The sequence below is a fragment of the Paenibacillus sp. OK003 genome, assembly GCF_900109515.1.
GTDB classification, from domain to species: domain Bacteria; phylum Bacillota; class Bacilli; order Paenibacillales; family Paenibacillaceae; genus Paenibacillus; species Paenibacillus marchantiae.
Map to the genome: position 1 here is coordinate 115,343 of NZ_FOBD01000004.1, position 57,671 is coordinate 173,013.

Annotated in this window: 46 protein-coding genes (2 of these 46 running past the window's edge); 36 read left to right on the forward strand and 10 right to left on the reverse strand. The window is 47.3% G+C overall.

Annotation, left to right across the window (positions count from 1 at the left end):
- Positions 1–32 carry the start of an endonuclease MutS2 gene (locus tag BMW94_RS07565; protein WP_090996539.1) on the reverse strand. 1,924 nt of this gene lie to the left of the window's left edge, so 32 of the gene's 1,956 nt are visible here — the first part of the coding sequence; it begins with the start codon at positions 30–32; its stop codon lies beyond the left edge, outside the window.
- Positions 33–606: 574 nt separating this feature from the next.
- Here BMW94_RS07565 and BMW94_RS07570 point away from each other — a divergent pair.
- The 14 genes from BMW94_RS07570 to BMW94_RS07635 all read left to right on the forward strand — a co-directional run bounded on the left by BMW94_RS07570 (position 607) and on the right by BMW94_RS07635 (position 23,493).
- The gene (locus BMW94_RS07570; RefSeq protein ID WP_175480614.1) at positions 607–2,943 is read left to right on the forward strand and encodes a helix-turn-helix domain-containing protein; all 2,337 of its coding nucleotides are present in this window, start codon (positions 607–609) and stop codon (positions 2,941–2,943) included.
- Between the two features lie 283 nt (positions 2,944–3,226).
- On the forward strand, positions 3,227–4,180 hold the full coding sequence (locus tag BMW94_RS07575; RefSeq protein ID WP_063566889.1) for an ABC transporter permease: 954 nt from the start codon (positions 3,227–3,229) through the stop codon (positions 4,178–4,180).
- Between the two features lie 45 nt (positions 4,181–4,225).
- Positions 4,226–5,098 carry a carbohydrate ABC transporter permease gene (locus tag BMW94_RS07580; protein ID WP_024633116.1) on the forward strand — a complete coding sequence of 291 codons (873 nt, stop codon included), beginning with the start codon at positions 4,226–4,228 and terminating at the stop codon, positions 5,096–5,098.
- 65 nt (positions 5,099–5,163) lie between these two features.
- The gene (locus BMW94_RS07585; protein ID WP_090953786.1) at positions 5,164–6,663 is read left to right on the forward strand and encodes an extracellular solute-binding protein; all 1,500 of its coding nucleotides are present in this window, start codon (positions 5,164–5,166) and stop codon (positions 6,661–6,663) included.
- 23 nt (positions 6,664–6,686) lie between these two features.
- Positions 6,687–7,796 (forward strand): glycoside hydrolase family 88/105 protein, encoded by a 1,110-nt coding sequence (locus BMW94_RS07590; RefSeq protein ID WP_090996545.1) that lies wholly within the window; start codon positions 6,687–6,689, stop codon positions 7,794–7,796.
- An 82-nt stretch (positions 7,797–7,878) separates the two neighbouring features.
- Positions 7,879–9,390: an extracellular solute-binding protein gene (locus BMW94_RS07595; protein WP_079697435.1), complete on the forward strand. Its 1,512-nt coding sequence runs from the start codon at positions 7,879–7,881 to the stop codon at positions 9,388–9,390.
- A gap of 331 nt (positions 9,391–9,721) precedes the next feature.
- Positions 9,722–10,897, forward strand: a complete 1,176-nt coding sequence (locus BMW94_RS07600) for an S-layer homology domain-containing protein (RefSeq protein WP_090996548.1) — start codon at positions 9,722–9,724, stop codon at positions 10,895–10,897.
- A 19-nt stretch (positions 10,898–10,916) separates the two neighbouring features.
- Entirely contained in the window at positions 10,917–14,657 is a 3,741-nt protein-coding gene (locus BMW94_RS07605) for a DUF5704 domain-containing protein (protein ID WP_254790159.1), read from the forward strand.
- Positions 14,658–14,834: 177 nt separating this feature from the next.
- Complete coding sequence (gene pulA / locus BMW94_RS07610; protein ID WP_090996551.1) at positions 14,835–16,886, forward strand: type I pullulanase; 2,052 nt, start codon at positions 14,835–14,837, stop codon at positions 16,884–16,886.
- 361 nt (positions 16,887–17,247) lie between these two features.
- Positions 17,248–20,127 carry a type I pullulanase gene (gene pulA, locus BMW94_RS07615; RefSeq protein WP_090996554.1) on the forward strand — a complete coding sequence of 960 codons (2,880 nt, stop codon included), beginning with the start codon at positions 17,248–17,250 and terminating at the stop codon, positions 20,125–20,127.
- Positions 20,128–20,406: 279 nt separating this feature from the next.
- On the forward strand, positions 20,407–21,039 hold the full coding sequence (locus BMW94_RS07620; RefSeq protein ID WP_090996557.1) for a 50S ribosomal protein L25: 633 nt from the start codon (positions 20,407–20,409) through the stop codon (positions 21,037–21,039).
- 284 nt (positions 21,040–21,323) lie between these two features.
- Positions 21,324–21,842 (forward strand): hypothetical protein, encoded by a 519-nt coding sequence (locus BMW94_RS07625; RefSeq protein ID WP_090996560.1) that lies wholly within the window; start codon positions 21,324–21,326, stop codon positions 21,840–21,842.
- 271 nt (positions 21,843–22,113) lie between these two features.
- Positions 22,114–23,079, forward strand: a complete 966-nt coding sequence (locus tag BMW94_RS07630) for a helix-turn-helix transcriptional regulator (RefSeq protein ID WP_090996563.1) — start codon at positions 22,114–22,116, stop codon at positions 23,077–23,079.
- A gap of 51 nt (positions 23,080–23,130) precedes the next feature.
- The gene (locus BMW94_RS07635) at positions 23,131–23,493 is read left to right on the forward strand and encodes an HIRAN domain-containing protein (RefSeq protein ID WP_063566897.1); all 363 of its coding nucleotides are present in this window, start codon (positions 23,131–23,133) and stop codon (positions 23,491–23,493) included.
- 23 nt (positions 23,494–23,516) lie between these two features.
- On the opposite strand, the gene BMW94_RS07640 is transcribed toward BMW94_RS07635, so the two are convergent.
- A complete protein-coding gene (locus BMW94_RS07640; protein WP_090996566.1) occupies positions 23,517–24,617 on the reverse strand; it encodes a glycosyltransferase family 4 protein in 1,101 nt (366 codons plus the stop codon).
- Positions 24,618–24,791: 174 nt separating this feature from the next.
- On the opposite strand from BMW94_RS07640, the gene BMW94_RS07645 reads away from it, so the two are divergent.
- From BMW94_RS07645 to msrA, 6 genes are all read left to right on the forward strand, one after another.
- The gene (locus BMW94_RS07645) at positions 24,792–25,106 is read left to right on the forward strand and encodes a DUF3817 domain-containing protein (RefSeq protein WP_090953774.1); all 315 of its coding nucleotides are present in this window, start codon (positions 24,792–24,794) and stop codon (positions 25,104–25,106) included.
- Positions 25,107–25,385: 279 nt separating this feature from the next.
- The gene (locus BMW94_RS07650) at positions 25,386–26,204 is read left to right on the forward strand and encodes a TerC family protein (protein ID WP_090996569.1); all 819 of its coding nucleotides are present in this window, start codon (positions 25,386–25,388) and stop codon (positions 26,202–26,204) included.
- 596 nt (positions 26,205–26,800) lie between these two features.
- Positions 26,801–28,264 carry an RtcB family protein gene (locus tag BMW94_RS07655; RefSeq protein ID WP_175480615.1) on the forward strand — a complete coding sequence of 488 codons (1,464 nt, stop codon included), beginning with the start codon at positions 26,801–26,803 and terminating at the stop codon, positions 28,262–28,264.
- A complete protein-coding gene (locus BMW94_RS07660) occupies positions 28,264–29,568 on the forward strand; it encodes an AAA family ATPase (protein ID WP_090996572.1) in 1,305 nt (434 codons plus the stop codon). Before BMW94_RS07655 ends, BMW94_RS07660 begins: the two co-directional genes overlap by 1 nt.
- A gap of 287 nt (positions 29,569–29,855) precedes the next feature.
- Entirely contained in the window at positions 29,856–30,113 is a 258-nt protein-coding gene (locus tag BMW94_RS07665) for a GlsB/YeaQ/YmgE family stress response membrane protein (protein WP_090996574.1), read from the forward strand.
- 166 nt (positions 30,114–30,279) lie between these two features.
- Positions 30,280–30,798 carry a peptide-methionine (S)-S-oxide reductase MsrA gene (gene msrA / locus BMW94_RS07670; protein WP_090996577.1) on the forward strand — a complete coding sequence of 173 codons (519 nt, stop codon included), beginning with the start codon at positions 30,280–30,282 and terminating at the stop codon, positions 30,796–30,798.
- Between the two features lie 309 nt (positions 30,799–31,107).
- Here the strand turns inward: msrA and BMW94_RS07675 are convergent, their stop codons facing one another.
- Positions 31,108–32,382 carry a hypothetical protein gene (locus BMW94_RS07675; RefSeq protein WP_090996580.1) on the reverse strand — a complete coding sequence of 425 codons (1,275 nt, stop codon included), beginning with the start codon at positions 32,380–32,382 and terminating at the stop codon, positions 31,108–31,110.
- Between the two features lie 257 nt (positions 32,383–32,639).
- Between BMW94_RS07675 and BMW94_RS07680 the strand changes: the two genes are divergently transcribed.
- The 3 genes from BMW94_RS07680 (at position 32,640) to BMW94_RS07690 (ending at position 34,919) form a co-directional block, all read left to right on the forward strand.
- Entirely contained in the window at positions 32,640–33,236 is a 597-nt protein-coding gene (locus BMW94_RS07680) for a restriction endonuclease (protein WP_090996583.1), read from the forward strand.
- Between the two features lie 70 nt (positions 33,237–33,306).
- Positions 33,307–33,531: a hypothetical protein gene (locus BMW94_RS07685; RefSeq protein WP_090996586.1), complete on the forward strand. Its 225-nt coding sequence runs from the start codon at positions 33,307–33,309 to the stop codon at positions 33,529–33,531.
- A 137-nt stretch (positions 33,532–33,668) separates the two neighbouring features.
- The gene (locus BMW94_RS07690; protein WP_090996590.1) at positions 33,669–34,919 is read left to right on the forward strand and encodes a DNA glycosylase AlkZ-like family protein; all 1,251 of its coding nucleotides are present in this window, start codon (positions 33,669–33,671) and stop codon (positions 34,917–34,919) included.
- A 102-nt stretch (positions 34,920–35,021) separates the two neighbouring features.
- Here the strand turns inward: BMW94_RS07690 and fabV are convergent, their stop codons facing one another.
- Complete coding sequence (gene fabV, locus BMW94_RS07695) at positions 35,022–36,212, reverse strand: enoyl-ACP reductase FabV (RefSeq protein ID WP_090996593.1); 1,191 nt, start codon at positions 36,210–36,212, stop codon at positions 35,022–35,024.
- Positions 36,213–36,592: 380 nt separating this feature from the next.
- Here fabV and BMW94_RS07700 point away from each other — a divergent pair, with 380 nt between their 5' ends.
- From BMW94_RS07700 to BMW94_RS07710, 3 genes are all read left to right on the forward strand, one after another.
- The gene (locus tag BMW94_RS07700; protein WP_090996596.1) at positions 36,593–37,873 is read left to right on the forward strand and encodes a helix-turn-helix transcriptional regulator; all 1,281 of its coding nucleotides are present in this window, start codon (positions 36,593–36,595) and stop codon (positions 37,871–37,873) included.
- 276 nt (positions 37,874–38,149) lie between these two features.
- Positions 38,150–38,566 (forward strand): hypothetical protein, encoded by a 417-nt coding sequence (locus tag BMW94_RS07705; protein ID WP_090996599.1) that lies wholly within the window; start codon positions 38,150–38,152, stop codon positions 38,564–38,566.
- 86 nt (positions 38,567–38,652) lie between these two features.
- A complete protein-coding gene (locus BMW94_RS07710) occupies positions 38,653–39,447 on the forward strand; it encodes a hypothetical protein (RefSeq protein WP_090996602.1) in 795 nt (264 codons plus the stop codon).
- A 102-nt stretch (positions 39,448–39,549) separates the two neighbouring features.
- Here the strand turns inward: BMW94_RS07710 and BMW94_RS07715 are convergent, their stop codons facing one another.
- Together BMW94_RS07715 and BMW94_RS07720 are read right to left on the reverse strand one after the other, a co-directional pair.
- A complete protein-coding gene (locus BMW94_RS07715; RefSeq protein ID WP_090996605.1) occupies positions 39,550–40,365 on the reverse strand; it encodes a class I SAM-dependent methyltransferase in 816 nt (271 codons plus the stop codon).
- Between the two features lie 72 nt (positions 40,366–40,437).
- Positions 40,438–41,379 carry a helix-turn-helix transcriptional regulator gene (locus BMW94_RS07720; protein WP_254790160.1) on the reverse strand — a complete coding sequence of 314 codons (942 nt, stop codon included), beginning with the start codon at positions 41,377–41,379 and terminating at the stop codon, positions 40,438–40,440.
- Positions 41,380–41,465: 86 nt separating this feature from the next.
- On the opposite strand from BMW94_RS07720, the gene BMW94_RS07725 reads away from it, so the two are divergent.
- Complete coding sequence (locus BMW94_RS07725; RefSeq protein WP_175480616.1) at positions 41,466–42,902, forward strand: glycoside hydrolase family 1 protein; 1,437 nt, start codon at positions 41,466–41,468, stop codon at positions 42,900–42,902.
- Positions 42,903–43,031: 129 nt separating this feature from the next.
- On the opposite strand, the gene BMW94_RS07730 is transcribed toward BMW94_RS07725, so the two are convergent.
- Entirely contained in the window at positions 43,032–43,700 is a 669-nt protein-coding gene (locus tag BMW94_RS07730) for a phosphatase PAP2 family protein (RefSeq protein WP_090996611.1), read from the reverse strand.
- A 145-nt stretch (positions 43,701–43,845) separates the two neighbouring features.
- Here BMW94_RS07730 and BMW94_RS07735 point away from each other — a divergent pair, with 145 nt between their 5' ends.
- The gene (locus tag BMW94_RS07735) at positions 43,846–44,412 is read left to right on the forward strand and encodes a hypothetical protein (protein ID WP_090996614.1); all 567 of its coding nucleotides are present in this window, start codon (positions 43,846–43,848) and stop codon (positions 44,410–44,412) included.
- A gap of 135 nt (positions 44,413–44,547) precedes the next feature.
- On the opposite strand, the gene BMW94_RS07740 is transcribed toward BMW94_RS07735, so the two are convergent.
- Positions 44,548–45,324 carry an AraC family transcriptional regulator gene (locus BMW94_RS07740; RefSeq protein ID WP_090996617.1) on the reverse strand — a complete coding sequence of 259 codons (777 nt, stop codon included), beginning with the start codon at positions 45,322–45,324 and terminating at the stop codon, positions 44,548–44,550.
- Between the two features lie 21 nt (positions 45,325–45,345).
- Positions 45,346–45,927, reverse strand: coding sequence for a LysE family translocator (locus tag BMW94_RS07745; RefSeq protein ID WP_090996620.1), 582 nt, complete (start codon positions 45,925–45,927; stop codon positions 45,346–45,348).
- A gap of 196 nt (positions 45,928–46,123) precedes the next feature.
- Here BMW94_RS07745 and BMW94_RS07750 point away from each other — a divergent pair, with 196 nt between their 5' ends.
- From BMW94_RS07750 to mmsB, 6 genes are all read left to right on the forward strand, one after another.
- Complete coding sequence (locus BMW94_RS07750) at positions 46,124–47,131, forward strand: substrate-binding domain-containing protein (protein WP_090997066.1); 1,008 nt, start codon at positions 46,124–46,126, stop codon at positions 47,129–47,131.
- A gap of 85 nt (positions 47,132–47,216) precedes the next feature.
- Positions 47,217–49,085 carry a cache domain-containing sensor histidine kinase gene (locus tag BMW94_RS07755; RefSeq protein WP_254790182.1) on the forward strand — a complete coding sequence of 623 codons (1,869 nt, stop codon included), beginning with the start codon at positions 47,217–47,219 and terminating at the stop codon, positions 49,083–49,085.
- Between the two features lie 41 nt (positions 49,086–49,126).
- Positions 49,127–50,392 carry a response regulator gene (locus tag BMW94_RS07760; protein ID WP_254790183.1) on the forward strand — a complete coding sequence of 422 codons (1,266 nt, stop codon included), beginning with the start codon at positions 49,127–49,129 and terminating at the stop codon, positions 50,390–50,392.
- A 314-nt stretch (positions 50,393–50,706) separates the two neighbouring features.
- A complete protein-coding gene (gene chvE, locus BMW94_RS07765; protein WP_090996625.1) occupies positions 50,707–51,792 on the forward strand; it encodes a multiple monosaccharide ABC transporter substrate-binding protein in 1,086 nt (361 codons plus the stop codon).
- Positions 51,793–51,814: 22 nt separating this feature from the next.
- Positions 51,815–53,365: a multiple monosaccharide ABC transporter ATP-binding protein gene (gene mmsA / locus BMW94_RS07770; protein WP_090996628.1), complete on the forward strand. Its 1,551-nt coding sequence runs from the start codon at positions 51,815–51,817 to the stop codon at positions 53,363–53,365.
- Positions 53,349–54,512 (forward strand): multiple monosaccharide ABC transporter permease, encoded by a 1,164-nt coding sequence (gene mmsB, locus BMW94_RS07775; protein ID WP_090996631.1) that lies wholly within the window; start codon positions 53,349–53,351, stop codon positions 54,510–54,512. The genes mmsA and mmsB overlap by 17 nt, the downstream gene beginning before the upstream one ends.
- A gap of 238 nt (positions 54,513–54,750) precedes the next feature.
- Here the strand turns inward: mmsB and mgtE are convergent, their stop codons facing one another.
- Positions 54,751–56,121: a magnesium transporter gene (gene mgtE / locus BMW94_RS07780; protein WP_090996634.1), complete on the reverse strand. Its 1,371-nt coding sequence runs from the start codon at positions 56,119–56,121 to the stop codon at positions 54,751–54,753.
- 396 nt (positions 56,122–56,517) lie between these two features.
- On the opposite strand from mgtE, the gene BMW94_RS07785 reads away from it, so the two are divergent.
- Both BMW94_RS07785 and BMW94_RS07790 read left to right on the forward strand, forming a co-directional pair.
- The gene (locus tag BMW94_RS07785; protein ID WP_090996637.1) at positions 56,518–57,222 is read left to right on the forward strand and encodes a DNA alkylation repair protein; all 705 of its coding nucleotides are present in this window, start codon (positions 56,518–56,520) and stop codon (positions 57,220–57,222) included.
- Positions 57,223–57,300: 78 nt separating this feature from the next.
- Positions 57,301–57,671: the 5' portion of a methylated-DNA--[protein]-cysteine S-methyltransferase gene (locus tag BMW94_RS07790; protein WP_254790161.1), read on the forward strand. It continues 169 nt past the right edge of the window; only the first 371 of its 540 coding nucleotides appear in the window; it begins with the start codon at positions 57,301–57,303; its stop codon lies off the right edge, out of view.

Sequence of the window (57,671 nt, forward strand, 5' to 3'; positions counted from 1 at the left end):
TAACCCAAACTGGTTAATGTTTTTTCATTCATGCTTGATCTCTCCTTGGTAATAAAAATGAATTTCGGTTTAAGCGATGGGACATATTCCCGGAAAACGCAAAAAGGGCGGAGAATGAACAAACGTCATTCTCCGCCCTTAACGTAGGGGAAAGTAGGGCCCGTTATAGGTCTATAAAAAAAAATCCACGCTGAACACAGCGCGGAAATAGACCCGGACACGTACAATCCCGGAGGCGATTTATGATATCCGCTGTTCTTAACTAAGTACAGGGTAGTGGCGCATCATGAAACACACGTATGCCACAAGGCACAAGTGAATCGAAGGCCAAACTCCTGAATATGAAACTTGTTAGTTAAGAACGCTCACCGACATCAAAATCTCTCCTTTGATTGAGGAATATGCAACCAATATAAACTGGAAATTGCCTTGAAGTCAACCTTCAATAATAAATAGTGGACTTGAATAACGATGGGTTTTAAAATAACAATAGTAAATTAATCCAATGAAAGCGATATTATACATACGTTTTGCATTCGATCGGGAAGCGATCCCAAAATCGTTCTCGTTCAAATCACGCAAAATGCACAAAGGAGGATGCTCTTTTTGCCTAAATACCTGCTGCGTTTGCTCTGTTTTACGATGATTCTTGGAGCCCTTCCGGTCATCGTTATTGGTTCAGTCTCCTATTCGATTGCTTCACGCGACATTGAGCAGAAGGTGCGGGAGAGTAATTTGCAGATTCTGCATCAGACCCAAATGCGGGTAGAGCAAGTATTGCGCAGCCTGCAATTATCGTCCATCCAATATGTGAATTCTCCACTGGTATTACAAGCGATGAAAAAATCGCTGGACAGCAGCGAATTTCAGGAAATTCGTGATCTGACTTCCGGATTTAATAATCTGCAATCGGTGACTAATATTGATCAGGCCTATCTCGTGAATCTGGATGAAGACTGGGTCGTTTCAATGCGTTCCTTTGGAAAATTGGATGATTTCAGTATTCGGGACCGGATAGGCTCTTATTTGAAATATACAAACAGCCTGTTCTGGGTGACGCAAAATGTGAGTTCAACCAAAGAGAGTGTGCCGGTATCAGCGGGAGTTGGTGAAGCGACACCGGAGCACGCACCTACCCTTATTTCATCCGACAACGTGGTCAGCATGGTATTCAAGATTCCGATGATACCAACGAATGTGAAACCCAAGGGATTTCTGGTTATAGACATAGCCGATACAGAGCTAAGTACATTTCTAAGCCGAAATCCAAATTCAGGAGATATGTACGTCCTTGATCGGGAGCAGAAATATTTTCTCAACGACACAGAACAAGACGGGAAATACGACGCGCTGAATCAGGAAATCCATGAAAAGGTCCAAGAGACGGGACAATCGGAGGGGTTCTTCAGTGCAGAGGTGGAGGGAAGCCAGGTGGCGGTTAGCTATAGGCAATCTCCACTCAATGGCTGGTTGTATGTGTCCGTTGTATCGCTGAGTCAGATCACCGCCCAGTCGCAGAAAATTGCATTGGTTACGGGAGTGGCTACCTTAGTCATGTTATGTTTGACGGGACTAGTAGCCATCTACGGCAGTCGCAAGATGTATTCTCCCATTTCCAGACTTCTGCAGTTTACAAAAGGACTGGATTCTCCATTGGCTCCGTCGGGACGCCGTCAGGATGAATTTATATACATCGAAGAGCGATTAACTACCTTGTTCAGCTCGGAGAAAACGATGCGTGAGCAGATGAAGGGCCAGCATGTTCATTTACAGGAATTTTTTATGACCAAACTGCTTACAGGCAAGATATCGGAAGATGACTTCAGATATCAGGGTCAGTTATATGATTTTCCAACCTCATGGTCCAGACTTGGGTTACTTACACTTCAGATCGATACCCTTGAAGGGACAAGGTATGAAGAGCAGGACCGGGATCTGCTGCTGTTTGCGTTAAACAATATGGTCGGTGAACTGCTGCCCTCTGAGATACGTTTTGCACCTGTCATGATTGATGACGCCCAGGTTACGGTGCTGGCATCCGTGTTGGATGATGAAGTACAGCTAAAAGAGTGGATGCACACTCAAGCCGAATTGATCCGTGAGCGGGTCGTGACCTATCTGAATCTGCCTGTAAGTATCGGTATTAGTCGCTCCTATTCTGCAATAGGTGATTCACCAAGGGCTTACCAGGAGAGTCGTGAGGCGCTGCAAGGCAGGGTAAGTCTGGGCAGCCGTATTATTTTGCATTACGAGGATATTCAGCCACGAGGTCAGACGGAGGCAGCGTTATATACACAGCTCAGGATGATTGAGGACCAGTTGGCTTCTGCACTCAAGCAAGGGGACGAGGAGAAAACCGATACATACTTTAAGAGGTATCTTGGATTGCTCTCAGACAAGAAGCTGCACTTTAGCGAATATCCCGTTATCATGGTTCAGCTGTTGTCCCGTGTGTATCAGCTTGTACAGGAGCAGGGTGGCAATGTCGCCGAAGTGTTGGGTGAAAAGGCCTCTATGGCTCGACTACTCAAATTGTCTACATTGGATGAAATGACGAACTGGTTCCGCAAATGTTTATTTCAACCTGTCATTCGATTCTGGCGTGAACAGGAAGAATCTCAATATCTGAATATTGCCCGGCGTATGATTCGGCTGATTGAGGAGCGATATGATCGCGAATTGTCGCTGGAAGCTTGCGCAGAAGAACTGAATTTTCATCCGGTTTATTTGAGCCGTGTGTTCAAGAAGGAGGCTGGTGTGAACTTTACGGAATACCTTGCCGAATACCGGATGGAAAAAGCCAAAACCTGGCTGCAGACGACCAATCTGAAAATATCGGAAATTGCCGAGAAACTCAATTACACCAACCCTACCGCTTTTATCCGTACATTTCGTAAAATTACGGGAACCACCCCCGGAAAATACCGGGAGCAGCAGCGATAAAAGCAACCTGCTCTGCCTGCCATGGCAGGCAGGTTTTTCTTTGTTTCAGGATCAGCCTTTATTCTGCGTTTGCAGCAGAGTTAAGACAGGAATATCGGAGGTTAAATGTGGTTCATTAAGGGCAGCAGCCCAGAATTACAAATGCCTTAAACCCTTGCTGCATAAGGGAAACCAAGAAGCTAAAACGAGATGATAGCCAGTTACCCGTTTATCCTCCACAATGAAGATATGAATTCAGGAAGTGATATTTTGTAATCGTTTCCAATGTGGGGAGGAAGACACTATGAAAGCCGAAACGGCGGCTCGGACACGACCCGCTACCCGCAGTGACAAAAACCTGCTGTGGAGGGACATTATCAAAAACCGGTGGCTCTATATTATGTTGATACCGGGCGTGCTCTACTTTGTTATTTTCAAATACATACCCATGTACGGCATTACGATGGCTTTTCAGGATTACACGCCTTACAAGGGCATCCTGGGCAGTGATTGGGTAGGGTTCAAGCACTTCCAGCGTTTCTTCGGGGAACCGCAGTTCTGGACCTTGTTCCGGAATACGTTTTTGCTAGCGATTTATAATATGGTGTTCTTCTTCCCGCTGCCAATTGTATTGGCACTGATGATGAATGAAGTTCGCCGCGAACGGTTCAAACGCTTTGTACAGACGCTGGTATATGTTCCGCACTTTGTATCCTGGGTTGTTGTGGTTGGTGTGTTCTACATGCTGTTCACAACCGAGGGTGGCGCTATTAACGAATTACTTTATAACCTGACGGGACAAAAAGTAGCTTTCCTGCTTGAGCCCGGCTGGTTTCGAACGATGATTGTTGGACAATCCATCTGGAAAGAGGTAGGCTGGGGCACGATTATTTTCCTGGCGGCACTCTCCGGTGTAGATACACAGCTCTATGAAGCTGCACGGATGGATGGTGCCAATCGCTGGCGTCAGACGTGGCATATTACGTTGCCTGCCATCCGCAGTACAATCATTATTTTGCTCATTCTGCGTCTGGGTAACTTCCTGGATACAGGCTTTGAACAGATCTTCCTGATGCTCACGCCGACGAACCGGGATGTGGGTGAGGTATTTGATACCTACGTCTACACCAAAGGTCTCACACAGGCACAGTACAGTTATAGTGCTGCTGTTGGTTTGTTCAAGTCGGTGGTCGGACTGGCACTTGTACTGGGTGCCAACACGATGGCCAAAAAATTCGGGGAGGAAGGCGTCTACTAAAGCTTGGCAGCAGACGTCCTTCACCAGACAGGAGTGAACATTAAGATGCAACAGGATAAAACGTGGGGCAACCGGATCTTTGATATCCTCAATCATGGTTTTCTACTTTTGATCGGAATCGTGACCGTTATCCCGTTCATTTATATTTTGGCCGTCTCGTTTACGAGTCCGCATGAAGTGGCCAAGGGAGGATTCATTCTTTTTCCAAAAGAATTCTCCCTCGCCGCTTACCGTTACATCTTCTCTACAGACACATTGATTCGCAGTCTGGGTGTATCGATCTACATCACTGTCATCGGAACACTGCTTAACCTGTTGTTCACGTCGCTTATGGCGTATCCGCTCTCCAGAAGATACTTGCGTGGACGTCAGCCGATCTTGCTGGGTGTACTGTTCACCATGCTGTTCAGTGGCGGCATGATCCCAACCTACTTTGTCGTAAAATCATTGCACCTGACGGATACATTATGGTCTTTGATGCTGCCTACAGCGATTAGTGCGTTCAACCTGATCGTACTTAAGAACTTCTTCCAAGCCATTCCGGACGAACTGGAGGATGCTGCCAAAATCGATGGATGTAACGATGTGGGCGTATTGTTCCGTATTGTTCTGCCTTTGTCGATGCCAGCAATGGCTACCTTCTCTCTCTTTTACGCGGTGGCTCACTGGAACAGCTTCTTCAACGCTGTCATTTATATCAACGATAGTGAAAAGTGGCCTGTACAAGTGTGGCTGCGTGAGATTGTCATCCTGGCTCAGAGCCGGATCGGGGATACCAGTATCGAAGAGACCGAGATTCAGCCGCTCACCATTCGTATGGCCGTTATCGTGTTCTCCACGATTCCAATCATGCTGGTGTATCCGTTCCTGCAAAAACACTTTGCCAAAGGAGTGATGCTGGGATCGGTAAAAGGTTGAAATTGCGCATGGTTGTACATCAGAACGGGTTCATGACTGTATAAAAAAGGGGAGGTTTTCGTTTGATGAAAGCAACAAAAAAGAAAGCCGTAGCTGTCTTGAGCACACTGGCATTGGTAACAGGTCTGCTGGCAGGATGCGGATCGGATGAAGGTCAGGCTGCCGAGGGCGGCGTACAGAACGTGTCCATTGCAATAGCACAGGTGGGTGACGTACCGAGCAAAGGCAATGAGGTTCAGCAAAAGATTGAGGCGTATACGAACACCAAACTAGACATTCAGTGGATTCCGGCTTCGGCTTATAATGACAAAATCAATGTCATGATTGCATCCAGCGATATGCCCAAAATTGTGAAAGTGCAGTATAACCCAACCGTAACCAGTGCGATGCGTAACGATGTATTCTGGGAAGTTGGACCTTTGTTGAAGGATTATAAAAATCTGTCTGCACAGAACGAGCGTTTCTTTGACAATATCAAGGTGGAAGGCAAAATCTACGGGGTACCCGTATTCTCTGATATTGCTCGTGCAACGGTGATTTACCGTAAAGACTGGTTTGATAAGTTGAATCTCAAGGTACCAACGACACCGGATGAATGGTATGAAACGATCAAGACGCTGGCGACCTCCGATCCGGATGGAGACGGTCAGGATAATACGTTTGGACTCATGCTTTTCAAAAAGTATAACGAGGATCAATATTCCTTCACTACACGTCTTGGCGTAAGCTTTGGTGCACCAAACAAGTGGAAGGTAGAAGATGACGGCAGTTTTACGCCTGAATTCATGACACCGGAATATATGCAGGTGCTGGATTTGCTGAAACGTTTGTATAGCGAGAAACTGCTGAATCAGGACTTTGCCGTATTTGACTCCACAGAAGCGGAGAAGAAATATGATACAGGTGTTGTCGGCATGCGTATCGGTGTCGCCCAGAACGGAAAGAGCCAACAAGAGCGTCTGTCCAAGAACGACCCGGATGGCGTAGTAGACATTGCAGGTTTGCTTGGTGTGAGCGGCGACCGTGTGGCGGGTCAGACGGGTAACTCCGGTATTCTGGCCTTCCCGAAAGCGACGGTGAAATCGGAAGAAGAGCTGAAAAACCTGTTGTCTTTCCTGGATAAATTGATGGACCCGGAGATGGCAACGCTGCTGATGCGCGGTATTGAAGACAAACATTATAAGAAAGCTGGCGAGGACCAGGTGGAGATGAGCGACTTCGATGCGTTCCAGCGTGAAGTGAAGCCATATCGTGATAACTTGCCTTACGTAGAAGGATATAATGTGCCGAAATTGAAAGATACCGAACTCGGTGAAAAGGGTACGGAACTTGCCAAAGAACTGGCGGAACATGCTGTGCCAAACCCTGCATTAACCTTGTATTCGTCTACTTATGGCGATCGTGGGGCAGATCTGGATCAGATGATTGCAGATGCGCAGACCAAATATATTATGGGCAAAATCGATGAAAATGGCTGGAAACAGGAGATCGAGAATTGGGGCAATGCGGGCGGTACCAAAATTCGAGAGGAATATGCCGAAGACTACAAAAAACAGGCTAAATAAAAAGCCGGAAGCGGAGGAACATCATGAAAGAAACCCTGCAATTCACACCGGTACGGATGGCTGAACAGTTCATGGAAAGTTATCGCAATCATGAGTTATATCCGACCTGGCATTATGAAAATGGTTGTCTGCTGAAAGCGCTGGAAGAGCTGTACACCCATACCGGAGAACAGAAATATTTCGATTACATTCATGAACTAATGGATAACTTCATTCAAGAGGATGGCTCGATTCGCTCCTATGCGGTAGAGGAATATAACCTGGACCAGATTAACCAGGGGAAATCGCTGTTCCTGTTGCTGGACAAAACGGGTGAAGAAAAGTACCGTAAAGCCGCGGATTTGCTCATGTTACAGCTTAAGGGACAGCCTCGTACGAGTGAAGGCGGATTCTGGCACAAGAAAATCTATCCGTTCCAGATGTGGCTGGATGGGCTGTATATGGCAACGCCGTTTCTCACGCAATATGGTGCGGTTACTGGCGAGGAGAAGTGGTTTGACAAAGCGGCATTACAGCTGCTGCTGGTGGAGAAACGTACACGTGATCCACGCAGTGGTCTGCTGTACCATGCCTGGGATGAGAGCAGGGAACAGCGCTGGAGCTCGGGAGAAACCGGATGCTCTCCGCATGTATGGAGCCGGGCGATGGGCTGGTATGTGATGGCGGTAGTGGATACATTGGATCATCTGCCTGTAGATCATGAGCAGCGGGGTCAGATTGTGGGGATTTTCGAACGTGTAGCGAATGCACTTGTACATGTACAGGACCAACAGTCCGGGTTATGGCCTCATTTGCTCGATCAGCCGGGGCGTGAGCGTAATTATTTGGAGGCTTCGGGAACCTCAATGTTTGTGTATGCACTTGCGAAGGGCGTACGTAAGGGTTATCTGAGTGGCAAGTTTAAAGCTATCGCAGAAAAGGGGTATCAAGGTCTGCTGCTGCATCTGCTGCAAACGGACCGTGAAGGTGTATTGTCCCTGACGCAGTGTAACGGCGGAGCAGGGTTGGGGGGGACCCCGTATCGTGACGGGTCATACGAGTATTATGTAACTGAATCCATTCGGATTAATGATCCGAAATCGGTTGCTCCATTTATTTTGGCAGGAGTGGAGATGGAACTGGCGACACGCTAGTTCTTTTCTTCAGACTCATTTATGATAGCGCATTCATAGAGAGTGCCCGTAACAATTTGGTTAACCAAAGGAGAGATGGTTCATGAGTCCAAAAGGTCGGATGTCCCGTTTAGGCGGATTGGTCGTGGTTGGTGCAATGTCCGCCGGGCTGCTTGCAGGCTGTGGGGGAGAAAAAGCGCCTGCGGCAGGGGAAGGCAAGCTTCCCATTTCGATTTCTTTGATGCAGGTTGGTGATGTGCCGGCCAAGGAGAATGGGATTGAACAAAAGATTGAGGAATATACGAATACGGATGTCAGTGTACAGTGGATTCCGCAGTCTGCTTTTGATGATAAAGTGAATGTCATGGTAGCATCGGGCGAGATGCCGACCATCATGCGTGTGAATTATGTACCCACAACATTTAATGCAGCCAAAACGGGGCTGTTCTGGGAAATTGGACCCTACCTGAAGGATTATAAGAACCTGTCTGCCCAATCCGAGGCTTATTTTGACAATATCAAGATCGAAGGAAAGGTCTACGGGGTACCCAACTTCCGCGATATTGGGCGTACAGCCATGGTGTACCGCAAGGACTGGTTCGACAAGTTGAAGCTGGATGTACCAAAAACGCTGGATGACTGGTACGAAGTGATGCGCTCCATTCGCAAGGATGATCCTGATGGTAACGGCAAGGAAGATACGTATGGAACGGTACTATTCAAAAAGTACAACGAAGGAGTATCCTCTCCGCTGACACGGATCGCCGTAAGTATTGGTGGGGTGAACAAGTGGGGTGTGGACGATGCGGGTAAACTTACCCCTGAATTCCTGACCACAGAATATGTGGACACGATGAAGCTGTTCAAGCGTCTGTTCAGTGAGGGATTGATCAACAGTGACTTCCCAGCGCTGGACCCTTCTGATGCGGACAAAAAAATCGACTCCGGTCTTGTAGCTATGAAGCTGAACGGTGTTGCTCAGAACGGAAAGTCGTTTCAACAGCGGCTGACACCAAACGTGCCTGATGGCGAGATTGATGTGGCTCCGTTCCAAGGACCGGATGGCATTCGAATTGCCGGGGAACCAGGGAACTATGGCATGCTTGTCATTCCCAAAGCTTCCGTACCGGACGAAGAACAGTTAAAACAGGTGCTGACGTTCCTGGATCAACTGATGGACGAACCACTGAGTACGCTTCAGCTGCGTGGTCTGGAAGACGTGCACTATACGAAGACTTCGGATGGCAAAACCGAGTTCAAGGACTTCGACGGGTATCAGCGTGAAGTGAAGCCTTATCGTGACAATCTGTTAAGCATTGAAGGTTATAACGTGCCTGAGCTTGTCGATGTACCGATCGGTATGAAGGGCACGAAGATGGCACGTGAGAATGAGCAGTATGCCATTCCAAATCCGGCGCTGACCTTGTCTTCTGCCATCTATACTGAGCGCGGCCAGGAGCTGGACCAGATGATCTGGGATGCACAGACCAAATACATTATGGGCAAAATCGATGATGCTGGATGGGAGCAGGAAGTGGCGAACTGGAGAAAATCCGGTGGCGACCAGCTCATTTCCGAATTTGAAGCGTCTTATGCCCAGCTAAACGGGAAGTAGTAGAAATGGTAAAAAAAAGAGTAGTCAAATGGAATGGAATCGTTTATTCTATGAAGTAGTGATGTTTTTACAAAATTAAACAGTAATTACACCTTAAAGAATAAGGCTATGAATCTGCGGATTCGTGGCCTTTTTTTGTGCTTTAAGGAGTGAATTAGTTCTTAGGGAGGAGATAAGTCTTAAAAACAAATACCAATAGCCTAGACTGACATGGTAGAATATTGATTATTATGACAAATTTAGGTTTTATTTTGAAAGAAATACGAGAGTGCTGAACAAGCAGTAGTAAGCAGAAGTTTACCCCATATTAAGGTACATAGGAGGAAAGAAAATGAAAAAAGTAATATTAACAGGAGTGGCTGCACTAACTCTACTTTCCGCACAAGCATCTATCGGTCCACAACCCGTAAAAGCTGCAATTACCGACGACATCAAGGTTGGACAAAGATTTAAAGACATTACTGGCCATTGGGCAGAATCCAGTATCCTTCAGGCTATTCAGCGAGGCTATGTCGATGGTTTCCCAGATGGGAAATTCCTTCCCAACAATATAGTTACCAGAGCAGAACTCGTGAAAATGACGGTATCTGCTTTAGATCTGGAGGTCGGATCTACATCCGGGAGTTGGTATACCTCGTACGTCAATGCTGCTCAAACAGCAGGGATCTATAAAGCAGGCGACTTTTCAAATTCAGATTGGACAAAGCCGATGTCTCGAGAGGAAATGTCAAAAGTAGCTGTCCGAGCATTTGGGGTTACCGACGTAGAAGACAAACAATGGATGTACTTGGCCACCAAGAACGGTATTATCACAGGCACGGCACCAGGTGAAATTTCGCCAGAGGGAACTACAACTCGCGCTCAAGCAATTGCTGTTATTGAACGGGTTTTGTCAATAAAGGATGGTAAGACTTTGGCATCTGATAAGTATGCTGTCGCGGCTGCGGAACTGTACTGGCACAAGACCAATATTTTCACTGTTGCAGAAGAAATCTTTAATGGTCCGAAAAACTCTAATCACAGATTTGGTATTAAATCGTGGAAACAGTCCAACCTTACCGTTTCAGCCCCTAACGGTTCTGTTCAGGGTCGCGTAAACAGTCTGATTGCAATTGATTGGAATGACCCGAAAGACCCTAATCGAAAACTGCTCCCATCCAAAGATAAGTTCTTCTGGCTCTACGGGGGACAAGAAAAGAAATTCTCTGACAATGATGAGTGTTATATCTTGTTACTTGACTCCGAACTGACAGTTAATAAGAATCCACAAGGATATAGAACGAACCGACTTGCCCTTTCTGTTCTTGGCTATGACGGGACACCTAGTAAAGATAAAATTAATCAAGCAATGCCTATTCGCTCTAACGATCCCAAAAAGGAAATATACGGCTTAGTGATTCCAAAAAAAGCTCTTTATTATGATGGATCATTGCAAGTTCTAGTAGAAACAATTACTACCCCTGGAGTTAAAGTCTATCAAAAAAAATTAGCGCAATCCGAGCTTTAAGAAGTTAGGAAGTGGTTCTTTGAAGAACAGAATTCTTCCCCTTGTTTTGTTAATGGTTCTCCTTTCACAGTTAATACCAACTAGCATTTTTTTGAATACTGTATCAGCAGCAGGAGAAATTACAGAATTCATAGCGTACGAGATGAAAGGGGACGCTGACGATTATCTTTATGGAGGGCTTTATTTCTCGGACAAGCCTACTTTACCAACCATTCCAATCGTAGTGCCTTCAAAGCCTGGCAAGATCATTAAAAAGATGGAGTGGACAGATAAGGAGGGTACGGTACTTCGAGCACTGTCCATCCCTACAGGTAAAGCGGAATTTAAAGCATCTGATAATTTAAAAGATACTTTGAACGGCACGAGGTATACTGTGCGTTCTAAAAATAATTCCAATTACGGTGGAATTTACTATTGGGACAGATGGACAGCTGGTGATTCAGGAAACTTTAATGGTAAGTATTGGCGCGCCGGGGGCGGACAGGTAAGTGTTTATACCAGTGAACCTGGCCCAAACTGTCCAGGCGGTGTACCAACTGAAAACAAAAACCCTAATACGTGGCAGAGTTTCAATGGGAATCTGCCACGTTATCCTGGGTGTACAGACCCTAACTTGGCTGCCAATATTCCACGGACGGAAGCATTCTATATTGTTGCTAATGGAGATTCTCTACATGATTTATGGATTAAGGATGGAGGGATTTCTAAGACTGATGTAAAAGCATCACACACCATAATTGACTCCACTACTCCAATTAATGATGTACATGGAACTCAAGGTTATACTGATCCAAGTACAGTTGCAGGTCAAGTAATCGACGTGCCAAGCTTGAACTTAATCACAATTAGTTTTAAACAAACATTCAATAATGATACTTATAGTAAATACTGGGCGAATCCAGGTGCAAAACAAGTATGGTATTTCTCCAAATTTAGAGCCGACTTTGATTCCTACACCTACGTTTACAAGGATAAAAAATTGAAAGTTACGTATGCAGATGGGACATCCGGACTTGAGATCAGCGGTAATATTTGTGTAGCGCCAAACGGAACAACTCAGTTAACGGCAACTTTGACAAAGATAGATGGAAGTGTTTGGCCCTTACAGAGCCATGGTAAACTCACGTGGTCAAGTTCTAATACATCTACAATGACGGTCAATAGTTCTGGATTAGTAGCAGCGGTTGCTCCTACTGGCACAGCAACGATTACTGCACACTTTGTTGACGCGACCCAAGCGCTTGATGAAAAGGATACCTTTGAGATGACAGTTGGCTCGGGGGCCTCATGCACCAACAGTGGCGGAGGAGACAATCAACCTGAAATTCCTGAAGGTAATGGATCGGGACAATGCAGTTGGACGATTGGAAGTCCTTCTCCAGAAACAGTTATGAGGCAAAGTGACATGGACCCAGGTGCCAATGGAGTTATTCGAGCTGACGATAGAGATTCCGAAAAATTCGATGTTCTTAAGGGGATTCCAACATCTGAATCTCTTTATACCAACGCATTAGCTGATGAATATTTGTTCAAACAGGATTGGGGAAAAATGTCTGGAAAGACCACATATGACTGTACGGTTGAAGTTACGTATGCACGTCAATGGACAGTACCTGGTCCTCAAGTATGTACTGAAACTGGTTGTACTCCAGGACCTCCGGTGACCAAAACGGATACTCAGTCCAAAACATATACATTCCAATTATTCAGGGATTACTCGTACTGGAAAATTAATAATTTGGAAGTATACAAGATCAATCAGGCTGAAATGAGTAACTATGCCTTGCCTGGTGGGAAGGTCATCATGACACCTTCAGGGTATACGCCACCGTCACTTGATTCGAGTAATGATCCGGATGTTAATAGTCACGTTAGACCAGCTAATACATCATCAATCACTTTTTCTCCACCACTTCTAACAGGGGGATTGAACTCGCCGCCATCTCTTCCGGATCACACCTCCACACTTAAAGGGATGGCTGAAAGCAATACGCCTCAAAGTAAAGTGAGTAATGATATGGTCAATTTTAATGGCTCAACGCTCATGAGTTCTTCGGAAACGACGAAGGATGGGCCAATTCCGTCTAATTTTCCTAATCCGACTACTATTAACCGTGATGTATTGTATAAGCCTAGTAACATGATCAGCAATACGCTCATAAATAAGGCAAATACCACGAGTTCCGGTGAAATTTATTACGATTTGTTGCCCGGCAATGTAAACGGGGGAGATAACAAAGTTTTTCCAATCAGCGGTATAAATAAGGTCACGGTACATACGCCTGTCGTGAACTACGCCTGGGTATCGGATGACCAGCCGCATAACCAGAAGACGGTGCCGAATGCAAACCGGGCAGCACTCATTCTGGAGCGTCCGTTTATCGTAAGAATCCCGACCTCAGGGCAGCATCTGGATGCTGGGAGTTACCCCGGTTATGGCAACCGGGACTATGCTAAGTATTTTCGCATCAAGCAGGTGCGGTTCCCATTTGATGTTTATAACGAAGGCCGCAGCCAGTTCATCCCCGCCAAGACGTGGGTCGATATTCCAGTGAATCAGTTGGATACCCCCTTTTATCTTCCGGTTTGGGTGGACGAGGGGGATTATGAAGTCGAGTTTCGCAATATCGCCGAAAATGCACCAGCGAACTTCTCTGAACAGCAGGATGCCAATACGAATCTGGCGCATCATGTAGCGGCAGATACGGTACCTGTGGAAGTCATTGGGCGGTTGTATGATTTTCGTGTGACCGATATTTCCGACTATAACTGGGAGAACGTATTCCGTAAGCAGATTGGCCGTCCAGAGCATACAGGAGTCGGATACTGGACGGGCCTTAACAGTATAGATGGTGACCCTAGAGGTAATTTAGCTCCGTTCTTTCTTCCGATTCGACCAGGCAGTCATCCGGTGCAGGGATTCAAAAATGGGGCAGTCAAAACAGGATACCATATCAAGTTTGACCTCAAAACAAAGGGTAATATGTTTGGCAAGCAGGATGGTGTACGAATTACACCGAGTTTCCATTTTGTGAGTCGGGATGGTTCTTCCCGCCAGGAAGTGGACCTGTACTATCACCGGGGCCAGGAGCGTCTCATTCGCATCGGATCGGCGCAGGATTTGGAGAAACGCTTTGTTGTACTGAACGCACGGCTGCGGAATGTACCCAGTACGGAGCTGGGGGATGCAGCTAGGTATCGGTATACCTACGAGCTGACACCCCAGGAGCAGAGCCAGAGCACCCTTGCGGAATACATGGTCCGTTTCGTGGATCAGACTTCTCACCAGAAAACATGGGTGGGCCGTTATGACTGGCTGATCCTGTCCTCGCCTATCCGCACACTGATTGGACCAAAGACGGACATCCCACCTGGCGTCAATGTGGACCGGGCTAATGCAGCCATCCAGCGCTGGTATGGGGATTACAGTCTGCCGGCCGATGTGTACGCTGTACAGAAGGGAGCCGATCTCGAATCACTCGCCAGACAACATCCTCTCGACGAGAAGTCAGCGACCTTCCTGAAGGATGGGTATATCGTGGTCAACTTCAATGTTGAGAGTTTGCAAGGGGGCAATACGGATGCCCCGCACTTGCAATATATTCATGCCCCATTGATGAATCAGTGGCAGATGGACGGCTTCAACCGAAGTCCGGCAAACAGCCAAGGCAGTAACTGGCCGCTGAAGGATGGTGATGTTGTGTTTTACCATGCAGATCAGTCCAGCCGGAACGATTTTCAGTCCCAGGTGCCGCATTAGAGGGAACAGGGCTAATCCCTCAACAAGCTATGTTTTACGTGAATGACGTGAAGCATGGCTTGTTTTTTATGGTCTTTTTCATTCCCGAGATTATGGTTAGGTGACAGAAGGGGTATAAAAGGTAAGGAGCATTTGTTCACATCCATTTTATTGCTCATCGAGAGGGGAATATACAGCATGATTGATGACCATCACAAGCTGGACGTATTGAATGTAGTGGATACATACCAAGGAAGAGATCTGGGTGTCACGATGGAACCACAAGCCTGTAGTTTCAAAGTGTGGGCGCCTGCTGCAACGCAGGTGGATGTGCTGTTATACCCGCCTTCAACAGGGGGAAGTCCCAGTGAACAGAAGAATCAGGATGTACAGAAAGAAATACCTATGAACCAACAGGATCAGGGCATCTGGTCCCTGAAGCTCGAAGGCGAGTGGAACGGTTATCGTTATATGTACAGAGCCACCTTTGAGGACGGACGACAGGAGATTGCGGTTGATCCCTATGCACATGCTGTGACCATGAATGGAGAAATGGGAGTCATCGTCAGGCTGGAACAGACCCACCCGAATGGCTGGAATGAGGATATTCGTCCAGAACTGACGAGCCCCGTAGATGCGGTCTTATATGAGCTGCATGTGCGCGATTTCTCGATCCATGAGTCATCCGGCATGAGGCACAAAGGAAAGTATCTGGCTTTTACCGAGACAGGTCTGCGTGATTCAAACGGGAATACACTGGGAATCGATCATTTGACTGAGCTGGGAATCACTCATGTACATCTGCTACCGGTTTTTGATTTTGCGACAGTGGACGAATCGAAGACAGATGACGGGACCTCCGATTGCTCACGTTATAACTGGGGTTATGATCCGCTCCACTACAACGTTCCAGAAGGTTCCTATGCATCCCGTGCAGATGAGCCGGAGACCAGAATTCGTGAGTTCAAATCTATGGTACTCGCTCTTCATAAGAAGGGAATCGGAGTCATTATGGATGTGGTGTACAATCATACGTTTGACACGGCAGCCAGTTCATTTGAAAAGCTTGTTCCAGGATATTACTACCGTCAGAATCCGGATGGCACGTACAGCAATGGCTCAGGTACAGGCAATGAAGTGGCTACGGAGCGCCCGATGGTGCGCAAGTTCATTATCGACTCCGTACGGTACTGGGCAGAGGAATACCATGTGGACGGGTTTCGGTTTGACCTGATGGGGCTGATTGACACGGCAACGATGAAAGAACTCGCAGCAGAACTGCATGACAAAGTTTCTCCGTCCATCCTCTTATACGGTGAACCCTGGGGAGCGCTGGAATCACCACTTGGGGATCAAATGACCCTTAAGGGAGCACAGCATGAAGCCGGATTTGCTGTATTTAACGATAACCTCCGTGGAACGATTAAAGGCGATAGTGATGGAACGGGAACCGGATTTGCTACGGGAGCGGAGGAAAAAGAAGACGATATTTGGACAGGTGTACGTGGAGCCATTACCGATTTTACCGCTGGCCCATCTGAAACGATTAATTATGTAACTGTACATGATAATCTCAACCTGTGGGACAAAGTCGCCCAGACACAAGGATTGCACGATACACTGGGATTTATCACCTATAGCGAGGATGGTCGTGTGAAAGGTAGCGCCAACGTGGAAGAGGCTGTACAGCAGGCGAAGCCCTATTTGCTCGTTGACCCGAATCGCATACTGGAGAACGAAACGGTCCGGCGATGTCTGCTTGCTAATGGTATCGTGTTGACTTCCCAGGGGGTTCCATCGCTTGCGGCTGGAGATGAATTTCTGCGAAGCAAATACGGTGATGCCAACAGTCATGAGAGTGGAGATTCAGTCAATGCCATTCGGTGGGAGCAAAAGCAGCAGTTTAAGCCGGTTTATGATTATTATCGTGGCCTGATCCGTCTTCGGCGCGAGCATCCTGCTTTTCGTCTTCGCACCCGGGAAGAGATTGAGAAGCATGTTCGATTGCTTGAAAAAGGAACAGGGCTGTTGGCCTATGAACTGTCAGGAACGGCTGTGGGCGATTCATGGGGACGGATGATCATTATCTACAATGCTTCCAAAGAACCCCGTACAACCTCCGTTCCTTCAGGTACATGGAATGTGGTTGTAGAGCAGGGGCAGGCTGGCACCGAGACGCTGCGAACAGCCAAGGATGGTCAGGTCAGCGTTCCCGCTATATCCATGACGGTGATGTATTCAGGTGAATGAACGTTCACACCACTCGCTAAACCTCAACAGCCATCAAGGTACCTTGCCGACCTAAACCAAATTAGTTGTTTAAAAACAGTAATGTTGCACCCTTTCTCCATTCTGGAGTGAGGGTGTTTTGTTTTCTCCCGCCTTTTTTTCATCAGGACAGGTACAAATGCTGTCAATCTATGGCGCTTGTTTACATATGCTGTATCTTGAAAGCGATTGCTGTGTAGATTTGCATCACATTCGATATGCTAATTGAAAGCCTCTGTTCAACCGATATGTTGAGTACAGACAACCCCGGGTTGACAAATGACGTCTCGCTCCGTAACATCGGGACAACACGAAATCAATGGATACAAAGGCGGTGGGAACGATGCCGGAATGGACATCTTTTCGTTATGAAGGCAACGATCTTGGCTTAACATATACGCGTACAGCAAGCACATTCAAGCTGTGGGCACCTACAGCACAGCAGGTTTCTTTACTCATTTTTGATGAAGAGGGACATTACGATGCAAGTGGCAAAGTAACCGAACATGATGACGGACAGAAACAGTCGATGACCCGTGACCCGGATGGAATATGGAGTATACAGCTTGAAGGGGATTGGGCAGGACATTATTATATGTATCACATTACGCATGATGATCAGCATATTGCAGTGGCACCCGATCCTTACGCTCATGCTGTATCGGCGAATGGACAGCGAATAGCTATCATTGACCTGGATACAACCAATCCAGTGGATTGGGAAGAAGATGTAAAGCCCGTATTTCTGCGTCCGGCAGATGCTGTACTATATGAATTACATGTGCGCGACTTCTCCTCCGACCCCCATGCCGATATTCCGTATAAGGGCAAATATTTGGCATTTACAGCTTCCGGGTTGACGGACAGAGGTGGCAACTCCATCGGAGTAGATCATCTTGTCGAACTTGGCATCACGCATGTGCATCTTCTGCCTGTAGCGGATTATCAGACGGTTGATGAATTGGCAGTGACAACGGACGTCGGTTCGAATGCCAAATTGCCATACAACTGGGGTTATGATCCGCAGCACTACAACGTGCCGGAAGGTTCCTATGCCACGAATCCCCGTGATCCTGCGGTTCGAATCCGGGAGTTCAAGGCTCTCATTCATTCCTTGCACCGACAAGGCATTCGTGTCGTGCTTGATGTGGTTTATAACCATACGTACAGCGTGGATGATGGACCTTTTGAACGGATTGTACCGGGTTATTATTATCGTTACCGTGAGGACGGCACATTGAGCAATGGTTCGGGTGTAGGCAATGAACTGGCTACGGAGCGCCCCATGGTGCGAAAATATATTTTGGACTCTCTCCTTTATTGGGCAGAGGAATATCATGTGGACGGGTTTCGCTTCGACCTCATGGGTCTGATTGATACAGACACGTTGAACGAAGTGACCCGTGAGCTGAGAGAACAGATTGATCCGGCTTTTCTGATCTACGGGGAGCCGTGGACAGGCGGAGATTCACCTCTGGAGCGGAAAACGTTAAAAGGAACACAGCGTGGTCAGGGATTTGCCGTTTTTAACGATCATTTCCGCAGTGCCATCAAAGGGGATAGTGATGGGATCGGCAAAGGTTTTATTACCGGAGCGGATGGTAAGGAGTACGAAATTGCCTTGGGTGTAGCTGGAGCGCTGGATGATTTCACATCTTCACCGGTGGAATCCGTCAATTATGTAACAGCACATGATAATCTCAACCTGTGGGACAAAATCGCAACAACAATGTACCTCAGGCATGATCTCGGTTACCCCGTATGGAGAGACGGGCAGCCCGTAGAAGGGGGCAGTGCGGAATCGGCGTTTAAAGCGGCAGACCCTTATCGTTATGTCGATGCGGATGATGTACTTGATCATGAGATGGTCCGTCGTTCCTTGCTCTCAACAGGAATTTTGCTTACCTCACAGGGGATTCCATTTCTCCATGCAGGGGATGAGATGCTGAGATCCAAAGCAGGAGATCACAACAGCTATCGCAGCGGGGACGCCGTGAATACGATCACCTGGGCTAACAAAGCTCGATTCAGACCTGTGTTTGACTATTATCGCGGCCTGATTCATCTGCGCCGCACACATCCGGCTTTTCGCATGATTAACGCCGAGCAGGTAAGGAATCATCTTCGCTTGATGCGTGCAGAAGGAAATGTGGTTGCATTTACACTGGATCACGGAGCGAATCAGGATACCTGGAATCAGATTGTGGTAATCTACAACGGAACAGGTCAGCAGCAGCAAGTGAGTCTGCCGGAGGGTGACTGGCATATCGTGGTGAATGATCATCAGGCCGGTACAGATCTCATTGAGACGGTGAGCGGAACCGCAGTGGTAGAACGATGGTCACTGATGGTAATGTACGACACGGAATATGCTGGCGGTGCTGAACCCGCAGTGATTGAGATTCATTCGCCGCGTCTTGTGTACAGTGCCGGAGAGGTTGCCGGTTTGCGAGCATCGGTCAGAGACCGTTTGGGTAATGTGGTGGAGAACGCATCTGTGACCTGGAGCTCTTCGGACCCACAGATTATTGCGATTCAATCCGATGGGACAATTCATACGGGGCAGACCGGGGAAGCGACGATCAGCGTCCAATGTGGCACGATAACCACAGAGTGTACGCTGCAGGTTGATCACCTCCATCCGGAACAAATTGAGATTATCGGGGAATCTGTGATGTACACGACACGGGTCAGTCGATTCCGCGCGTTGGTTCTCGATCAATTTGGCCAGCCTTTGCAAGGGATGAATATCCGGTGGAGCTCTTCTCATCTGGATCATGCAGCGGTCAGTACAGCAGGAATCGTACGTGCTCTAGCGCCAGGGTCCACCCAGATTATCGCGGAGGCCGGGGGAATTCAGGCATCACTGAATATCAAAATCCACAAACCCATTTCACGAATAGTGACTCTCCGATATGAACGGGAAGATCAGCATTATGAGGGATGGGATGTCTGGGTATGGGGCACAGGCATGCAGGATGGAGCTGTCCCCTTTGAGCGAGTAGGCAATGCAGCAGAAGGCCGTTTTCGGGTGGCTGCAGGACTGCATCATCTGGGCTTCATCATTCGGCTGAATGAATGGGAAGCCAAAGATACCTGCGGAGATCGTTATATTGATATCGGTCCTGAAGACGGAGATGTGCACATTATCGTTCACAGTGGGTCGGATCAGATGCAGGTTATCCGTGAAAGTGATGATGAGGATGATCGTACCAGCGCATAGCTGGCCAGGTTATAACTTCATACAATGGTTGAAAAATGTAGGCTTAACAGGCGGTCGGAAGGTATTCCGGCTGCTTTTTTGTTCATCAGAAAGATATATTTTCACCGAAAAATAAAAAAAATGGTACATGTCAGTGTTTGAGATGGTCTTTCATTGGGGTAAATATAGATATGGCCCCAGATTCGGCCACGCACGAAAAGGCCATTCTGGTCTAAGAGAGAAGCTTATGGCTTCCTAACAAATATGAAGTAAGGATCCCTTGAAGGAGGATGTTCAATCATGAAATCCAACGGAAAAATGGCTCAACTTACAGCAACACCAAGAACTGAGAAGAAAGGTGCAGCATTGCGCCTGTTAAGACAAGGCGGACGTGTTCCGGCTGTCGTTTATGGTCCGGGATTAGAAGGTGCCGCGATACATGTAGATGAAAAAGAAATGCTGAAAGTAGCGCGTACAGGGCGCTCCGAAATGTTCAACCTCAATCTTGAGGGTGGCAAAACGGTTCCAGTGCTGATCAAGGATCAGCAGGAACGCAACGGACGTCTGCTGCACGTGGACTTCCTGCAAATTTCGAAGAACAAGCCGATCAGCGTTAGTGTATCGATCGACTTCCAAGGAACCGCAGCCGGCTCCAAGGCAGGCGGTGTGTTCCAGACACAGGAAACTCAATTGGAGGTCGAAGGACTTCCGGCTGATCTGCCAACCTCCATTGAGGTGGATGTTAGCGGACTGGAAATTGGTGATCGTTTGACAGCTGCAGATATCAAGCTAGATAAAGGTCTGACTCTGGTGACGTCAGGTGATTCCATCATCGCTTCCGTGATGCCGCCGCAAGCGGCTGAGGAAGAGCCTACGGCTTCTGCTGATGAAGCAGCACCGGCAGCACCAGAAGAATCAGCTAAAGAAGAATAAGCAGGCAGAATATGTATTATTCTGTACCTTAACCAAGCCCGGTCGTGATGACCGGGCTTTTTTAGTTTGGAAAGGGCCTAAGTGGAGTCCAGGGAATGTGTGGTTTCGTATGCCATTACTCTTTTGTTGAGAATTACGGTGTCATGGATGAAACTGAACACAATTCTCATAGGGAAATGAAAAACTTGAGCTTTGGTATGATGTCGGAAATCTTTTGGTGGGGCACCTGATTGCGGTATACTATAAGCGAAGATTAATTTGCGCAAGAAAGCAGGTTTCACAACATGTTTGATCCGACGATTTATGACAATTTGAAAGTAGGCTTCGAAAATCACCTGTATGATCTCGATAATTTGGATGAACTTATTTCCATTACAGATCGGCAGGATCAGCTTGAGATGGCGCGTATGTCCAGAGAGTTCGTGCTGCAATTCTGTCTGAGAGATTGTCCTGACGTCACAGGCGAAGTAGTATTGAGCACATCGCTTGAGAATCTCGCTGCTGAGATTCTGGAGACACCAGAAGGTCCATCAGGTTGCCGTTTGCGACTGCGGTTCAGGATGGTTACTAAGGAGCCTGAGACACAGTGTCCGGCCGTCAGCTCTATATTACAACAGAGCTGGCCTGATCAACGAAAGTTGCAGCATATTCGTTATATATTTGAAGATCAGCCAGCAACTTACGCTGTCACCGCTGAAGTACATTTTGACCGCAGTGTGAATGAAGATCAGATGGGAGATATCCCAGATCTGTGCGACCATATGGTTCATGTGCTGACTAAATTATTGCAAGTGCACAATTAAACAAGCGAAAAAGTCTTATCTCTGTTCAAAGAGACAAGACTTTTTTTGTTTTTTTTGAATGCCAAATAGGCAATCAGGCGTAGGTATAAGAACTTGAGGTTAATATTTTACGCAAGCAAGTAAGAGAATGTATATTTAATAAGCCGAATAAGTGCGATTGAACTATATACATAAGGTGAAATTGCGAAAATAAGTTTGGGACTAAAGATTTAGTACCGGACTAAAGGAACTAGTTTTCCTTGCCGATAAAATATCGAAGGGGAGAAACTACATGACAGAGAAATTAATTCGTCTTCTGCGCATACTTCAGGCTATACAAGCGAATCCCGGAATTTCCGCCAAAGAATTGGCGTTGAAATGCGGTACAACTGTGCGCACGATTTATCGCGATCTCCGAATATTGGACAGGGTTGCCCCTATTATGAATGAAGGTTATGGCAAGGGGTATCGGTTCATTGGTGAATTTGCCATGTATCCTCTGGATTTTACCGAACAGGAAGCGATGGTATTCTCCATGCTTCCATCCGTGGTGGATACTTCGCAGCTCCCAGCTGAATTCGATTCAGCTTTTGACAAGGTGATGACAGCCCATACCAAAATGAAATCGAGAAACAGTGACATTGTAGAAAATATTGCAGGCATTATTCGTATGGGTACACCTGCATACCGGGAAGAAGAAAAATATCCCAACTTGCTTATTCCAGTCATTGAAGCCATTCTGGATCAACAAACGATTCGAACCCAATATCACACGCTTGCGAAAAATGAAATAACGGTCCGCGATATTGATCCCTATTACCTCATTCCGCGCGATCAGCGTTTCTATTTGATTGGTTATTGTCACTTGCTGAAGAAAGTCCGTTTGTTTCGGATCAGTCGCTTTCTGGACGTTATACAGACCAGTACCCACTTTGTTATGGGTGATTTCAACATAAAGCAGTTCATGAAAAACACGTGGTCCATTGATCGTGGGGATAAACTGATTCATTTCAAAGTAAGATTCACTGAGAAAGTGGCCCCCTACATAAAAGAAGAAGAGATGTTTGTTCGTCCACGAATGACGGATATGCCAGATGGCGGATTGTTATTTGAAGTAACGCTGAACAGTAGTCGTGAATTCCTGAAATGGTTATATCAATTTGGCCCCGAAGCGGAGATTCTTGAACCCCGCGAATATCGTAAAGAAATTCGTAAACAACTCATAGAGTGGATGAAGCATTATGAGGAAGATCAATAATTTCGCCCCCTTCTAAATTCAAAAAAAAAATGTGTAAAAGGAGCTTTTGTTATGAGTACCAAATTATTTGCAGCCATGTATGGAATGGAACATTATCATGGTGTAGAAGCTTTGAACGTAGGCGATATCCTGTTTCTGGTCAAAGACCCCGACAATCGGGTGGACTCTCGAGCCATCAAGGTAGTGGTTCCACCCATTGGGACGGTTGGATATATTGTTAATAATCCGCTGCTCGCTCCTCATGGTTGCTGGACAGGCTCGGGAATCTATGATGCTTTCCGCCAACAAACCTGCGCTAAAGTAAGGTTTGCCATGAAAGATATGATTATTGTGGAGTTAATTGAAATGATGTACGTTCCTGTTCCGCATATGGATAGTTTTATTGCAGACTGGCAGTCACGTGAAAAAGCCTAACGAAATCACAAGCGCAACAAGATTTATGCGCGGATGAGTCTTGTATAAGCTGCTTCAAGATGCATGGCTGTCCGGGCCCAACTGAACTGTTCAACTGCACTGGCACGGCCAGCTTCTCCAAGCGAACGAGCAAGAGAAGGATTGTCTGCGAGTTTATACAGGTAAGCAGCGAAACTTCGGGGGTTGTGATACTGTCTCACAAGGTATCCATTAGTCCCCGATACAATGATTTCACGAATGCCTCCATTGTCTGAAGCAATGACGGGTAGTCCTGAAGCCATAGCTTCAACATTAACCAGCCCGAAGGCCTCATGTTGTTGGGAAGGGCACACCAGACAGTCCACAGCCCTGTACAAACGGTCAATACGTTCATGGGCGATTTGACCTCGGAAGGTGGCATCAACCTTTAATTTTCGGGCAAGCTGTCGCAGCTTGCGGACGTAAACTGGAGGTCCTTTACCTGCAATGATCAGTTGTACGGATACCTGCTGCTGAATAAGAGCTACGGCACGAATCAATATTTCCACACCTTTGCCGGGAATCAGTCGGCCTACATACAGAATGGAGAATGGCCCTGTAATACCAAACTGCTTCCGCAGAAGCTGCTGCTCTCCTTTAGCTGCAGGCAAAAAACGGCTTAGGTCCACGCCAAGTGGTACAACACCCATCCGTCGTTTCAAGGATGGGAATCGACGAGCCAGCCTTTGTCTGAGGGATTGACTGTTGACGGCAATCCAGTTCGCTTTTTTTAACAGCGCTAATCTTGCAGGACCTGGTTGTGCAAAGGTTAACGAGTGAAGATAGAGCACCACAGGTAACGAAGGGAAGGCGCGTTTAATTGCAGCCATACTATGTGGTCTGTTGTCTACCTGGATCAAATCGAAGGTTTGAATTTTCAGAAAACGGATCACTGCCCTTGTGTACTCGCTGGGGCTGGTTGCTGTTACACGACGGATCGTAATGCCATCTAATTGCTCTGTGATGGCAAGGCCGGGCATCTGACGACTTAAGATCGTCACCTGGTGACGGAGTGCAAGTTCGCGAGCAATGCCGAGGAGGCAGATTTCGACTGATCCGTTACCTGGGACTGGAAATTTTTCAGGTGCGATCAGGGCTATTTTCATCAACAGGCTCCTCCTTGTCCATATTCGTAACAATCTACTTTGGTCATATATCCTATGTGCATCGGATGGATTTGGCTCCTGTGGAACTACGCGTGAGGGGAAATTTCGTTTTTGTGATATACTGTACGGGGTGCAGTGAAATCATTGCGCGTATTTAGAAGCAGGAGGAAAAAAATGTTACATTCAACACTCAGCCGCTTTCGACTGCTGTTGTGGTTGCAGGGGCTTTCATATGTGCTGTTGTTATTTGTTGCTTTTCCATTAAGGGAATCAGGAATCCTGCCTCAGGCAGTCACGTGGTTTGGCAACATCTATGGCTTTTTATTTCTGATGTATTTATTATTTATGGTGAGTCTTTATACCACGCAAAAATGGCGTTTACGTCGTCCAATTGCTTTGTTTTTTGTCTCATTTATCCCGCTAGGCAATTTCATCTATGATCTGCTGGTCTTTCGCAAGCTGGATCGTAGTCAGTCAAATAAAGCTTGACTTTGCTTATCGTTATGAATATGATGAGAACAGATTATTGAACCTGTTTCAACTTAAAACTAAATATTCCTGATGTTAAAGGGGAGTAGCTTTCACAGTAAAGTCGTCAGTTCGGGATTATATCCCCGGCTTTATTGGCAGCAATTTTGTTGTTAGCGAGACCTTTACCAAGTTTTCATACTGGGTAAAGGTCTCTTTTTGTGAATAAAAAGGACCTTACCAGTAATGGTAAAGGTCCTTTTTTTTGTACATCATAAGGATACTAAGGAGGAGTCAATTTTGGATTTGTCATTATTATTGGAGTATGGGTGGGTTCTCGTCGTATTAGTAGTCCTGGAGGGATTGCTTGCAGCGGATAATGCATTGGTTCTTGCCATTATGGTTAAGCATTTACCTGATGATAAACGCAAAAAGGCGTTGTTTTATGGGTTAATGGGAGCATTCATTTTCCGATTGGGTTCGTTGTTCCTGATCTCGTTCCTGGTGGACGTGTGGCAGGTTCAAGCGATTGGGGCCCTGTACCTGTTGTACATCTCCATTAATCACATTATCAAGAAGGTGTTGGGTAGCCGAAACAAAACAGACGAAGCGGCTGATTCCAATCCCAAAAAACCAAAAAAACAATCTGGTTTCTGGATGACTGTATTCAAGGTGGAAGTGGCAGATATCGCGTTCGCGGTCGATTCCATTCTCGCAGCTGTGGCGCTGGCTGTTGCCTTGCCGCCAAGTGGTCTTCCTCCGATCGGTGGACTTGACGGTGGCCAGTTTATCGTCATCTTCCTCGGCGGATTTATCGGTCTCGTCATCATGAGATTTGCGGCTTCCTTCTTCGTTAAGTTGCTTCATTCCCGTCCAGGGCTTGAAGTTGCAGCCTTCGTTATCGTCGGCTGGGTTGGGGTTAAGTTGGCTGTTATTACACTTGCACACCCTTCACTGGGCGTTCTGGATGAGCATTTCCCGGAAAATAAAATTTGGAAATTTGGATTCTACATTGTGCTGATTACGATTGCAGTATGCGGTTGGTTCCTGTCTTCCAAGGTGCCTGAAAAAGAAGATGAAAATCCTGTGGAAGAATTGGAAAAACAAGCAGGGAAATGATAAGATGCAAATTTAAATCTGTCAAAACATGTACCATCAATAATCGATATCTAATCTCATGATATGCATGAGTAAGCAGGGTCTGTTCCTTACAGACCCTGCTTTTTTTATATAAGTTATTGGCACGAAGTTAAATCTAATGCATATGAAAAATAGGGGATTTTCCAAGAAAAGGGTTGACACATCGAAACGAGTCCGCTTAATATAAACATAATATTAATGAAGGGAGGCCGAGAGATATGATGGTTGGTTATGATTTGAAATTCACAAAGACACTACGAAGCACAGACACAATTGTATATCCAGTTCATCGTCTCTTTGGCCTCATACGGGCGACATAGGGGAAGATGCATATCGTTTATCCTTGGAACGTTATTAATCGATATGCTACTTTCGGCGTATATAGCAATGGAGAACAGATGCGGCATGTTCATGCTGCTTTTGTTTTCTGTTATTGTCATGAAGAAGTCACGGGCGAACTGTCCGTGGCTTCTTTTTTGTTGGACTGAATATGGATATGAATTCGGAATAACGTTAGGTTCAATTTTGAAATGAACCGAATTAGCTGAACGTACAGGAAGGAATAATAAACATTTATGAATACACAACCTCATTTATTTACGACTCAAAATGAACTCACAGGTGGCTACCGACATGAAGTCAAATTGCCTGCTGGGGACTTAACGGTATATGCGGCACAACAACTATTCTCGTCATTGGACTATAAGGTGTTCGAGATGGCGAACAACAATCTTCAAATCCCGGGCATCTCCTATATGAGCTATACGCCTGACGTGCATGTCGGTGTAGGCACCTGCATCGGTACAACGGCGGTATGGGATGCCAAGAGTGGCTATGTATCTCCATCCATCGTAGGCAGTGATATCGGCTGTGGCATGCGGGTGCATATGACCAATTTGCATAAGGACGACCTGAAGGATGTGAAGCTGCGCCGTAAACTCGTGAAAGCCATTGAGAAAGTGCTGCCGATGGAGGCAAATCAGCGCGGTCATTACTCGGACATTCGTTTGGAGCATATTGTGCGAAAGGGTCTGCATGGATTACCTAAAAAATATATCCCGGACAGCTATACACCCAAAAAATCAACTTCCATCACTCATGTAGAGAGCAGCAAATTTGCCTTTGATGAGGAAGTGTTGAATCTGGTACCGGATATGACTTGGCATCGGGCTCATCGCCAGTTAGGAACTTTGGGTGGAGGCAATCATTTTGCCGAGATTCAAGCGATTGAGATTGCGGAGGAAAATCGGGAGATTGCGGAAGCCTGGGGTCTGTATGATGGACAAATTGTTGTCATGATTCATTCCGGTTCCCGGGCTTGGGGTGGGTATGTAAGCCAAACTAGTTCATCAGCGATTGCGAAAGTGATGCAGCGAAATGGTCTGGGGACATCCGATCCAAGACTGGTTTTTGCTCCGCTTGAACATGCGGAAGGTCTCCATTACGTCAATATGATGTATTCTGCACTGAATTATGCTGTGGTGAATCGCCATCTGATAGCTTATGCTATTCGCGAAGCGTTTCGGGATGTGTTTGGTCCAAAATGCGAATTCCGTACCCTCTATGATCTGATGCACAACTATGCATGGGAGGAATCGCACGCGGATCAAGGTTCCGTTTTTGTGCACCGCAAAGGAGCTACACGTGCATTACCTGCCGGTCATCCGGATAACCCTAAGCCATATCTGGCAACAGGTCATCCCGCGCTTATACCCGGTTCAATGGGAACTGCTTCGTATATCATGGTAGGTCAACCTGAGGGGAAGGATAACTATTACTCGATTTGTCATGGGGCAGGACGCATTCGTTCGCGTACAGCAACGAAGCGCCTGGTTACCGTGGAGGATTTTGCCTCGGCGCTGGGTGTGGGAACTGAAGATGAGATTGTAGTGAATCAGCGTTCACTTGAATCCATTATTGATGAATCACCGCAAGCGTATAAAAATGTCGATGAAATTATAGATAGTGTTACCGGCGCAGGTCTGGCTCAAGTTGTAGCCAAATGTAAACCACTTGCCGCTGTGAAGGGAGCAAAGTAATGACCAAAGATAAAGAACAATTGAATCATAATAGAGTCATCTATTCCTATGAAGAGCAACAAGACAGTCAAATCCGAAACGAAGGCTATGCCATATATGCCCGCTTGATTCGCGGCATCATTGAAGCGCTTGGCAATCAATACGGCGTTCGTTATGAACTCTATGCCAGCGATGATCCAAATAGTGAATACTGGGATTTGCTTAAAGAAGATCTGCAAAGCAATAGCACGGAAGTGGAATTGGTTGCCCGGATTTTCGAAGATCTGGAGCTGCGTACACTGCATTATGAGGACGATGGAGATGCACCAACCTATGGGGTCCACTATTCGATTCGCAACAATGTATTTGCCTATCCCCAATGGGGCGTAGCTCTCGTCCGTATTCCTTTCTTCCGGGAGAATGGGATCTATAATGAGGATTTTGTTTTTGCTACAGGAGAAGAGGAATTAAAGCAGTTTCTAGGCAGTGTAAGAGAACGGGAACGGCAGCAAAATATGAAAAAAGTCACGGTGTACACAGATGCCCGCAATGGCAGTGACCGTCATGTGGAATCCATAACCCGCGCAGTGGGGAGAGATGAGGTTGTGCTTTCTCCACAAATTAAACAGGATATTTTCCGTTCGTTGGATCAGTTTTTCGAAGCAGATCGCTCTTTTTACCGAGACTATGATATTCCGTACAAACGCGGCATTCTGCTGTACGGCCATCCTGGAAACGGAAAAACGACCCTCGTCAAATCTATTGCGGGAAGCATTCCGGGGCCTGCCGCATACTGGCAAATTACCGAATACACAAACAGTGAATCGGTTCGTGAAGTGTTCGAAGCAGCCAAGCGTTTGGCACCCATGGTACTGATTATTGAGGATATCGATTCCATGCCGGATGAAGTGCGATCCTTTTTCTTGAATACGTTGGATGGGGCAACGTCCAAAGAGGGCATTTTCCTAATTGGCACCACGAATTATCCAGAGAAAATAGACCCAGGGCTTATGAACCGTGCCGGACGGTTCGATCGGGCTTATGAAATACCGCTACCGGACGAAGGACTGCGCCTGCAATATTTGAACCAACGCGGCTTTGCTGTGTTCGCAGGGGAAGAAGGTACGCTGGAAGCTGCACGTTTGACGGATACCTTTTCCCTTGCCCAGCTTGGAGAGCTGTATGTCAGTGCCGCGCTGGAATGGCACCAGAATGGCCAGACGGACATTGTGCAGATCATTCAGTCGATGCGAGGAGAGCTGGACAAGAGTCATAAACATACCTGGCTGGCTCAGCCAGGCAAGGGGCGTGCAGGTTTTTATTAATCGAATATAACCATTAAAATATTCTCACCTCAATTGGATATACTAAGGCTGTCTGAATCAACATACAATGACTTTCGGGAGGTACATAACGCAGTCCTGAACTGTGTAAGCTGCCGGGAAAGTGACGCGATCTGTTTTCAATCCTGTGTTATAGGCTGTTAAGGCAGAGAAGAGCGCATATGAACAAAAGGTAATATACAACAATTTTCATGCCAGTTGTTTAAATGCTTCTGTAGCGGTTAATAGTAGACAGACAACAACAAAAACTTAAATTAGAGGTGAATGATATGGGTTGGTTATGGTCATTAATTATCGGTGGTATCATTGGGTGGTTGGCAGGTCTGATTGTTGGTCGTGACATTCCTGGCGGCGTTATCGGTAACATTATTGCTGGTTTTATTGGCGGATGGTTAGGTGGAGTGATTCTGGGAGACATGGGTCCTGAAATGGGCGGATTCTTCATAGTACCGGCATTAATCGGTGCCATCGTACTTGTAGCGATTGTGAGCTTGATCTTCCGTTCTATGGGTCGCAGCCGCGGGTAACGGATTCAAGATCTCTTGAATTTACAGTGAATCTGCAACAATCAGTTTGAATAACTGTTAATAGTACAGATGATTCTGAAGAGGTTGATGGAAGTCCACGGAAGTGGCTTTCCATCAACCTCTTTTTGCTTTAAGATATAGGTACAATAGAAAGGGATGAGTGTGAATGGAAAAAGCTACATTTGCCGGCGGATGCTTCTGGTGTATGGTTACACCATTTGAAGAGCAACCAGGCATTCATAGTATTGTTTCTGGCTATACCGGCGGTCACGTCGATAATCCAACATATGAGCAGGTCAAAACCGGGGAGACCGGTCATGTCGAGGTCGTTGAAATTACATTTGATCCAGAGGTATTTCCGTATGAACGTCTGTTGGAGCTATATTGGCCCCAGACGGACCCAACCGATGATGGAGGGCAATTTCAGGATCGTGGGAGTCAGTACCGGACAGCGATCTTTGTTCATAATGAACGGCAACGTGAGCTCGCAGAACGGTCCAAGCAGGAGCTGGCAGCAAGCGGACGATTCAATCAACCGATTGTGACGGAGATTCGGGATGCAGTTGTGTTCTATCCAGCAGAAGATTACCATCAGGATTACCACAAGAAAAATGAGAAGCATTATAAAGAAGACCGTGCAGTATCCGGACGGGATGAATTTATTGAAGAAAACTGGAATAATTAATTCCATTTACATTAGATCAATCCATATTGATCACATCTAAAAGCCGGGAGAGTTCCAACAGGAACTTCCCCGGCTTTTAGATGTTCAATGATCAAGAGAGTACTACCTCAATGGCTACAGAACTTATCTACGTTCTCTGCGTTAATGGGAGAACTCCCCTTTGCCAATCAAGAGTAGGGTGAAAAGGTGAACGATACTAATATACCAGTTTGCCTAGAAAGGATATACGTAAAGGGGACTCTACATCGTTTTGTGAAATAACAGAGCGCCCTGTTAACCGTTAGTCGGTCAACCAGAGCGCTCCATTTACTATTTAGCTGAGGCTGTCTTCAATACATACTTGGATAAGGCATCTTCATTGATCTGATAGATAATATGATCGTTGTACGTTGAATATCCATCGAGCAATCCAGGAGAGGATGCAAACGTATATTCATGTACTGTATCCAATGTTTGCGGATCGAGAATATAACCTTTTTTGGCGAAATCAAGTTTATACTGCCCGTCCTGTGTACGAACAACCTGCATGAGAATAGGCTGCTCTTCCTTAAATGTACGTTCAGTCACTTGGCCTTTCATGGTGTACAGCTCCAGCTTTTGGCCTGTAAACAAAGTGTAACTGTTGCCTGCGGTCTGAACATAGGCATCACCGGCAATAGCACGGCCCCAGGCGAGTTTGCCATCGGTGCCAAAGCCCATCAGCTTGTTACCTGTGTTGGCAAAATTGGCACGCATGATCACGGAGCCATCTTCCAGAATGGCCAGTGATTCACCGCCACCGTCTCCCAGAGTGTTGGCATTGCTCGGGAACTGATAGAAGGAAAGACGATTCAGCGTACGATCGTAAATCTCCACTTTGGGATTAGCTGCAGACTGCCAGAAGCTGCCCACTTTGGTTTGTTTGCTTGCATCGACTACGATTCGATCACTGCCTGCTTTAAGTACAGCACCGTTGATTGTTTTTTCCGTAATCAGTTTTCCCTTTTTGTCATACAGCGAGACGGCTGAACGAACGGAACCGTTCGATTGAACACCAGGGCTCGAAGCGATCAATAACGTATCGTCGTCCAGAAGGTACATGGATGATGAATTACTCACGTTTTTGACCCAGTTGGTTTTGCCGGAAGTATTGAACGAGTATACCTTTTTGGTTCCATCCGAATATTCCATATATACATAGGCTGTGCCGTTGCTGGTATATAGTGAATTGGAGTAGGTTGTATAAGGCCCACTTTTCTCATGGAAAATAACGTTCCATTTCAATTGTCCGGTCGTGGCATCCAGCGCCTGAAGCGAATCCAGCTGCCAATCCAGCTTCGTATTGCTGCTTGTTTTGGTCACGGGCTGGGAAGAATGCACATACACCAGATTTTTCGCAGGTACTGCATTCACTTCGTTGACGATAACGTCTTTCTCCGTATTCACTTGCGTGAGAGAGAGAGAAGATGATGTCCATGAAGGCTTAGGCAAGGGTGCATTTTGTTCTGCGGCCGCGTAGCTTGGTGTATGCAGGCTGAAGAGGAGCGTGCCACTGAGAAGAAGCGCAGCCCATGTTTTGGACTTTCGTTTGTTGGATGTATGCAAGTTATAAACCACCTTTCTTCGATTCAAAATAGAACCGATTGTTGAATTCTACCATTTCATACATGTGGAATTCAACCTGAGTGTCTGTAACCTTTTATGATAGAGGTATAAAAATTATTGTTGTTTCGAGAAGTTCAAGGGTTACAGGGAATTCATCTTCTTTCTGTTACGAGAGAAGTCTGCTATATTTAGTCGGGTGACGAGGGCTAAGAGGGGTTCAACCCTGCCAGATTAGAGGAACGACAAGGAGAACAGACATGAACTGGAATGAAAATATGACCACAGTGGGTATAGGCGTTATTATCCTTTTACTGCTCATTGCCTGGATCATTCGGCGCGCAATTCGGCGAGGGCAGCGCATACGAAGTGAGGCCAATCCGCGTAAGATTACGATTAAGGATATCGATAAAATGCAGGATGGGTCGGAATTTGAACTGTACCTGTATCATTTATTCCAACAACTCGGTTATGCCGAAGTACATAAGACGACAAGCAGCCGAGATTTTGGTGCTGACCTTGTGTTTGTGGATAGAGCAGGCAGACGTAATGTCATTCAGGCCAAGCGTTACGGAGCGAATCATCCGGTTGGACTCAGCGCAGTACAGGAGATTTACACGTCCATGCGTTATTATGAAGCAGATCGTTCCATCGTGCTCACCTCAGCCAGATATACGGAAGCATGCCGGACGCTGGCAGCGGTCAACGGGGTGAAGCTGCTGGACCGAGAGGATCTGATGGACCTGATCATGCTGTTTAAATCCAGAAGAATGGAAGAAGCACTGGAATTGATTGAGGAGGACGATCAGGAACCTGTGGAAACATGGCAATCTCGGCGGAAAAGAGTTCCACGTTAATCACCTTCACTTGTCTGCCTGCACATGATATATTGAGTGCATACCAACCAAGGGAGTGTGTTCAATTATCATGGCACGTACACAAACGCAAAAAGCATTGCGCAAAGCAGAGCGGTCAGGACAATGGTGTCCAGAGCAAAGTCGGAGAGTAAACGGAGATTATGGAGCATTATCCCAGCATGTTCGACTCATGCCCACGAGACAGGAAAAATTGCAAAAGGTCAAACACAAGAAGCGGACCCAGGATGGTGGTGCTTCTTTTTATTTTGTCTATGGTGTGCGGAGAGCTGTGTGAGGCATCAAATAGAAAAAGGCTCTTCATCTTAGTTGGAATGACATCCCTTGGACTGTTAAAATCAATGTATCTCATTTGAATTGGATCAATTATAGCTATATATCCTCCTATCTTCGATGAAGGGAAGAATTGTACATATGACAAAAGCGCTTCGCATGAATAAAAGAATCGTACGGCGTTTTTTGCTGCAAACGCAATCTTTATTGGAACGTTGGCCGGCCGTTTCCTTGCCTTCGGGTCCTGAACAGGTGATGCAGCTGATTCGCTCCCTTGGCTGCGTGCAGATTGATCCTGTCGCTGCCGTAACCGGAAATCAGCATTTGGTGCTGGGTGCTCGTGATCCGGGCTATACCTCCGAATATTTACATACGTTGTTGAGTGATCATAAAGTGTTCGAATATTTTGCCAATGCCGCCTGTGTCATTCCGATGGAGGATTATGCTCTGTTCGAACCTGTACGTGCCCGATTACGGGAGCGTCTGGCTCCTTCCCTGCAAGGGCTGGAGAATACGGTGCAGCATGTGCTGAAGCGTTTGGAAGAAGAGGGACCACTCCCGTCAAGAGCTTTTCGTGCGGTGGAACGGGTGAGTGGATATTGGGACAATGCGGATGTACCGAAAACGAAGGATACTACGCTAGCGTTAAACTTGCTGCTGGATTCGGCTGCCATTCGTGTCGTGGCAAGGCAGGGCAATGAGCGTTATTTTCATATTACGGAATCCGGACTGCTGGAGCAGGGCCAATCCATGACAGCGGAGATCGATCTTTTGACTCAAAGGCAAGCTTTGATGGACAAGTACATTTACGCATATCGGGTCGTGGATGCCCGAGATCCACGATTAGGCTGGATGAAATCCACGGCTGCCGAACGTCGGAATGATATGGCTGCACGTGTCGCAGATGGTCGCATGATCGCACTGGAGGTAGAGGACGTCGCGACGCCTTATTACATCCGTGCAGAAGATGAGGGTATGTTGCGTGAGATGGAAAGGGAAGAGCCGCATTATGATCCATCAGGTCCGGTACGATTCCTGCCTCCACTGGACAACCTGCTGTGGAGACGGGAACGGATTGTGGATTTATTTGATTTCCATTATAAGTGGGAGATATACACACCAGAGGTGAAACGAACCTACGGATATTACGCCATGCCCATTCTTCACGGCGATCGGCTGATTGGACGCATGGACCCGCGACTCGATCGCAAAACGGGCGTGCTAACGGTTCGGTTGTTATCGATGGAAGAGACTGCTCCGCCTGTGGAGGAATGGATCGCGGATTTTCGGGAGGGACTCCAGTTCTTTGCAACGATGCATGGAGCGCGATCCATCACGGTAGAGAAGACGGTGCCGAAGGGATTGAAAAAGCAGCTCAAGTCGATCTTATAGAATCGGTAGACGCCAAAAAGGGAGCGAAAGCTCGCTCCCCTAAGGCTGGACTGGACCTGTAATAAGATTGTTCTCCAATCTCACAGCCAAATTAGTTTTCAATTAATGCAAATGTGGTACTTCAACATTTGGATCAACATCTGCTTCATAATCCACGCCGTCGGTTTCGAAACCAAACAGTTGGAAGAATTCCTGACGGTATCCTACCAGATCGGACAGATCGTAGATGTTTTCGGTGGTCAGCTCGTTCCAGAGCTTCGCCACTTCTTCCTGAACGTCGGCTCTCATCTCCCAATCATCAATACGAATACGCCCTGCTTCATCGGTCGGAACTTCTCCTCCTGCATACAGGCGATCAGCGAACAAGCGTTGCAATTGCTCGATGCAGCCTTCATGCAAGCCTTTTTCCTTCATGACTTTGTATAATGCAGAGATATACAGGGGTACCACTGGAATTGCGGAGCTTGATTGGGTGACCAGCGCTTTGGCTACGGTCAGGTAAGCACGTCCGCCCTTTGCACTCAGACGATCATTCAACTTATGGGCTGTCGCTTCCAGATGATTTTTGGCCTGACCGATGGAACCATCACGATAGATCGCATGCGTAAGTTCAGGACCGATATAAGAAAAGGCAATGGTTGTTGCATTGTCGGCGAGTACGCCACCTTGCTGCAAGGCATCCATCCACAGCTCCCAATCATCTCCGCCCATCACGGTCACGGTCTGGCGAATTTCTTCTTCGGTTGCCGGATCAAGAGTAATGGAAGTCACTTCTCCCGTATGGAAATTGACTGTTTTGTTCGTGTACGATTGTCCAATCGGTTTGAGCACGGAGTTGAACACTTCACCAGTATTTGGGTCGGTACGGCGTGCCGATGCTACGCTGTAGACCACCAGATCAACCTGACCGAGTTCACTGCGAATCAGTTCAACGGCCTTTTCTCTGGTTTCATTGGCAAAGGCATCACCTGTGATGCTGTATGATTTCAGTCCTGCTTCTTCCGCAGCTTTCTCAAATGCAGCAGAGTTGTACCAGCCAGCTGAAGCCGTACGTTTTTCAGTGGCACTGCTTGGGCGGTAAATGCCGATGGTGTTGGCACCGGCACCAAATGCGGATACGACACGCGAAGCGAGTCCATATCCAGTGGAGGCTCCGATGACGAGTACATTACGTGGTCCGTTCAGTTGCGGTTGGGATTTTACATAATCAATTTGCTCCTGGACTTGTGCAGCACAGCCTACAGGATGGGAAGTTGTACAAATAAAACCACGTGTTCTTGGTTTAATAATCATTCATTTGCATCCTTTCATATTCAACTCTGGTTCTTCATTATTGGATAATGCTCTGGTACATACCTCCTTATTGTAAAACAATTGCCTCCGAAACGGAAACCGTTTCGATGGATTTGGCTAAAAGACGGTATCCGGCTTCGCATCCGGGATGATATTATATAATTTGAGCTAAACATTTCCATGATAACGGAGAGGGCAGAGCGGATCTGCAGAAGCGAAGCGTTCGCCTTTATCAACGGATTTCCCCCTTCTATAAGGGATTTCAAAAAATCTGGGGATAACAGCGATCGGAAGATGGTTCTGGCCACGTAGTGCTCTAGTGTAAAATCATTCGTTCAACTTATAGTAATTCCAGGATCGAAACGAAAGGAAGACTAGCCATGCTGAAGGAACGGATTGAATTTCTGAGCAAAAGAAAGCAAATCTCCCGCAAAGACCTCGTGGAAGGTCTGGTTACGCAGGCTCACTTTGCCAATATTCTGGCCGATCGTTATCCACTCCCTGAAGATCTGGCAGAGGCTATTGCGTCACGTCTTGGTGTTACGCCTTCCTATCTGTTAAATGCTTCTGCACAGGATGAAGAAACCCTGGCGCGGGCAGAGGCCATTTTTGAACAAATGTCAGTTCCAGCTTCCGCCATATCAGAAGAAACGGTCCATGCAATTGAAGATCGGGATGATACGCTGACAGTAGAGCTAACCACGGCTTTAATGAAGGCGGTCTATTACCAACAATTAAATGATGCATCGGCTCATGAATATATACATACATCCTATTTGAATTTTTATCTGGAGAAATACGGCCGTCCTGACGATGTGGATCTGCCCCGTCCGTTAGCAAAGGCGTTATTATATTACAAAGTGCAGTACTATCGTTCCAAGCTTGCTTATGTGGATGTGTTAACGCACGCAACCAGGCTAAGTGAATTGGCCCTTCCTGGCAGTGAATTCTGGCTGTCTGTGCAAAATATCAAGATGGAAGCCTACATTCAGGTCAAACAGTACGAAGAGGCCAAGCAGGTATTCGATCTCACCATGAGACATGTCTATGATCAGCGGCTGTTTCATCGGTTGTCCGGTTTATATGTGGCGTACAGCGGATATTGCTTTGCAATGGGACTTGTAAAGGAGGCGCTTTCGGCATTGACCATGGCAGAGGCAAATCTGGTGTATGCCGGTAATCAGGGCGATCTGGTCACTGCCATTGCCAATAATCGGATTGTCATGTTAACCATGACGGGGGAGCTGGATCAGGCGCAGTCGGAGATCGAGCGATTCGAATCCCTGTTGCAGCAGGAACCTGAAGAAACCCAGCAGGCCATGAAGCCTTTAGTGAATGTGTATCGGTGTGAAGTGGCACTGGCACGAAAGAACTGGGGGGTACTCGCGCAGAGTGTGGATCAACTGTTGAATTGTGCAACGACTCAGGATCAGCAGATGAGTGCAACCTTCTACCAAAGTCATCTGGCCCTTGCACATGGAGATCGTGAAGTGTTCATGGAGCGTGCGCTCGCATGTCTGCCTTATTTTGAGTCCGTGCAGCATGTCATGCGTCTTGAACCTTTATATGAGGGAATGGCCGTGGTGTCCGAGGATCAGCGAAAATATAAGGAAGCCGCCATGTATTATCGGAAGCTGGTCTACCTGTTACGCAAAAAATAGATCGAGAATCGGCTTGGAACCGCCGTTTTTTTACATGATTTTGTTCAATACCGGTGCATTAGGCACAAAATATGCCTCCAAACCTTTCATTCAAGAGTCGTTTTCGGCTCTTTTTTTGCGAAATCAACCAAAAAGCGTGTTAAAGAAACGAAAATCCAGTGGTTCAATTGCCGGAAGTTTCGTTTCTTTTGTATGCGGCCAGAAGGGTATTCAAGGACAAGCCGTCCTGTTTATACTTTAACTATAACCAAAAACAAAAAAAACGAGGTGTTCATTATGGGATGGTTTGGTAAAAAGAACAAGCAGGAAGATGTGATTGCAAAGGCAGATAAAATGATGAATAAAGGACTTACGGGCATGATGATGAAAGGTTTTGTATCGAAGGAGCATCGGGAAGCCATTAACCAGAGTCTGGATTCAGCGAAGCAGGCACAACTGGCGGCAAGTGGTTCCCTTCCCTTAACCGCAACAGCCACGGTAATCACGATCACCGATACGGGCAAGCTGATCAATTTTGATCCAATTGTTGTGCTTGTGCTGGATGTAACAGAGACGAATGGAAATCAGTATCAGCGAACATTGGAAACACTGGTGTCCAAGATGCAGATTCCGCGCGTGGGAGATCGGGTGGGTCTGGGGCAAAATCCAGCAAATCCGACAGAGTTGATCTACATGGGGCTGTTGTCCATCTAGAAGGTGTTCGAACTGCAAAAGGGCAGGTTATTATGTATTGAATACAACTAACAACGAATAATAGAGATATAGAGAGGGTGGGGAAGATGGTAGGTTTCCTGAGATTGGTCGGTGTGTTGACCGTGTTTGGGGTGGGCTTCTCCCCATTTCTGGCACAGCAGCTGTGGAATGATCCTTTTATCATTATGCAGGCATGGTGGTATACACCAGCGATTTTTGCCGGATTTGGGCTGATCTTTATTCCCTCCATTTTGGCTAATATCTTCGGTGTTGGGAGAGTGAAGTCAGGATTACCAGCGGTTGGTGTCATTAAAAGCATCCAGCAGACGGGTACGTATATTAATGAGCAGCCGGAAGTTCGACTGGGCCTGACCGTCTCGCGTAAAGGGCGTGAGAAATACGATACCGAGTTGAGAACGATCATACCGTTGACTTCAATGTCTCAATTCCAGCCGGGCAGCTTAATTCCCTTAGTGGTCTCTGTGAAGGATGAACACAAGGTAGGGCTTGATCTGAAGGGAAGGCTATCGCAGGAAGATATACAGCAATTGCTGGATGAGAAGATGGTGCAGCATGGCGTGGCACCTGAGATGATGGATATTGCACGAACGGGCGAGAAAGCGCTGGCCAAAATTTTGGATGTTACTCCACTTGGAAGCGGAGGTAATGGCAAAATAAAACTTCAGCTAACGCTTAGTGTAACGAAGTCAAATGGAGAGACGTTTAAGGTGACCATACCGAAGGAAATTTATCCATCTGTCCTACCTCAGGTTCAGCAAGGTCATATTATTAACGTGATCTATTCGAAGCAGGACCCGTCAAAGTTGATGCTGGCACTGAGTGTACAGGAAGAACAACTAAGCAATTTATTCTCATCCTGATGCTGCTTGAACAAAAAACCTGTACCATCACGATTCAAGTGATGGGCAGGTTTATTTTGTGTATTTTATTTTAGGGGAGATCTGGATGAGCTTAGCTTAAAATCAGACGATGCCCAGGCGCATCCGATATGAGAATAGAACTTGTCTCGATTCTCCGGCAAAAATGCGAGTAGCCAGCTGTCTGAATGCGTCAGCTACCTCGAGCAGATTAGTAGCTCCGAGTTTCACTGCCGTTTGCAGGCCGCCTTGGCTCAGTGCCAGATTGACGTATCGGTCCGCATCGAATGTTTCCCGGTGGTGAAACACAATTTCACGTGAATAACGGAACAAGCCGGACTGCTGAATCTGCTGCAAGTGACCGTCTTTATTCCATTTATGTGCCTGATTTTCCTGGGGAGCCAGACTGGCAGCACGATGATCTGCCTCCGTATTCAACTGCAGATAGGCTTGTTCCAGCTGCCAATCGACCACGGGCGGCCAGTCACAGTCGTAGGCAGCAAATATGCCTCCTGGACGCAGTACACGTGCAAATTCGCGCAGTGTGGACTGGGGCTCCATCCAGTGGAATGACTGTGAGCAGGTCACAACATCCACACTGCCATCAGGCAGTCCCAGTTCGTGCGACAGGCCGGAGACAAAGCGAAGATGGTCCGGTTTGCCTGCCGCTTCCCATTTGAACTCTGCGACAGCTCTCATATCATCGCTTGGCTCGAAGCTAATAACACGTTCTGCCTCATTTAGCCAAATCCATGTTGATAAGCCGGTACCACAGCCAACATCCGCAACCATGCGAGGTTTGCTGCCCAAATAATTCGTCAGAATATCTACGACCTCGGTGGGCGCAGCAGGCCGGTTCTGGTCATATAACGTACCGAAACCCTTGAATCGTTCCACATTGTTACGTCTAATGTCTTGCATGGACAAACCTCCTTCAGGAAATGGATCGATAGCCAAGCAAAAGAATCAACAGATGATCAGAGCTTCATTATATCATTCATTTTCCAACCTGTTGTTAACGACCTGTTGCAAATGCTCTACCGCTTTGATATGTCGTCTGAGCAGTTCCTGTCCGATGTGTAGAGGCTTGATTACGGTCAGGTCAGATCCAAACGACATCAGGAAGGAGTACAGCCATTCTCCCTCATTCAGTTCTAGGGCAACGCGCAGCCTGCCATCGGGCTCTTTTTCAACGCGTGACGGTTCAAAAAAATCATACACCCTATATGCAATAGAGTTGGAGAACGACAGTTCCAGAGCGATTTGGTTGATAGAGACTTGTGTCTCATTTTCCGTTGATCCGATGTTTATGTTGTTTCCGGGGGCCGTTGGCAGAAATTTCAACTGGGTAATGCGTTTCATTTTGAACGTCTGAAATTCGTTTCGGTCGGGCTCATCATGAATGTATCCTTTGAAATACCAGGTACTGTTCTTGAACAAAAGTTTGAGCGGCTCAACCGTCGGCACACTCTTCTCTCCATCCGAATTGACATAGTGAAACGTAATCCATTGATTGGTGAAGATCGCTTGTTTGACCTGGTTGAACAGTTCCCTCTCCTGCTGTGGAATGCTGCCCCATGGTGAAAAGTCGAACTCGATCCAATCCAGCTTATGATCAAACAGTGCGGTTAAACGTTTGAGCATATGGGCAGTGTTAAGGTGAGGGATGGCGCTGACGCTATATAATCCAAGCAAAATTTCATTCTGATCATCTTCGGACAACAGGGATTTGTCCATGACAAAGTTGTCCATGAGATGGATTCCGCCATGCTTTCCGGTTGTCGTGTATACGGGAATGCCCGCCGCACTCAGTCTGTCGATATCACGGTACACCGTACGCACGGATATCTCGAACAAACGCGCAAGCTCGGGGGCGGTAGCTTTCTTTTTCTCCAATAACAGCAATAGCATTCTGAATAATCGGTTATTTTCCATGCCGACATTATACCATGACAATAGGTGTCAGGGTATGGGTGGTACACTTGTGTTAGAGTCTCACCAAGAACATGAAGGAGGAATTGATGATGTCGATGAAAGACGGATTTTTCTGGGGTGGCGCAACGGCTGCCAATCAGTTTGAAGGTGGATGGGACAAGGGCGGTAAAGGCCCAAGTACTTCCGATATGATGACAGGTGGAACGCACACGACACCACGGCGGATTACGCCTGTACTGGAAGAGGGCACGTATTATCCGAGCCATGAAGCGGTTGATTTTTACGGTCACTACAAAGAGGATATTGCCCTGATGGCCGAAATGGGCTTCAAAATGTTCCGCATGTCCATTAACTGGTCCAGAATCTACCCGAACGGGTATGATCTGGAGCCAAACGAAGAGGGATTGCAGTTCTATGACAACGTCTTTGCCGAGTTGAAAAAGTACAACATTGAACCACTCGTGACCATTTCTCACTACGAGACGCCATTTGGTCTGACCCAGAAATATAACGGCTGGGCTTCCCGCGAAGTGATTGATTGTTATATCCGATATTGTACAACCCTCTTTACCCGATACAAAGATCAGGTGAAATACTGGCTGACCTTCAATGAGATTAACTGTCTGACGATGCCAATGGGGGCTTATATGGCCGCAGGTATCCTGTTTGAAGGTAAAGAGACACTAATCGATGGCGTTGATGATCCTCAGACCCGCTTCCAGGCGCTGCATCACCAATTTGTTGCAAGCGCAAAAGCGGTGAAGCTGGGACATGAAATCAATCCTGATTTCCAAATTGGCTGTATGGTCGCTTTTATGACAACATATCCGAATACATGCAACCCGGACGATATTTTGCTCGCGCAGAAGAAGGACCAGCTGTCCAACATGATCTGTGGAGACGTACAGGTTCGTGGAGCGTACCCTGGGTTCGCCAAACGTTTCTTCGCCGAAGAAGGCATCCAGATCGAGATGCAGCCGGAAGATGCTCAGACTCTGCGTGAAGGCTGCGTAGACTTCTATTCCTTTAGCTATTACATGTCCTTGGTCGAGAGTGCGGATGAGTCGTTGGATAGAGCAGAGGGAAATCTGCTGGGCGGCATCAAAAATCCGTATCTGGAAGCTTCCGACTGGGGCTGGCAGATCGATCCGAAAGGATTGCGTTACACCCTGAACCACCTGTATGACCGGTACCAGATTCCATTGATGGTTGTGGAGAACGGATTGGGTGCAGTGGATGTTGTGGAGGAAGATGGCTCCATTCAGGATGACTATCGCATTGATTACTTGAGAGGTCATATTGAACAAATGAAAGAAGCCGTTGCCGACGGTGTAGATCTTATCGCTTACACGATGTGGGGATGTATCGACTTGGTCAGCGCATCCACGGGCGAGATGAAGAAACGTTATGGCTTCATTCATGTGAACAAGGACAATGATGGCAATGGTGATCTGAGCAGAACACCGAAGAAGAGCTTCCACTGGTACAAAAAAGTCATTGAATCCAATGGAGAGGAGCTCTAAGTTGCCACTGTAAAATAGATTCATAATGACGTAGAAGAACCTCACTGGTGCTGGATGCACTCGTGAGGTTCTTTGCGTTTGGTTTGTTTTCAAGCATGGGTTGGATCATTGCATGCTGAGCGAGAAAGCCTAAGCCAGAGGCTTGGACTGTAATAGGGAAAGGCGTCCCAGATGTCGCTGATAGAACCATATACATATGGCAAGCCAGCATCCACTTAGAAAGTACCCACCCACGACATCACTGGGATAGTGCACACCCAGATAAATTCGGCTCATTCCAATCGTCAGGATAAAGATTGCACTTACGATAATCATGAGTACACGTCCAGTCGCTGTGGGTACATGCTTCCAGATCAGGAAGGCCAAGCCGCCATACAAGCTAAACGCTGCCATCGAATGGCCACTTGGGAAGCTGTAACCACTCACCTCAATAATTCGGTTAATCGTAGGTCTGGCGCGCTGGAATACCAGCTTAATCAATGCATTTAGCAAAGTCGAGCCCGCAATGACACAGGCCAGAAAGAGCAGTTCGCTTTTGTGCCTGAGGTAGATATACAGCACAAGCATGGCGAGAATGGTAATGACAACTACAGGCAATTCGCTGCCAATCCAGGTAAAGAGCTGCATGAACCGTGTCATTCCGGGTGATTCCATGCCCTGAATCCAGCCAATCAAGGTATCGTCAAAGACGTGGATCTGGTTGTTGCTGATGGACAGGGCGATACTTACAAATGCAATGAGGCATAACGCTGCAACGAGCAGCGGGATGGAGATATTCTTTTTCCAATGCTGATTCAAGTGACGGTTTCCTCCAGGGTGTCTGATTTCTAATAATGCTCAATACAGTATTCGTATTATGCTATAATCTTACAATAAATATGGCTTCAAACAAAATGTGAACGGTTACAAGATGGGTGTTACAATCTGAGCCGGGGGTGAAAGGATGAAGCGCTTAGTATGGTTTGCATTGATTTTGTTGTTGGCTGGATTGGGTTACACGGCATTTCCTGGGGAGAAGGCTTATGCTTGCAGCTGTGTAGAAGCGAATGCCCAAGAGAAGCTGAAGACGTCCACGGCGGTTTTCACAGGTAAAGTAGTAAAGAAGGGAGGAACACAAATATTCAGCCCTGACCGAGTGAGAGCATATACCTTTGAAGTGGATACCGCATGGAAGGGTGTGAGTGCCAAACGAATGACCGTCATGGGTAATGATGCCGGTTCGGATTCTTGTGGCATTCAATTGGAGAAGAACCAATCCTATCTGATCTTTGCTTATCAGAATAAAATGGACGATAAACTGCATACGAATCTTTGCAGTGGCAATCTTTCCGTTGATCAAGCTGGAGACGCGTTGAAGCTGCTGGGAGCAGGAAAAGCAGTGAGTCAGGATGATTTTGGAGAAGTGGATTATGGAAGAAGTTGGTCATTTTATTTCATAATATATGGTGGGGTTATTCTAATGCTTATATTGGTAAGTGGCTGGATCTGGAGAAGGAAGAAGCGCGCCTGATGTTAAGATCTGATTCAAGGGGAAATGGTATAACGGGAACGAACGAAAAAATAAATCCCCGTGTGGAACGTTGAGATCAGCTCGCGCTCCATGCGGGGATTTTATACATTTGGTCGGATAATCGTACCGATTCAATTAGTTTAACTGCAGCATATATTCATAAGCCGTGATCCCGAATACTCGTTTAAAGTGTCTGTTCAGATGAGTCAGATCAACAAAACCACATTCGGCTACAGCGGAGTACACATCCTTATGCGTTTCAATGGACTGTCTGGCACGCTCCACCTTGCAATTCAGAAAAAACTGATAAGGCGATATGCCGGCATGGGACTTGAACTCGCGGATAAATTGAAACTTGGACATGTTGAATTCTGCACACAGGTCGTCCAGCTTCAGCACATCTTCAATACTGCAAAACATCATTTCTTTTGCTTTTCGAACCAGATTGTCCTGAGGCCGCCACAACTTGGTGTCCATTTCCGATTGCGAGAGTAATTGCAACAGGCCCAAGAGCAGTTCACTGCATCTCGCTTCATCCTGTCCGTTTTGAACAGCATCATTCAGCATCAGGATGCTTCGTGCAAGCACAGGGTCATAGACGATGGGGCTATTAAAACGCAATTCCTTTTTCCCTAGAACCTCTTCGACCAAATCCGGCTTCAGATAAAGCATGACATAGTCTATGCCGGCTTTGTCATAGGAACTTCCATCGTGGGACTGTTCCCGGTTGAATAACATCACGCCGTTTTTGTGAGAGGCCTGATAATGTCCGTCGAGATGGTATTGCTGAATACCACGAAGCGTGACTCCTACTGCATATTCCTCGTGGCAATGCTTTTTATAGGTGAAATCCGTAAAGCTGGCGGATAAAGCCAGTACGTCCTGTGATTTCTTATAGTTAAACAATTCCATGCTGCACACACCTCCCGCGCGTTAGATGATTCCCGATACCATAATGGCTGAGTATAGCAAAAAAAGAGCCATAAGCATACTCACTGCTTTTTGATGACGATTGAGTAACGTTCTGAAGACGGAGCCAAACACGACCCAACTGGAATAGGCCATGAAGCCGATGATGGTAATGATAATTACGAACAGAAACGTTGACATGTTGCTATCGTAGTACGGCAGCACATAGCTGGGAATGACAGTGAACGTGAACAGAACCACTTTTGGATTCACAAACTGCATGATTAAACCGTTCAGAAACCCCGTAACGTGCTTCGATGCCGTCTCGGTGGAACCCATTTTATAGACTTGATAAGCCAGATATATCATATAAACACTACCCACGATCTGCATCACATGGAGAATGCCAGGCAATATCTCAGCGAGAAGATGATTAAGAAGAGCAGAAGCAGCTAGTAATAAGCCAAATGCAACGGTGGCACCCCACACATACTCCATCGTTTTCCGGGGACCAACCTGCCCGACGGAAGTGAGAATCACAATATTGCTGGGGCCAGGTGTAAAGGTAACGACAATACAATAGATGAAAAAAGATGTAAGATTCATAGGGCCTCCCCAAGTTGTAGTTACATGATCATACTCCGGGGAGGCATTGGCTTATAGTACATTATTGCAGCAGAGTGCACATGAGCAGGAAAAGAAAGATGAAACTCGAATATGGAAGGCGGTTTCCTTTTTATTTGATTGCGTTTACAATTTAAGCAGAATGTTGACTGCGACACCACTTGAGGAAGTGAATGGATTGAAAAAAATGCTGCTGGTTTATATATTGCTTATTTCGGCATTTGCGCTGTACGTGCTCAGGTTCGAATATTCCAGTCCGGTGAATGGCTCCTGGGAAGACGGGGGGCTGCGCGGAGATATCGGCGAAACGTACATCATGATTACATTCCAATCTGGCCTGGAATATTGGAAGAGTCCGCTGAAAGGTTTCGAGGATGCCGGGGATGCGCTTGGCGTAACCGTAGAATACCGTGGAGCGACCCGGTATGATGCGAAGGAGCAGACAACGGTGATTGAGCAGGCCATTGCACGCAAGCCCGCGGGAATCGCTATATCTGCCATCGACCCGAAATCGCTGATCCCGGCCATTAATAAAGCACTGGACGCGGATATACCGGTGGTGCTGTTTGATGCCGATGCACCGGGAAGCCGGGCGTATTCTTTTCTCGGGACGGACAATTACAAGGCGGGTGTGACGGCTGCTGATAAAATGGCCGAGCTGATGGCCCGCGAAGGTGAAGTCGCCGTGCTGACCTTGCCGGGGCAGCAGAATCATGAGGAGCGGACCAAGGGGTTCCGCGATACGATTGAGCAGCGGTATCCCTCCATGAAGGTGGTTGAAGTCGCGGATGGACATGGCGATGCTATGGTATCAAGAGACGAGACGCTTCGAATGATGAAGGCTCATCCGAAGCTGGCAGGGATTTTTGTGACCGAGGCGACTGGAGGGGCAGGTGCGGGTGAAGCTGTCCAAAATTCAAGCGAAGGTCGTTCGTTCAAAATCATATCCTTTGATACCAACAAGGCCACGCTGGATATGATCAAGAGCGGCACGATTTCGGCTACGATTGCGCAGGGAACCTGGAACATGGGATACTGGTCGCTTCAATATTTGTTCCATCTGCATCATCAGCTAACCGTACCTGCGCCATCCTCCTCCGGTGAGAATGCACCGCTGCCGGTGACGGTGGACACCGGAATTTCCGTGGTGACAAGCGTGAATGTGGATGATTATTATGCCAAATAAACAGAATCAACAGAATATTTCCCTGATACGGGCACCCATTCGCCTCTGGATGAAGAGGAGCCTGTACCGTTTGCGCTTACGCAATATGCAGCTGCGTTATCAGCTGATGCTGCTCTTTTTGTTATTTGCCATCGTACCTTCTGTAGGTCTGGGATTGTTAGTGAACTGGACGGTGGATCGGATTGTTGAGCGACAGGTGGAGGGTCATACAATGCAGCTCATTGGCAAAGTGAATGAAGCACTCGACAGCAAGATGGAGAACCTGCAAAACATGACGTATCTGATTGCCTTTGATCCGGATATTATCGCTTTTATGCAAGGAAAGACAACATCAGATAACGATCCAGGTACCGGCACCGGCACAATTGCATCCAAGAAGGAACGAGATGTGTCGGATCAGGATCAGCTGTATGGAATTAAGCAAACCTTGCAGGGCTTCACGACGTTGTATCCTGAGATTGCCGGAATCGTTCTTGCGAATGGACGCGGTGACTATATCAGCAATGAGATGTACCCCCGTGGGAGGCAAAGCCTGACCCGGGAGGACTGGTACAAGAGGGCTGCGGCGAATCCGGGCATTTTTACAGTGCTGGGTCAGCCGCTGGATCGCAATATTACAACACACGTACAGTATAAGGACAATGAAATCGTATCCGTCGCCCGTTCCATAACGGATGAAGCCTCGGGACGTGTACTGGGCGTTATTATGATTGACCTCAAGCTGAGAACCGTCTCTCAGGCTGCAAGGAATGTCACTTTGGGGAAATCCGGTTATGTAATGGTGACGGATGCAGAAGGACGGAGCGTCTATATGCCGGAGCATCCGTTGGTGGAACAGATTCCCGCAGAATGGTTTCCATCCGGTGACAGCGGGACGTTTAATGCTGAAGCGGACGGGAGGGAGCTGTTATTCCTCTATCAGTCCTCCGCGTTTACGGGGTGGAGAACGGTAGGCGTATTTCCTGCACGGGAATCGACTACGGAGGTGCGTCAAATTCAGTTTTATGTGGTCAGCTTTGTGTTTGTGGTGTGTTTATTCGGTCTGAGCGCCTCCTTGTGGTTCTCGCGTTCCATTGCGCAGCCCATTTTCCGGCTGATGTCTTACATGCGCAGAGCGGAGACGGGCAATCTCATGGCGGGCCGCTGGAGCGACCGCGCCGATGAGATCGGTATGCTGGGCAGAAGCTTTAACCGAATGCTGGTTCAGATCCGGCAGCTTATATCCCTGAATGAACTGAAGGAACGGCAGAAAAGGGAGGCGGAAATGCGCAGCCTGCAGGAGCATATCAAACCACATTTTTTATACAATACACTGGATACGATCCATTGGATGGCTCGCAAGGAAGGCGCGGACGATGTATCCGAGATGGTTGGCGCTCTCTCCAGACTGTTTCGCATCGGGCTCAGTAAAGGCAATGACTTCATCCCTTTGCACGCCGAGCTTGAGCATATTACCAGTTATCTGCAAATTCAGCAGACCCGGTACCGTGATCGTCTACAGTACGAAATAATTGTTCCGGAGGATATGCGGGAGTTGTTCGTGCTTAAGCTTCTGCTCCAACCCCTGGTGGAAAATGCAATCTATCATGGAATCAAGGGCAGACGAGGGCCTGGCAAGATTCGGGTGGAGGCCAAAACAGAACAAGGAAGGCTGCTGCTGCTAGTTCAGGACGATGGAGCGGGCATGTCCGGTGAACGGCTTGCGGAGATGGAGCGGCTCTTGGCAGCGCCATTGGAGAGTATGGAAAAAACTTCGACGTCCGGGAAGGCTGGCAAAAGCTACGGCATGTTGAACGTACAGGCTCGTCTGCAGCTTTCCTTTGGTGAAGAATATGGCATTATGCTGGGCAGCAGAGAAGGAGAAGGCACCCGTGTGACGATCATTCACCCGCTGCTGCGCCAGCTTCCGCCAGCGCGTTCACTGGACAGGGAAGAGGGGGAGGAGAGCGAATGAAAAAGTTTAATACACAAACAACATGGACGTCAGCGGATGAGATGACAGCTTTGGCTACGACAGAGACAGGGAATTTGGAGAAGCGTTACCGAGTGCTGATTGCCGATGATGAGCCCATTATTCGGGAGGGCATTCGGGATTCAACCGACTGGACAGCACTGGGCATGGAGGTTGCCGGAGAAGCGGAGGATGGCGAGGAAGCTCTGGAAATGGCTGCAGGTCTGGGTGTGGATATCATCTTGGTTGATATGAACATGCCCTTTCTGAACGGGATCGATCTGATTCGCCGCCTTCAGGTCGACTGTCCGAACTGCCGCTGTCTGATCGTGTCTGGACATGATGAATTTGCTTATGCGCAGGAGGCGGTTCGGCTAGGGGTGGAGGATTATATTTTGAAGCCTGTACAGGCAGAACAGCTGTATTCGGCGCTTGCACGGCTGCGTCAGCGGTTGGATGAAGAACGGAAGCGTACGGCGTATGTGAGACAGGCTGCGGATCAGATTGAACGCAATATCCCGCTGCTGCGCCAGCGCTTTTGTCTGGAGTGGCTGGAAGGACAGGCGGAGGAAAAGAAGCTGACCGAGCAGCTCTCTTTTTTGCGTCTGCCCTCTCCGCCGCCAGTGCAGATCGGAATCGTCCGTTGGCCTGCGGCAGAAGCAAGACAGACCCTTATGCGGGAAAATGATCGTCAGTTGTTCCTTTTTGCTGCCGAAAATATTATCAGTGAGCTGCTGGCGGACCTGTCGCATGTACTGTTCAGGGAACCCAACGGGTTAATTGGCATATGTCTGTGGCAGGCGGCCTCGGCAGATATGGAGTCCACGATTGAACAGGCCGTCAGTTCCTGTCTGAACATTGCCGTTCACGTCCATATGGAGACGCACATGGGTACGTTGGAGGAAGCGCCGGATACCTATCGCGAGTGTCGTGAAGTTATATATGGACAAGCCCGGTTGTCTCCGCTCGTTCGCCGAGCGCGCCAGCTTATTCAAGAGGAGTATACGGATCGGAATCTGACGCTGGAATCGCTCGCTTCCCGCCTGCAAGTATCTGCTGTGTATTTGAGCCGGGTGCTCAAGAAAGAGCTGAACGACTCCTTCGTGACACTTGTCACGCATGCCCGCATCCGCAAGGCCGCGCAGCTGCTGGACTCTACGTCATTGCCTGTCCACCGGATTGCAGAGCATGTAGGGTACGATACGCAGCATTATTTTAGTACCGCGTTCAAAAAAACGATGGGCATCTCGCCTGTACAGTATCGCAAAGGCGGTGGTACAAGAGAGGGCGTCTCATTGGAGTGTGAATAGGCTGGTTTAAAAAGGGTTTCTCATCAAGGGATTTGTTCTGCTTGTATCAAGCGGAGCGGGTCCTTTTTTTGTTGTTAGCCGATGTCTAAATGATTTATTCCGTACAACAGGCCTGTTCATCACCTGATTCATGAACCCGTTGGTTACAAAAGTTAAAAATTTATAAAAAAGGTTCAAATGCAGCAAAGACCTTCCTGTTCCTGGATGCTACGATGGGTTTTAGACAGGAACAACAGCTTGTATGTACGGGAGGGTGTAAGCGTTATCTTATCGTTCATTCAAGTCCGTATGATTTGAGGAAAGGGGAAGTTCATATGAAAAAAGGAGCATTGATCATCTGGCTGCTGGTGATGACCTTGATGCTCTCAGCCTGCAACCTGGCTGAGAGTGAAACTGGCAGCAAGGAAAAAGGGTATGTCGGCATCTCGATGCCAACCAAATCCTCCGAGCGCTGGGTGGGGGACGGGGAGAACATGGTTCGTCTTTTTCAGGAGCAGGGGTACAAAACGGATTTGCAGTACGCTGAAGACGTAGTTGAAAATCAAATCTCACAGATTGAGAACATGATCACCAAGGGTGTGGACGTGATGGTGATTGCGTCCGTTGATGGCAATACGCTGACGGATGTCATCAAAAAGGCGCATGACCAGGGCATACAGGTCATTTCGTATGATCGCCTGATACGCAACACCCCCTATTTGACGTATTACGCGACCTTTGACAATTTCAAGGTCGGCGTGCTCCAGGCGTCCTACATTGAACAGAAGCTGGGGCTCAAAGAGGGCAAAGGTCCTTATAACATTGAGCTGTTTGGCGGTTCTCCAGATGACAACAACGCTTACTTCTTTTTCGACGGCGCAATGTCGGTCCTGAAGCCATACATCGATTCCGGCAAGCTGGTTGTACGAAGCAAGCAGACCACGATGGCCCAGATTGCGACGCTGCGCTGGGATGGCGCCTTGGCCCAATCGCGAATGGATAATTTGCTCAGTGCCTATTACTCTGGAGACAATCTGGATGCGGTGTTATCCCCGTATGACGGGATCAGTATCGGGATCATTTCATCGTTAAAAGGGGTTGGCTACGGGAAAGCGAACAAGCCGCTGCCGGTGATTACCGGTCAGGATGCCGAACTGGCTTCGATCAAGTCCATTGTGGCCGGAGAACAGACCCAGACCGTATTCAAGGATACCCGCAAGCTGGCGGAGAAGACGGTAGAGATGGCCAACAGCATATTACAAGGGAAAACGGCGGAAGTGAATGATAAAAAGTCATATAACAACGGAATTAAGGTCATTCCTGCCTTTTTGCTTGACCCCATTTCTGTGGATCGCACCAACGTGGAGAAGGATATCGTGGGCAGTCAATATTACACGAAAGAAGAAATCGGACTGAAATAAAAAAGTGAAAGGAGCACATTCCATGGCAGGAGTAATTCTGGAAATGAAGGGCATCACCAAAACGTTCCCTGGTGTAAAGGCGCTGGAAAATGTCAATCTCAAGGTCAGAGAAGGCGAGATTCATGCGTTATGCGGTGAGAATGGTGCAGGCAAATCCACGCTGATGAAGGTGCTTAGCGGCGTATATCCGCACGGAACGTATGAAGGGGATATTTTATTTCAGGGCAAAACGTGTGAGTTCAAGGACATCAAGCAAAGCGAGGATCTGGGTATTGTCATCATCCATCAGGAGCTGGCGCTGATTCCCTACCTTTCAATTGCGGAAAATATCTATCTGGGCAACGAGCGTTCTAGCAAAGGGATTATCAACTGGAAAGAAACGTTTGTAGGTACAAGGGAATTGCTCGGCAAGGTGGGCCTGAATGAAAATCCGAACACCCTTGTTTCCAGCATCGGTGTGGGTAAGCAGCAGCTGGTTGAAATTGCGAAAGCGCTCTCCAAAAAGGTGCGACTGCTCATTCTGGATGAGCCTACCGCGGCGTTGAACGAGCATGACAGTGAAAATTTGCTTCAGTTGATGCTGGAATTCAAGAAGCAGGGCATCGCCTGTATCCTCATTTCCCACAAGCTGAACGAGGTGTCGAAGGTGTCGGATTCGGTGACCATACTGCGGGACGGTAAGACAATCGAAACACTTGATATGAAAAAGGACAAAGTGACTGAAGACCGGATTATTAGCGGGATGGTAGGGCGTGATCTGACCAGTCGTTATCCGGAGCGTCATGCGAGCATTGGTGAAGTTATCCTGGAAGTGAAGGATTGGACCGTATATCACGAGCATCATGCCGACCGGAAGGTGCTGGATCAGATCAATATGAACATCAGACGAGGCGAGATTGTAGGCATTGCTGGTCTGATGGGAGCAGGGCGCACGGAGCTTGCGATGAGCATATTTGGCAAATCCTATGGTCGCAGCATATCGGGCCAGCTTATCAAGGATGGTAAGCCCATTCAGAACAACAGCGTCACGGAGGCGATTCAGAACGGTTTCGCATACGTGACCGAGGACCGCAAGGAATATGGTCTGATCCTGATGGACGATATCAAGCGGAACATTTCCCTGACGGGTCTTGGCAAGCTGACCAAAAATGCGGTGGTGAACGAACGGGAGGAAGTACTGGTAGCCGAGGATATGAAAAAAAGCATGAATATCAAGGCACCTAGCATTTTGCAGAAAACCGGCAATCTGAGCGGCGGGAACCAGCAGAAGGTGGTGCTGAGCAAATGGATTTTTGCCGGACCGGATATTCTCATTCTGGATGAACCGACACGCGGCATCGATGTCGGAGCCAAATTCGAAATTTATACCATTATTCATCGGCTGGCCGCTGAGGGCAAGGGTGTGCTGGTGATCTCATCCGAGCTGCCGGAGGTACTGGGCCTGTGTGACCGAATCTATGTGATGACTGCCGGACGAATCACGGGAGAAGTCAGCCGGGAAGAAGCATCGCAGGAAACGTTGATGAGATATATGACCAAGTCAGGAGGCGGGAAGCATGGAAATGTTAACTAGACTGTTCAAAAACAATATACGGCAATACGGCATGATTATCGCGCTGGTTGTCATTATGCTGCTGTTTGAGGTACTGACCGGGGGGCTGCTGCTCAAGCCGATCAACATTACGAATCTGATCTTGCAAAACAGTTACATTCTTGTACTGGCGATTGGTATGGTGCTTGTGATCATTACCGGACATATCGATCTGTCGGTAGGTTCGATTGCTGCTTTTGTAGGGGCGGTTGCCGCCATTATGATGGTTGATTGGCAGCTTCCGGCCTGGCTGGCGGTCATTGCTGCTTTGGTGGTCGGTGCGTTAATTGGAGCGTGGCAGGGCTTCTGGATTGCATATGTACGGATTCCGGCATTTATCGTAACCTTGGCCGGCATGCTGCTCTTCCGTGGTTTGACGATGATTGTGCTGGAGGGGCAGTCAATCTCTCCTTTTCCAGGAGGGTTTCAGAAAATAAGCTCAGGCTTCCTGCCTGATATTCAAATATCTGGACTCGGTCTGGTGTCGGTCATCATTGGTCTTGTTCTCACGGTCTGGTATGTCGTTAATGAACTGCGGGAGCGCCGTTCCCAGCGTAAATATGGATTCGAGGTTGTATCCCAGGGGCTCTTCCTGCTCAAGCTGCTGGTCGTGGCTGTAGTGACGAATTTGTTCACTTTCATGCTTGCGAGCTATGCAGGCATTCCGAATATTCTGATTCTGCTGTTTGTATTAATTGTTATCTACTCCTTCATCATGAACCGCACTGTTATGGGGCGCCATGTGTATGCACTGGGAGGCAATGAAAAGGCTGCCGGTCTGTCCGGGGTCAAAACGAAAAAAGTGACGTTCTGGGTATTCGTTAACATGGGTGTAATGGCGGCCATTTCCGGCCTGATCTTCGCAGCACGATTGAATGCGGCTACGCCAAGAGCCGGTACCAACTTTGAGCTGGATGCCATTGCAGCGTGCTTTATCGGAGGGGCTTCCGCTTCGGGAGGCATCGGTACAGTATTTGGCGCCATCATCGGTGGTTTGGTTATGGGGGTTCTGAACAACGGGATGTCCCTGATCGGCTTGGGTATAGACTGGCAGCAGGGCATTAAGGGTTTGGTACTGTTGCTGGCGGTAGCCTTCGATATTTATAATAAAAACAAACGATCAGCGTAGCTTTGTGTTGAAATGTTGTGTGGAAGCGGATGTCTCGAGCGTGGAAAGATTGAATGGATAGGCTGAATGATGTGTACAATGGAAAGTTTATTGGAAAAGTTAAATGAAAATGAGAATGCAAAGACAGACCGTGATCCGTTGGATCATGGTCTGTCGTTTACCTGTTTTCTTTTTGAATTTTACATGCAGTTTCTCTGTGCATTTTTGTAGTGGTATAACTCTGTCTATGGAACAGAATTTACATTAAGGCATCCAGAAAACGGGTTGCGATGCCGAAATAGATAAACAACGACAAAATATCATTCAGTGTTGTAATTAATGGGCCGGAGGCAACCGCAGGGTCTACTTTGAACCGACTGAGCAGAAGCGGAATGCAAGTACCGGTCAGTGTTCCAATTACGAGGGTGAAAAAAAGAGATACGCCAATAATGGCTCCGAGCAGCCAGTCACCTTGCCAGAAATAAGCGATGACCGTAATCAGCAAGCCACATACAAGTCCAATCAGGGTGCCTACTTTAATCTCCCGGCCAATTAGCGCAAGCACTGTAGCCTTGTCCAGTTTACGTCCAATCAAGCCGCGCACAACGACAGCAAGGGATTGTGTACCCGTATTCCCCGTCATACCTGCTATCATGGGCATGAAGAACGCCAGCGCCACAACCTGATTCAGCGTGTCCTCGAAAAAATCCACGATTCTGCCCGAGATCAATCCGATAAATAACAATAAAATCAACCAAGGAAGGCGACGTCTGACGGCAACTAACGGTTTGGTATCAAAATCGATGTCTTTACTGCCGCCACCCATCTTGGCAATGTCTTCACTGGCTTCATCCATAATAATATCAATGACATCATCCATTTGGATAACACCGCATAATCTGCGGTTCTCATCCACGACAGGCAAAGCCATAAACTCATAACGCTGCAATAGCTGTGCGGCTTCTTCCTGGTCCATATCGACAGTTGCATGGATGACACGCCGGGTCATCAGCTCTTCCACTTTGGTGTTATCATCTGCTTGAGCAAGGGATTGGTAACTCACAACTCCAACCAGTTTGCCTTCATCATCGGTAACATACAGATAACTGGTCGCAGGAATGTGCAGCGTAGCCTGAGATTCTCTCAGTGCCTCTTTTGCGGTTTCATGCGATAACAGGGTACGGTAACGATCGGTCATGATTCGACCCGCCGTCTCCGGTGGATAGTTCAGCACGGAGCGGATGATCGAAGAGTGATCCAGATTCATTGTAGATAGCAGTTCTTCTCTGCGTTTGAGGGGCAGATCATGCATGAAGCGAATCAGATCACTTTTGTCCATTTGCTGCATGACTTCGAGCGTGCGTTCCGGGCCTAACTGTTCGAATAGATGTACCTGTTCGTGAAGCGTGAGCGCTTCTGCCATGTCGGCGAGAACGTCAGGCTTGAATAAAAGCAAGAATCGTTTGGTCTCTTCTTCAGGGAACTTTTTGTATACGAGTGAAAGGTCGTAGGGATGCAACTCTTTGGCCCATTTATAAAATTCGGTCAGGTTCTGGGTTTGCACGAATTGCACAAGGAGCTCCGTAATCTCTTCAACCGAAACATCTTTTTTGGGATGGGATCGATTCATATGTAGTCTCCTTTCTATATGGGTTCAACAAATGAATATTTACACTGGCACTCCGATGACAGAACAACCTTCCGATCGCTGTTATCCCCAGATTTTTTTGATTCCTTTCTGAAAAAGGGGAAATCCGGGGATAGCTTATGCTTCCGATGTAGCTTTCTTTCAGAAAGCTTTCAGGCGAACGCTTCGCTTCTTCAGGTTATTTCTGTCCTCTCCGTTATTGTGTAAATGTTTGGTTGAACATATTTCAACTCCGTATTCTTAAACGAAATGGAATGAAAGTTAAACAACGACTAAGGGAAAAGGATATTGTAATCTTGCTAAAACATTCGATATGGGCTTACAAATGGATGCTGCCGGGATATACTTGATGTAGAAAACCCGATGAGGAGGAGACATGTGGAATCGGTTGTAAGAACACAATTGTTATCTCTGGTCGAACCGGAATATCAGAAATTCTCGGCTGCGCTCATTCCAAATATCACGAATCTGCTAGGTGTGAGACTGCCTGAAATACGCAAGATGGCGAAACAAATCGTCAAAGAGGACTGGCGCGCCTATCTGAAAACCGCTGATGATGATTATTTTGAAGAAGTGATGCTGCAAGCGATGGTTATCGGCCATGCCCAAGCGGATACTGAGGAACTTCTGCAGCATATCGCCTGGTTTGTTCCCAAAATAGATAACTGGTCGATATGCGACAGCTTCTGCGGTGGTTTGAAATATACAAAGACACATCTGGATGAGGTATGGCATTTCTTGCAGCCCTATCTGGTATCCAATCAGGAGTATGATATTCGCTTCGGGGTTGTGATGCTGTTGAACTTTTATATGGAAGAAAAATATATCAGCAGAGTGCTTGCTTCATTAGATACCATTCATCACGAAGGGTACTATGTGAAAATGGCAGTAGCCTGGGCAATTTCCATCGCTTATGTGAAACAGGCAGCAGCCACGATGCGTTATTTGCAGGACAACACCTTGGACGATTTTACGTATAATAAGGCTCTTCAGAAAATAATGGAGTCCTATCGTGTTGATCCGGAGACGAAGCAGATCATCCGCAGCATGAAGCGAAAAGTGAAAAAAACGGTTCGTGTGTAGTATGTGTGCATAACGAAAAAAAGAAACCAGATATAAACCTACAGGAGAAAGGTCGATAAACGTATGAGAAAGAGCATCATGTGGACCAAAATGGAATTAGACGGTCGTCCGTGGGTATTGCTTGCCACCGAAAAAGGGTTATGCCGGGTCATTATGCCCAATGAAACGCTGGAAGATTGGAGTAGCTGGATTGGACGAATTGCTCCTGGAGTGGAGCTCGAAGAGAATGAAGCAGCGTTGAAGCAGACAGGCATGATGGATTGGCTGCAATCCTATTTTGCTGGAAACAAAGTGGCTTTCACAGATGAGATCCCGCTCGATCTGATCGGAACGTCATTCCAACAGCAAGTATGGACGGAGTTGGGGAATGTTCCTTATGGTGAGACAAGAACCTATGGCGACATTGCTGCTGCGGTGGGCAGACCTTCAGCGGTGCGAGCTGTTGGGGC

Excerpts from the sequence above, each read along its gene's own strand:
- BMW94_RS07575 (WP_063566889.1), top strand. The coding sequence starts at position 3,227 with ATGAAAGCCGAAACGGCGGCTCGGACACGACCCGCTACCCGCAGTGAC.
- BMW94_RS07580 (WP_024633116.1), top strand. The coding sequence starts at position 4,226 with ATGCAACAGGATAAAACGTGGGGCAACCGGATCTTTGATATCCTCAAT.
- BMW94_RS07585 (WP_090953786.1), top strand. The coding sequence starts at position 5,164 with ATGAAAGCAACAAAAAAGAAAGCCGTAGCTGTCTTGAGCACACTGGCA.
- BMW94_RS07590 (WP_090996545.1), top strand. The coding sequence starts at position 6,687 with ATGAAAGAAACCCTGCAATTCACACCGGTACGGATGGCTGAACAGTTC.
- BMW94_RS07595 (WP_079697435.1), top strand. The coding sequence starts at position 7,879 with ATGAGTCCAAAAGGTCGGATGTCCCGTTTAGGCGGATTGGTCGTGGTT.
- BMW94_RS07600 (WP_090996548.1), top strand. The coding sequence starts at position 9,722 with ATGAAAAAAGTAATATTAACAGGAGTGGCTGCACTAACTCTACTTTCC.
- pulA (WP_090996551.1), top strand. The coding sequence starts at position 14,835 with ATGATTGATGACCATCACAAGCTGGACGTATTGAATGTAGTGGATACA.
- pulA (WP_090996554.1), top strand. The coding sequence starts at position 17,248 with ATGCCGGAATGGACATCTTTTCGTTATGAAGGCAACGATCTTGGCTTA.
- BMW94_RS07620 (WP_090996557.1), top strand. The coding sequence starts at position 20,407 with ATGAAATCCAACGGAAAAATGGCTCAACTTACAGCAACACCAAGAACT.
- BMW94_RS07625 (WP_090996560.1), top strand. The coding sequence starts at position 21,324 with ATGTTTGATCCGACGATTTATGACAATTTGAAAGTAGGCTTCGAAAAT.
- BMW94_RS07630 (WP_090996563.1), top strand. The coding sequence starts at position 22,114 with ATGACAGAGAAATTAATTCGTCTTCTGCGCATACTTCAGGCTATACAA.
- BMW94_RS07635 (WP_063566897.1), top strand. The coding sequence starts at position 23,131 with ATGAGTACCAAATTATTTGCAGCCATGTATGGAATGGAACATTATCAT.
- BMW94_RS07640 (WP_090996566.1), bottom strand. The coding sequence starts at position 24,617 with ATGAAAATAGCCCTGATCGCACCTGAAAAATTTCCAGTCCCAGGTAAC.
- BMW94_RS07645 (WP_090953774.1), top strand. The coding sequence starts at position 24,792 with ATGTTACATTCAACACTCAGCCGCTTTCGACTGCTGTTGTGGTTGCAG.
- BMW94_RS07655 (WP_175480615.1), top strand. The coding sequence starts at position 26,801 with ATGAATACACAACCTCATTTATTTACGACTCAAAATGAACTCACAGGT.
- BMW94_RS07660 (WP_090996572.1), top strand. The coding sequence starts at position 28,264 with ATGACCAAAGATAAAGAACAATTGAATCATAATAGAGTCATCTATTCC.
- BMW94_RS07665 (WP_090996574.1), top strand. The coding sequence starts at position 29,856 with ATGGGTTGGTTATGGTCATTAATTATCGGTGGTATCATTGGGTGGTTG.
- msrA (WP_090996577.1), top strand. The coding sequence starts at position 30,280 with ATGGAAAAAGCTACATTTGCCGGCGGATGCTTCTGGTGTATGGTTACA.
- BMW94_RS07680 (WP_090996583.1), top strand. The coding sequence starts at position 32,640 with ATGAACTGGAATGAAAATATGACCACAGTGGGTATAGGCGTTATTATC.
- BMW94_RS07685 (WP_090996586.1), top strand. The coding sequence starts at position 33,307 with ATGGCACGTACACAAACGCAAAAAGCATTGCGCAAAGCAGAGCGGTCA.
- BMW94_RS07690 (WP_090996590.1), top strand. The coding sequence starts at position 33,669 with ATGACAAAAGCGCTTCGCATGAATAAAAGAATCGTACGGCGTTTTTTG.
- fabV (WP_090996593.1), bottom strand. The coding sequence starts at position 36,212 with ATGATTATTAAACCAAGAACACGTGGTTTTATTTGTACAACTTCCCAT.
- BMW94_RS07700 (WP_090996596.1), top strand. The coding sequence starts at position 36,593 with ATGCTGAAGGAACGGATTGAATTTCTGAGCAAAAGAAAGCAAATCTCC.
- BMW94_RS07705 (WP_090996599.1), top strand. The coding sequence starts at position 38,150 with ATGGGATGGTTTGGTAAAAAGAACAAGCAGGAAGATGTGATTGCAAAG.
- BMW94_RS07710 (WP_090996602.1), top strand. The coding sequence starts at position 38,653 with ATGGTAGGTTTCCTGAGATTGGTCGGTGTGTTGACCGTGTTTGGGGTG.
- BMW94_RS07715 (WP_090996605.1), bottom strand. The coding sequence starts at position 40,365 with ATGCAAGACATTAGACGTAACAATGTGGAACGATTCAAGGGTTTCGGT.
- BMW94_RS07720 (WP_254790160.1), bottom strand. The coding sequence starts at position 41,379 with ATGGAAAATAACCGATTATTCAGAATGCTATTGCTGTTATTGGAGAAA.
- BMW94_RS07725 (WP_175480616.1), top strand. The coding sequence starts at position 41,466 with ATGATGTCGATGAAAGACGGATTTTTCTGGGGTGGCGCAACGGCTGCC.
- BMW94_RS07735 (WP_090996614.1), top strand. The coding sequence starts at position 43,846 with ATGAAGCGCTTAGTATGGTTTGCATTGATTTTGTTGTTGGCTGGATTG.
- BMW94_RS07740 (WP_090996617.1), bottom strand. The coding sequence starts at position 45,324 with ATGGAATTGTTTAACTATAAGAAATCACAGGACGTACTGGCTTTATCC.
- BMW94_RS07745 (WP_090996620.1), bottom strand. The coding sequence starts at position 45,927 with ATGAATCTTACATCTTTTTTCATCTATTGTATTGTCGTTACCTTTACA.
- BMW94_RS07755 (WP_254790182.1), top strand. The coding sequence starts at position 47,217 with ATGCAGCTGCGTTATCAGCTGATGCTGCTCTTTTTGTTATTTGCCATC.
- BMW94_RS07760 (WP_254790183.1), top strand. The coding sequence starts at position 49,127 with ATGACAGCTTTGGCTACGACAGAGACAGGGAATTTGGAGAAGCGTTAC.
- chvE (WP_090996625.1), top strand. The coding sequence starts at position 50,707 with ATGAAAAAAGGAGCATTGATCATCTGGCTGCTGGTGATGACCTTGATG.
- mmsA (WP_090996628.1), top strand. The coding sequence starts at position 51,815 with ATGGCAGGAGTAATTCTGGAAATGAAGGGCATCACCAAAACGTTCCCT.
- mmsB (WP_090996631.1), top strand. The coding sequence starts at position 53,349 with ATGGAAATGTTAACTAGACTGTTCAAAAACAATATACGGCAATACGGC.
- mgtE (WP_090996634.1), bottom strand. The coding sequence starts at position 56,121 with ATGAATCGATCCCATCCCAAAAAAGATGTTTCGGTTGAAGAGATTACG.